Source organism: Candidatus Methanocrinis alkalitolerans, from assembly GCF_029167205.1.
In the GTDB taxonomy this organism is placed as follows: domain Archaea; phylum Halobacteriota; class Methanosarcinia; order Methanotrichales; family Methanotrichaceae; genus Methanocrinis; species Methanocrinis alkalitolerans.
Genome location: NZ_JARFPL010000021.1, coordinates 1 through 44,618, shown reverse-complemented (window position 1 = coordinate 44,618; position 44,618 = coordinate 1). Strand labels below are relative to the sequence as shown.

The following is a 44,618-nucleotide window of genomic DNA, read 5'->3' as shown; positions in this document are numbered from 1 at the left end:
ATTAACTATATTGTGCGATAATTTAGATTTCACCCAATTCTCGCGAAAACTTTAGAGATATGGAGATAAAGTAAAACGGCATTTTGTTCCCGAAAGCTGAATATCACTCGATTTCTAGATAGTGCCGCTTGCGCCATTTTCCGATATAGTTGTTAGCGATAGCTACAACTATCATTTTTCCATGAAACCGTTTTAGCGATCTAACCATCACCCTCCCGGTCTGAAAAGAACTCAAAATTCTTTTTTGATCTCCTCAATCGTAATCGATAAATCCGACGGCGAAGCGGAGTAGGAAGATGAGAGACACCCCAGCCTGGCTTTACGATGAGAAGCGACAGATCGGGACCGACTACGAAGACCTCTCCGAGATCCGGGCCTACGATCAGAGGATGGCGAAGATCAGGGACGTTGGAAAGGAGGTTCGAGAGGTCCTGGACCTTCTGGACCTCCCGCCTGAGGCGACGGTCCTGGAGCTGGGGTGCGGCACCGGGGAGTTTCCCATCGCGGCCGTCGAGAGGTGCAGAAAGGTCGTCGCCGCCGACGTCTCCCTTCCGATGCTCGGCTATGCCCGGAAGAAGGCGGAAGAGAGGCTGCGCGAGGAGGGGCGAAAGGGAGACGTCGAGAGGATCGAGTTTGTTGAGGGCGGCTTTCTCACCTACCAGCACCGGGGCGAGCCCCTCGACGCCGTCGTAACCCAGTTCGCCCTCCACCACCTCCCCGACTTCTGGAAGCAGGTGGCCCTGATCAGGATCGCCGGGATGATGAAGGAGGGGGGACGGCTCTTCATAAGAGACATCGTCTACTCCTTCGACCCCGCCGGGGCCGAGAGCTTCTTCGACGGGTACCTCTCCCGGATGGCGGAGGTCGGGGGCGAGGGGACGCCCCGGGATATCCTGATCCACATCAGAGACGAGCACTCCACCATCGGCTGGATATTGGAGGGGATGATCGAGACGGCGGGCTTCTCCATCGAGAGGGCAGAGTATCGGGCGGGGTTTATAGCAACCTACCTCTGCATCAAGAGGTGACGATGCCGAGAGGGTACTGCCGGAAGGTCTTAGTATCTCCAGCGGCCTTCTTCTGATGGAGGAATAGATCATGATCGAAGAGAACCGGGACGCCCGGACCTGGGCTGTCCTCTGCCACCTATCCGCCCTCGTGATGCTCCTGGGCGTCCCCCTGGGCAACGTCCTGGGGCCCCTCGTCGTCTGGCTCGTCAAGAGGAACGACCACCAGTTCATCGACGATCAGGGGAGAGAGGCGCTCAACTTCCAGCTCTCCATCACCCTCTACTGGGTCCTGGCGGGCGTGCTGATCTTCTTCTCGGCGGGGTCTATCGCATTCTTCTGGCCGGCCTTCCGCTACGGCATGATGGAGTTCTGGAACCCCATCGCCATGCCCATCGCCATGATCTTCGGCCTCTTCCTGATCTTCGGCCTCTTGATCCTGGATGTGGTGCTCGCCATTGCGGCGGCCGTCAGGGCGAGCGACGGCGTTCCTTACCGATATCCCCTGACGATAAGGGCTATAAAATAGGTTTTGGAGAGGGGATCAATCGATCCCCTCAAAGCACTTCTCGACGTGCTCGGCCGCGGGAGGCTTCGTCGCGAGGCTCACCGCCACCGTCGCCACGAAGGCGAGGGGTAGGGCCACCACGATCGGGTCGACGACGGGCCAGGGCATCGATGTTATGAGGACGTCTCTGCCCAGGACCATCCTCGCTATCCCGAGGGCTGCCGCCTCCTTCTGATGGACGAAGACGAGCATGAAGAGGCTGACGAAGGTGCCGGTGACGAGCCCCGCGATCGCCCCCGCCTTCGTCGCCCGTTTCCAGAAGAGGGCGCACGAGTACATGGGGAGGAATGCGGCGGCGCATAGGCCGAAGAAGATCGCCGTACCCGGAGCGATGATGCTGGGGGGGAGGACGTACCCCAGGATGACGGCCACCACCACCGCGATGATTATGCCGATCCTGGTTATCAGGATCGAGCGGCCGCCCCTCATCCCGGCGACGGTCTCGTAGACGTCTCTACCTATGGCCGTCCCCTGGGCGTGGAACTGGGAGCTCAACGTGGACATCGCCGCCGCGAGGAGGGTGAGCATGAAGATGTAGACGAACCACTCGGGCATCGCCGAGTTGATGTAGACGGGTATTATGCTGTCGGAGTTGCCGGAGGCTGCGGCTATCGCTATGACGCCGTCTCTCTCGAAGAAGTAGACGTTGGAGAGCGCCCCCACGACGAAGGCGACCCCCGTCATCATCAGGATGAAGACCCCGCCTATGAGGACCGCCCTGTTCAGCTCCCGGCCAGACTTCACCGTCATGAACCTGACGACGAGCTGGGGCATCGCCAGAACCCCGATCCCGACGCCGAGGACGAGGGTCGAGATGAGGGTCCACCACCATGCAGAACCGGCAGCAGGCATCACCGTCCATCCCTGGTGGCCCATGGCGGCGAGGTTTGCGGGGACGAGGGCGGCGAGGTTCGTCAGAGCCTGGTGGGCCTGAACGATCCCTCCGAGGTGGCTGTAGGTCATCACCAGGAGGAACGCCATCCCGGCGAACATTATCGTCGCCTGGAGGGCGTCGGTGTACATCACGCCCTTGAGGCCCCCGATTACGACGTAGGCGGCTATGATGAGGGAGAAGAACATCAGGGCGAGGTTGAAGTCTATGGCCAGGGTCGTCTCGATGAACCTGGCGGCCCCTATCAGGACGACGGAGGCGTACATCGGCATCCCAAGGAAGATCACAAGGCCGCTGAAGTACTGGATGAACCTGCTATCAAACCTCCTAGATAGAAGCTCCGGAAAGGTCATAGCAGAGAGGTTGTGGCCCATCTTCCTCGTCCTCTTGCCGAAGACGACGAAGGCGATGAATATCCCGACGAATATGTTCAAGAATGTGAGCCATAAAAGCCCCATTCCGAAGAGGCCTGCGACGCCTCCGAAGCCGACGATGGCGGAGGTGCTGATGAAGGTGGCTCCGTAGCTCATGGCCATGACGTAGGGGTGGATCTTCCTTCCGCCCACCATGTAATCCTCGGAGTTGCAGGTATCCTTCCACCCCCTGTATCCCAGGTACCCGATCGCCAGGATATAGACCAGAATGATTATGTTGAGATAAACTATATCGATCACAATCCCAGCTCCTTCTCCTCCATCTGAGCTTCCCCCTTCTCCCAGGAAACTTCCTCACGAATTTCGTTGGCTTCCTTCTCTCCTCCTCTGTTCCAGTTGGCGAGGCCGTAGCCCACGCAGAGAAGAGCGCTCAGAAAGGAGAGGAGATAGACGCCCCAGATCCACGGATCATTTATGCCCAGCATGGTTCCACCAAATCTCGAAAGTTTTCGAATCTCCTGATTTCGCGTGATAGCATGTTTCATTATATCACGTTATTAAAGATAACGATCGAACATTACTTATATTTATGCAGAAGTATCTTCTGGCGACTTTACGGTCGAAAGATCACGCAAATATAATACTAAAAATAGATATTAAGTGAATCATGTGGGAGGGGTCGAGCTGCGGAGTATGTGGGGAGAGATGTAAAGAGCGATCCGATGGCGAGCGATCCCGTTGCGATCCATCCGGAGGAGTACGATCTTGAGGAAAGGTTTTTACTTGTTCGTCGTATAGACATTATGACATAAGTCGCCCGAGATCGAGATGCCGTACCGGAAGGAGGTGCCTATCGGCGGGAGGATCGACCTATTCTGCCTGCAAAAGTCCGATGGCGGTACTGGCGGCCTCGGCAAAGCTATGCTGGAGCTGTTCGGATGACAGAAGATAACTTCATCGATGATCTGGCGAGGCGGTACCTCGCCGCGGAAGCCGAGAGGATCGGCCTGGAGCCGATATCCATCACCTGCCCCCATCTGACGGTGGAAGAGGCCTACCGGGTTCAGACGGCGATCGTCGCCTCCAGGCTGAGAGGAGGGGAGCGTTTGGCGGGAAAGAAGGTGGGGGCGACCAACGAGGCGATACAGAGGGCGATGAATATCGCCGAGCCGATATACGGCCACCTCTTCGTCGGCCAGAGGGTCCCCGACGGCGGCGGGATATCCCTCTCGGAGCTGATCCATCCGAAGGTCGAGTGCGAGATCGCCTTCACCCTCCGCGAAGATCTCTCAGGCCCCGGGGTCACCGCCGCCGGCGCCCTGGAGGCGGTGGGGTCGGTGGCAGGAGCCATAGAGATCAACGACTCCCGGACGAGGGGATGGGAGATCGGGATCCGGGAAGTGGTCGCCGACAACGGCGTAGCCGCCCGTTTCGTCCTCGGAGACGATCTTCTCCCAGACGGCCTCGACCTGCGGCGGGTTTCGTTGGTGATGGAGAAGAACGGCTCGGAGGTGGCCAGGTCCACCGGGGCCGCGATCCTCGGAAACCCCGCCGAGTCCCTGGCCTGGCTCGCCAACAAGGTCGCCGAAGACGACGGCGGCATCCGGGCCGGCGAGGTGGTCCTCGCCGGGTCGATGACCCCCATGACCCCGGTGGAGAGGGGGGACTTGATCGAGGCGTCCTTCGACGGTCTCGGGAAGGTATCCGTCAAGTTCCACTGACGGGGGTACAGGTCGATGGATGGGACTGGACCTCGCGCTCTACCTCCACTCCGGAGGGAAGGCGACGAAGGAGACGCCGTTCTCCTCGCACTCCTCGCGGAAGATCTCGACGGTCTGCCTCGCCGGAAGGCCCTCTGCCTCCAGCTCTGCGACCCACCCTCTCGTCACGTTCTGAAAGGCGGCGTGCCACCTCACCATCTCCTCGGGGGAGGGGGTTGTGAAGACGACTCCGCTCTGGTCTAGGTCGGCTACGATCTCCTGATATGTTTCGCCCGTCATGGCACCCGTCGTCCGGTAGGGGTTGGCGCAGACCTCCTCGATGATCCTCCGGAGGTCTGCGGGAGCCGTCTCCCAGGCTTCGAGGTTCATGAAGAGCCCCTCACCGACGCAGCCGAAGGAGATGAGGGTGCAGTGGTCGGCGACCCCCGCGAGGCCGAAGGATCGGACCATCGAGGGGCAGGTGACGACGCCGTCTATCGTCCCCTCCTCCATCGCCTTTCGGACGGAGTCGAGGGGCATAAAGACCGGGACCGCCCCGATCGCCTCGATGCACCTCGTCTGGAGGCCCCCTGGGCTCCTTATCCGCAGGCCGCCTGCATCCTCCAGGGTCACGACGGGCTCTTTGGTCCAGAGGTGGGAGTTGACGCAGGGGTTCACCTCCAGCACCAGAACATCGGCAAACTCCCCCCGGAGGGCGCGTTCGTAGACGGCTCTTCCTATATCCGTCGCCGTCTCCTTATCCTCGATGGAGGCCGGGAGGGAGAGGACGTCGGATATAGGAAACCTTCCGGGGGTCCAGGTGAGGGTGGCGTACCCCATATCGGAACGGCCATCGGCTACGAGGTCGTAATGTTCGGGCCCCGATCCCAGGGCCCCGCCATCGAATAAGGTCCAGGAGATCCTGCCGCCGCTCTTCTCCTCCAGGGCCTGGAGGACCGGGATCCAGACGGTCTGGACCTCGGGGCTGTCGTGGAGGTGCCAGGTGCTGAAGTTGATCTGGAGCGCCTCTCCCGGCGACGGGGAGATCGACGACGGGAAGATCTGCGGGATCGTTTCATCGATCGAGGTGGCGACAAATAGGCTGGCCAGGAGGACCGACGAGGCCAGGGTTAAGGCGTATCTTCTCTTCATTTTATATCCGTCTCCGGAAGGGTTCTCTGACTTCTTGAACTCCTTCGTCCAAGGTCTCTTCAGGGAGGATCTAATCGCCTCTTCGGGTTTAGGAATTTATCGATCCGCTCTTGCATGAGTGGTCCGACGCATCTCTTTCGTTATTCAGGTCACAACCTGCCCAGAGCCCTTCTCCGAAGGAATGTCGGCGGAAAAGGATAAGACCGATCTCGACCATCTCCCCGGTTGGAGTATTGTTGGACCGGTGAGCTTCCATGAAGATAGAAGAGCTGATAGCCGCCGCCCGCGGCGAGGTGGAGGTCGACCTCCTCTTAGAGGGAGCGGATCTGGTGAACACCCTCTCCGGCGAAGTCCATCGGGCCGACGTGGCTATCTTTCGCGGGACGGTGGTGGGGTTCGACTGCTCCAGCGCCCGCGAAACGATCGACCTATCGGGGAGGGTTCTGGCGCCGGGGTTCATCGACGGTCACGTCCACATCGAGTCGGCGATGGTGACCGTCCCCGAGTACGCGAGGGCGGTGGTGCCGAGGGGCACCACCGCCATCGTCGCCGACCCCCACGAGATCGCGAACGTCCTCGGCACCGAGGGGATCAGGTACATCATCGACTCTGGGAGATCGTCGCCCCTATCGGTCTATATCATGCTCCCCTCCTGCGTCCCGGCGACCCACCTTGAAACCTCCGGCGCCAGCCTCGACGCCGGGGCCTTATCGGAGCTGATCGGCGAGGAGGGGGTTTTAGGGATCGGAGAGGTGATGAACTATCCGGGGGTGATCTTCCGGGACCCCGCGGTCCTGGCGAAGATCAGCCTCGCCGGGATGAGGCGCAGGGACGGTCATCATCCCCGGGTCGACGGCCACTGCCCCCTCCTCTCTGGAAGGGACCTCGCCGCCTACGTCGCCGCCGGGATCGAGTCGGACCACGAGTCCACCACCATCGAGGAGGCGAAAGAGAAGCTGCGGCTCGGGATGAGGATCATGATCCGGGAAGGGACGGCCGCGAAGAACCTCGACGATCTCCTCCCCCTGGTGACGGAGGCCAACTCCAGCCGGTTCTTATTCGTCTCCGACGACCGCCACCCCTCCGATATAATCCGGGAAGGACATATCGACTCCATGGTGAAGCGGGCGGGAGGGGCAGGCCTCGACCCCGTCGTCGCGATTCAGATCGCATGCCTCAACGCCGCCGAGTACTTCGGCCTCTCAGACCTTGGTGCGATATCGCCGGGGCGCAGGGCGGACGTCGTCGTCCTCGACGACCTGGACGAGCTGAACGTCCAGAAGGTCCTGAAGGAGGGGGCGGTCGTCGCCGAGAATGGCCGGATGATCGTGCCCCTGTCGAGGGCGCCGGCGCCCCGATCGTCATCGATGAAGGTCGCGGGGCTGGGTCCTGGATCTTTTGATATAAAGGCCGAGGGCGACCTGGCGAGGGTGATCGGGGTGATCCCGGACCAGATCATCACGAGGTCTCTCCTGGCCAGGCCGAAGGTCGAGGGGGGCAGAGTCGTCGCCGACCTCGATCGCGACCTTCTGAAGATCGCCGTCGTCGAGAGGCACCGGGGGACGGGGAACGTAGGCCTGGGCCTCGTCAGCGGCTTCGGCCTCGCTCGGGGGGCGATCGCCACCTCCATCGCCCACGACTCCCACAACATCGCCACCGTCGGGACCAGCTCGGCTGAGATTCGCCGGTCGGTCTCAGCTGTGAAGGAGATGAACGGCGGCCTCGTCGTCGTCGACGGCGGGATGGTCGTCGCATCCCTGCCGCTGCCTATAGCCGGCCTCCTCTCGGACCGATCGATGGAGGAGGTGGCAGAGGAGATCGAAGCGGTGACGGAGGCGGCAAAAGACCTGGGGTCGGCCCTGGAAGACCCCTTCATGACCCTCTCCTTCCTCTGCCTTCCGGTGATACCGGAGCTGAAGCTGACGGATAAAGGGCTCGTGGACGTCAACAGGTTCGACTTCGTGCCGCTCTTCGTCGGCGATGGCGGGGAGGATGAGGCAGCCTCTTTTGAAGCGAGGTGAGGGAGATCGAGGCGGGGAAGATCGAGGTGAGGAGAATGGTCATGAAGAAGATAGCCCTCGACGCGAGTCCCGCAGGAATCTGGTTTCGCTGGAACAAGAAGAACGGTTACAGCATCGCCGCCCTCCTCCCCCTCGTCGAGGGAGCGGGCCTTGCCGACAGCCCTCGGGACGGGGTCATGCTCTACAGCTTCGCCACGGCCCAGGCGGAGGAGGTCTATCGAGAGATCGCCGGCTCAAAGGTCAAGGCGGTCTATGTAGCCGGCGGCCCCCACCCCTCAGCCCGGCCGGAGGAGGCGCTCCGCTCTTTCGACTACGTCGTCATCGGAGAGGGGGAGGAGACCCTTCCGGAGCTGATCGAGGTCATCAGGAGCGGCGGCGACCCCGAGACGGTCCGGGGGATCGCTTACAGCCGAGATGGAATCGTCAGGATCACGCCAGCGCGAGAATATGTTGATCTCGACAGATACCCCCCCTTCCAGCCGCCGATCTTCTCCCCCCTGGAGATCAGCCGCGGCTGCCCCTGGGGGTGCGCATACTGCCAGACGCCGCGGCTCTTCGGAAGGAGGATGCGCCACCGTTCGATATCGAAGATTCTGGAGTACGCCCGGTGCTACTCTGACCTGAGGTTCACATCGCCGAACGCCCTGGCCTACGGCTCCGACGGCGTCCATCCGCGGATCGATAAGGTGGAGCGGCTCCTGAAGTCGTTATCCGAACTGAACAAGCCGATCTACTTCGGGACCTTCCCCTCTGAGGTGAGGCCAGACTTCGTCTCCGATGAGGCCCTGGACCTGGTGGCGAGGTACTGCAAAAACCGATACCTGAGCATCGGCGGCCAGTCGGGAAGCGACCGGATTTTGAAGATGATAGGAAGAGGCCACGACGTCGAGGCGATAAGAAGGGCCTGCGACCTCTGCCTCGACCGGGGGATCGTCCCGAACCTCGACCTGATCGTCGGCCTTCCCGGGGAGACGCCGGAGGACCAGAGGATGACCCTGGCCCTCGCCCGAGAGGTCGTGGGGGGAGGCGGCAGGATCCGGGCCCACCACTTCACCCCCCTACCGGGGACGCCCCTGGAAGACGCGAAGCCCGCGGTGCTGGCCGACGAGGTGGCAAAAGAGATGGGGAAGCTCGCCCTGAGGGGGAAGGCTACGGGGAGGTGGGGCTCTTCGGATCAGAGGTAGAACCGTTTGAAGGGGAGCTTGTAGTCGTCCCTCGGCTCGTACTTCACCACAATTTTGTTGCCGTCGATGTGAATCTCCCTCACCGACTGAGAGAACATATACCATGCGTACCCCCGGTCCGGGACCCTCAGCCTGTCAGGGAGGCTCGACAGAAAATTCGTCTCGTTGAGGATGTAAGAGCGAAGAAGCTCGCTGCCCGAGGCGAAGAGGAAGGGGAAACCGACCCGCTCCACCTCCTCCGCCATGCAGGGGTCGGTAAGCCTCAGCCTCTGCTTCAGATGCTGCCGATATTCATCCTCCGTGATGATGATCTCTTTTAATTCGCTCAAACCGGTTCACCGGCCATCTCTGGATCGAGGGGCGAGATAAAAATTGCGGGGGGGGAGAGCCGAGGGGTCGGAAGGCTCCGGAGGATAGCAAGATGCCAAAGGATCGAAGGGCTCCGAAGTGTCGCCAAATTCGGGCTTTGGCGTTTCCTCCTCCTATCCCGGGCGGACGGCCTTTCCGGGCCAAAGAGGAGGGATGGGCCCGGGCCGCCGCGCATTTCGGGGTTATGGATGCGCCTCATGATCAGGCCGTTACCTTCTCTTCGGCCTTCGAGCCGCTGGAGGGGACGGGGTCGACGGCGCATGCGGCGATCTTCTCGACGAGCTTTGCGAGAACCTCCTTTCTCATCCCGCCGACGAACTTGATCGACCCGACGACGAGGTGGCCGCCGCCGTTGACGCCCCCCGCCTTGATCTCCTCCCGGAGCTCCCGGACCATCTTCGGTATGTTCATCCTCACCCCCCGGCTCCTCAGTACGGCGAAGTCGGGGCCGTAGCCTATCGTCACTACCGGCTTTCCGTCGTACTTCTTGCAGAGCCGATCGTGGACCTCGCCAGAGGTCTTCCCCGGCGGGGGGAAGGTGAACTTGTGGGCGTAGTTCTCAACGTCCAGGACGTTCATGATGGCGCCGTTGGGGAGGGTCTGGGTCTTGACGTGGGCGAAGGAGGCCCGGAGCTGCTCCTCGATCGCCTCCTTCGCCTGTTCGCAGAGGAGCTGGACGATATTTCGGTGCCTGTCGAGCCTCCCGAGACAGAGGATGTCGTTGACGAGCCCCCTCCCATCGTTGAACCGGAGCCAGAACGCCTCGTAATCGAGGGCGAGGGCGATCTTTCTCAGGTCCTCGATGGAGAAGCGGTCCTCCACGAGGCGTATGTACCTTTCCGCCTCGGGAGCCTCGCTCCGATCGCCTACGGCCGAGACGGCGGGAAAGTGCTTGATCTTCTCCTCAACATCGGGGTTGATCATCCTCGCGATCTCGGTCGCTATCATCCCCGTGGTGATCCCAAAGTCCCCACCCTGGTGGGCGGGGTTGACGTGGGTGATGAGGTACTCGTCGACCGCCTCGTCGGGGTGGTGGTGGTCGACGACGAGCATCTCCATCCCGTAGATCCGCGCCTGCTTCATCGCCGGGACGTCCTCCTCGGTGGAGCCGTTGTCCATCAGGACTATGAGGGGCATCTTCTGGTCGTGGCGGGACTGGTCCTCCAGGGCGTAAGTGAGGTCTTTTGTGACGTCCTCAAGCTCGTAGAAGGGGGCCTTCGAAGGCGCACGCCTGTAGTTGTGGTACTCGGCGTCGGAACCGCCTACGTCCCTGATGAGGGGGAGGATTGCCGTCTCGATGGCCACAGCGGCGCTCATTCCGTCGGCGTCGGCGTGGTGCCTCACCACTATCGGCTTCGACTTCAGGACCGCCCTTCTGATCTCCTTTGCCACCTCCCTCATCTTCGGTTGCAGCCTCGTTATTATATCGCTCTCCACCAGGAGGGGGAGGTCGGCGGGCTCGGCCCTCTCGTCGATCGCCTTCTCGATCCTATCCTTGACGGCGGAGGCCTCCCCGCCCCAGAGCTGCTTCATCGACCGGATCTCGATCTGGATCTGGCCGTTCCTGACGGAGACGTCGCCGATGGCCCTCACTATCATCTCGGTGTCGATCTCGGTCCATGCCCGGACCCCAGCCCGCTCGAAGGCGGCGCAGAAGACGATGCCGCTCTCGTCGGCGATGGTGAAGATGGTGGGGCCTCCGGTCTGCTTCACCTGGATCACCTCCCCCTCGATGGATACGAGCTTTCCGACGCTCTTTTCGAGCTTCTCGACCCTGGTGGCGGGGAGGTCCTTCTTCACCTCCAGGGTGTGGTGCTCGCCCACCTCCACCGGCTCCAGCTCTATGTTGCCGTTGGGGGCGACGTTCCTCACCCGGACGTATATCTCCTCGCCGACCTCCGGCGTCCTTTTCAGAAACTTGTTGTGGGCGAGCCCCCGGACGTGGTCGTTCAGGTCGACGAAGGCCCCGAAGTTGGCGAGCCCCGAGACCTTTCCCCCGTAGACATCTCCGATGGCCAAATCGCCGGTGTCGCAGGCCTTATCCAGAACGTGTACGACGGGCTTTTTGGAGCAGCTGGGACATAGCTCGCTTCTGGTGGCGAGCTTGGCGCCGCAGACGGCGCAGAGGTAATCTCGGCCGAGGCCTGCGCACTTCTGGCAGATCTCGGTGACGGGGATCTTTCCCTCCCCCTTGCAGACGGGACATCTCGTCGACCCCTTGCTCACCAGGTCGTCGATCTCGCTCGCGGAGGCCTCGCCGAGGCTGACGGACTCTATCTTCCCCGTCCCCTTGCAGTTGGGACAGTCCTTCTCTCCCACCGTCAGATACCCCTCGCCACCACATTTCTCGCACAGGTTCATCTCTCTGTAGAGAGCTGCCAAGGGATTTATCGGTTTTGGAAGGTAAGGGAATAAATAGCATCTCCGATCTCTTCCGGCCATGCGAGTTGTGGTCTTGCGCCTCGGCCATCGGCCGGAGCGGGACAAGAGGATCACCACCCATGTGGGGCTGGTGGCGAGAGCCTTCGGCTCCCAGGAGATGATCCTGGCCGGAAGGGACGAGCGGCTGGTGGAGGGGCTCGAGGACGTCGCTCTTAGGTGGGGCGGCGACTTTCAGGTGAGGTCCGTCTCCAGCTGGAAGGCCGAGGCCAGGAGCTGGAAGGAGGCGGGAGGGAGGATCGTCCACCTCACCATGTACGGAACTCCCCTATCGGAGTCGATGGAGGAGATCCGTCGATCCGATCCGTTGATGGTGGTGGTAGGGGCTGAGAAGGTCCCCCCCGAGATCTACGAGATGGCGGACTGGAACGTGGGGGTCGGAAACCAGCCCCACTCAGAGGTGGCGGCCCTGGCGGTCTTCCTGGACAGGCTCTTTTTGGGCAGAGAGCTTGAGATGGATTTTGGCGGTAGGATCGAGGTCGTCCCAAGCCCGCGTTACAAGACCGTCATCGAAAGAAGGAAGGAAGATGAGGCGGAGGGCTGATCGACCCTTGAGGGTCCTCGTCGTCGGCCAGAACGTCCGGCATATAGCCGCCTCCGCGTCCAGGGCGGGCCACCGGGTCTTCGCCGCCGACTGCTACAACGACCTCGACCTGTCGGAGTCGGCTTTCCGATCTATTCTCCTGGGAGCCGACCCCTCGATCCCCGGAGATCTAGGACGATCGGCGGAACTTATTATCCGGGAGGTCGTCGAGGGGGATCTCATCGACCGGCTCGTTTTGGGGCCGGGGATCGAGGAGATGAAGGTCGGGGGGGTCGAGGTCCTGAACAACCCGCCAGAGAAGATCTCCCTCGTATCCGACAAGCTCTGGCTGGGACGCTGGCTCGAAAGAGAGGGGTTTCCTGGGGTCCCGACCCACCCTCTCGGAGAGGAGGGCGATCATCGAGGGTTTCCCCTGATGGTCAAACCCCGGAAGGGGGCGGGGGGGGTCGAGAACAGGCTCGTCTTCACCGAAGAGGAGCTCGCCGAGGTCGCGGGCGACCTCATCGTCCAGGAGATGGCGGTAGGAACCCCCGCCAGCGTCTCCGTCGTCGCCGACGGCGAGGGGGCGGTGGCGATATCCGCCAACGAGCAGCTTATAGGGACCGAATGGCTCGGAGGAAGCGGGTTTCGCTACTGCGGCAACGTCTCTCCCCTGGACCCCTCGATAGACGCCTCCGCAGTCGGGGATATGATGGATATCGGGGAGGAGATCGCCATCCGCCTCGGCCTCGTCGGCTCCAACGGCATCGACTTCGTCATCACCGAATCCGGTCCCGTAGTCCTGGAGGTGAACCCCCGGTTTCAGGGGAGCCTCGACGCCGTGGAGATCTCCACGGGTATGAACGTATTCCAGGCCCACATCCTATCTTTCGATGGATCGCTCCCTGATAGGCCTAAACCTCGGGGATTCGGGGGGCGGGGGGTCATCTTCGCAAAATCCGATATAAAAATAGGGGCGGACCTCAGGACCGTGACGGCGTCGATCGCCGACGTCCCTAGGCCGGGGACCATCGCGAAGCGGGGGGACCCCTTATCCTCGATATTGAGCTTCGGAGAGGACTGGAAAGGGGCCATGGACCTCCTCAAAAGGAGGAGCTGGGCGGTCTATCGGGCCTTCCGCCTCTGATGGATCAGCTCCGCCCTCTCCAGAAGATGGGCCCTCACCAGAACACGACGCGTTAGACTCACCAGGACACGACGCGGTAGAACCAGTGGCTTATAATGGTGACGAACTTCTCAAACCCTCCACCCTTCTCCAGCTTCTTCCGATCGTTTTCGTCGTATTTCTTATCTTTAATCCAGGACATGACTTTTCTGTTGTTGATCTGGAGATATAACGATATCGGTATCCACCAAGTTCCCGCAAGGCGCCTCTTTGCACCCGCCTCCTCGGTTCTGCTGATCTGCGCTAACGAGAGTGTTGCGCAACGAGGCTTTAGCGGGACGAGGGTGAAGCATGAGGATGGTGATATAGGGCTGAGCAAAGGTGAGACCCTCGACTATTCATGCTCCAAAATAAGGACCTTCCGGCGGGAAAAACCAAAATCTTTATGATATATGAGGTAGGCTCTCATCCGAGTGATATACATGGACATCGTACCCATCATTGGATACCTCCAGGCTCTGGTCGTGCTGGCGCTCTTCTTCGGGATTCTGGCCGTCGGGTTCAAGGTCTGGCGCTGGAACTACGCCTGACCCGCCCCGCCCCGACTTTCCTTTCCGCTCTTTTTTTCCTATCCTTCAGCCGTGCCTTCCCAGGACGATGACCTTCGTCCCTCTGAAGTCGAGCTTCGCCACCTGGCCGGAACGTATCTGGACCGAGGCCGACGTGAACTTGTAGCCTGCAGCGTCCACGGCCACCGAGTGCCATCCGGGGCTGAGGGAGACCCGATAGTCGCCGTCATCTCCCGTGGCGATGGAGAAGATGCCGTCGATCCTCACCCTCGCCCCCGGTATCCCGGCGCCGATCCTGTCGGTGACCCTCCCCTCCAGCCATCCATATCCCCCATAATAAATATCGGGAGGGGCGAGCTGGCCCACGGGGTATCCCACCACAGTTCCAGCAGCCGATACGGTCCCGGTCCATACCCTCCCCGTCGCCTGGGTGAAGCTGAACCCCCCGAGCTCTGCAGTGACCGCGTAAGTCCCCGAGGGGAGGTTCATACCGTAGTAGCCCCGGGCGTTGGTGGTGGTGCTATAGACCCCACCCGACCCGGATATCCTGACCCTGGCGTTAGGAATGCCGTTGCCATAGGGGTCGACGACCCTCCCCACCAGGCTGTATGTAGTCGGATACCCTCCGGAGCTGACCCGTAAATCCACCCTGTTGGACCAGCCCGATGCGTTGAACTGATAAGAATGAGCCTCCAAAGTCTCAGCGTAGAGGTCCAGCCTGTACCAACCCGGGGTCACAAACCCATGGGATAATACCCTCCTCCCCCGATCGCTCAAGGTCAGAGGCCCCCAGTTGGCGACGTACAGCCAGAGGGAATAAGGGGTGGCCAGGTTCACCTCCCCGCTGGTCACCAGAAGCCCCCCAGACTGGAGGTAGAGCTGGTTATGGCTCAGGACCTCGTCCCCGTATATGAGGTTGTGATTCGGGGCGAAGGGGTTCGCGGAGATGAGGTGGCCGACGTCGGATCTTCCGGGCGAGAGGGGGTCCCATTCGGCCCTCCCTGCGGCGCTGGTAGACTCATAGCCGGGGCCGAAGGGGTCCCACTCCGGCCTATCGGCGGCGAAGGGGTTTGGGAGATAATCCAGACCAGGTGCGTCCTCGGCCCGGACGCCTTCCGCGCTGAAGGCGGCCAGGAAGACTGCTCCCAGCAATATCCAAAATGCGACTCTACTCGTCGATATCAAAGCTTCAACCTCCCCAAAGGCAAAGGGCTCGCCTCCGACTTAAAGATTCCGGAGGTGTGGAGATGATCGAGATCTCCGATAAAATAAGGGCGGTGCGGGCCGGTGAGGGGGCGCCTATCGGCGGCCTCCGCCTTCCGCACCCGTCCAGAGAGCCGATTTTAGGCCCCGACGAAGGATAGCTTGTTGGCGGCGATGGGTATCCCCAGGGCCATACCGTTGCGGGTGTAGTAGAGCTCCACCTGGCCGTCGTGGGCGACGAAGGCCTCGGTGTAGTAGAGGGTCAGGGCCGGGACGTCCTCGGCGTAGAGGAGCTGGGCCCGGTCGATGAGGTCCCGGCGGGCGTCCTCATTCATCTGTGTAACCTGCCCCTCCAGGAGGGCTACGAGCTCGGGGTTGGCGTCGTACCGCGCGCTGTTGAAGCTCTCCATCTCGATGGTGTTTCTCGCCAGGAAGTGGGGGTCGCCGATGACCCCGCCGTGGCCGCTGACCGCGAGGTCGAAGTCCCAGTCGGCGACCTTGGAGTCGACGGTCTTTGAGTCCATCATCCGCAGGTCGACGTTTATCCCGGCGGCCGCGAGGTCCGCCTCGATCAATTCGCCGATCCTCTCGGCGGAGGTGTCGCCGCCCTTGATGAGGAGCTGGATCGGCTGGCCTGCATAGCCCATATCTGCTAGAAGCTCCTTCGCCTTCGCGGGGTCGTGGGGGTAGAAGCCGTCGATCTCGGGGTTGTACCAGTCGTTGTCAGAGGGTATGAACCCCGGGCTTCCCGCAAGGCCGCGGCCCCGGGCCGCTATATCCACCAGCTTCTCCCGGTCGATGGCGCTGGCAAGAGCCTGCCGCAACCTCTTATCCGAGAGGGGCTCTTTTCTGTGGTTTATCATCAGCTTGTAGTTCCACCAGTGGGACGGGACCTCAACGATCACGAAGCTTTTCTCCAGCTGGCCGATCATCTCCGGCTCGACCCCGGCGGTGTTCACCCTCCCCTGGAGGAGCTCCGCCGCGGCGTTGGGAGCGGAGATCTTGACGAACCGAAGCTCCTTTACCCTCGGCTCGCCGAGGTAGTAGTCTTCATAGGCGACGTATTTGTACGTCCCCTGGACCTTGTCGTAGTCCTCGACCCTCAGGGTGTAGGGGCCGGTCCCGACGAGGGCGTCCTGCTCCCTGCGGTTGACGGGATCGGAGACCCCGGCCCAGATGTGCTCAGGGAGGATCGGCAGGGTTCCCGCCACCTGGTCGAGGAAGGGGGCGAAGGGAGCCGAGAGGGTCATCTTGACCGTCAGGTCGTCGATCGCCTCGGCATCATCGATGATCGACGAGTCGACCCACATGTAGGGGTGATCTTTGGTATAATCCACGGTGAAGACGACGTCATCGGCGGTGAAGGGCTCGCCGTCATGCCAGGTGACCCCCTCCCTCAAGGAGAAGATGTATTCGTCGTCTCCGACGAGCTCCCACCTCTCGGCGAGGGCGGGGACGTACCCGGCCTCATCCTTCCAGACGAGGGTATCGAAGAGGAAGCTCATCCGGGAGTACCCCGGCCCTCTGGCGTAATGGGCGTAAGGAGAGGGGAACCCCCAGTCTCCTGTGGTGTCGGCCATGGTGTATACGGGGACCGAGCCGCCGTCATCAGCGGCGGCCGAGCCAGCAAGAAACAGGACGAAGAGCCCCACCGCCAGCCCCAATATCCGCGAATATCTCATTATAAACTCCTCCGTTCCTTATACCGGATTGCGTCTTACAAAATCTATAGTTCATCTTCTTATTTATGAATCTTTTTGTTTTACAATATGGAAAATATGACTGAATTTAAACTTTTTATTTATTCATGCCATAAATATCAAATTTAGAAGGTATTTAGATATACTATTATTGATTTCATCACAAAAAGATGGCTCAATGCTGCTGTTAAATATAACCCGATGAAAGCCCGGATCCCGGATGGGGAGGATATCGAGGTCCATGGGCCGGGGTGGCATATGAGAGATCGGAGGGGACCGGCCTTAGAAGTGATTTTTAAATACCATCGGATAGAGATCTAAGCTTCAGATATGTCGGATAGATGGCAGAAGTGCTGGGAGGTCGCCCCGGAGATATACCTCCTCCTCAAAGAGAGCGAGAGCCTTGAGGCGGCCCGGGATGTCGTCGTCGGCTACCTCCAGTCCCTCGACTGGACCCGGCAGCGGGAGGCGGTGGAGATCGACCCCTGGGACTACGTCCTCTTCAAAGAGGCGGTCGAGGGGCTCAAGAACCTCTTCTCCCCCCGAAACGAGAGGGCGGCGAAGACCTCGTCACTGGAGTATCTCTGGCAGGCGGCGGTATCCGGAGACTCCGAGGTCGCCGATGGCTTCGTCGACGAGTTCTTCCACCTCTTCAAGGCGGTGAAGGTCCAGGCCGAGGTCTACCCCTCGATGCTGATGGAGGGGATGGAGGTCCCCGACTTCGATAGGTACGAGGGTCGCGAGGCGGCAGAGAGGCGGTCTCTCTACTTGGACGAGATGGGGCGGCGGATGGACTTGCGCCTCGCACGGTATCGAAGCGGCCTCGACCCCGACCTCGCCGAGGCGCGGGCTGAGAACAGGGCGAGGATCCTGGCAGTCCTGGACGGGGACGAGGACGACTGGTCCGACTGGAGGTGGCAGTTCCGCAACGTCTTCAAGGACGCCGACGGTCTTGCTATCATAAAAGAGATCATAAACCTCAGCCCCGAGCACGAGGAGTCGATCCCCCTCGCCCTGGAGAACGGGATCCCCTTCGGCGTCACCCCCCACTACCTCTCCCTGATGGATAAAAACCCCGGCGACCTCGACTTTGCCCTCAGGCAGCAGGTCTTCCCTCCCCTGAAGTACGTCCAGAAGATGATCGCCCATAGAATCGACCGGAAGTGGGCCTTCGACTTCATGAGGGAGTACGATACATCCCCCGCCGACCTCGTCACCCGCCGCTATCCCCGTGTCGCCATCATCAAGCCCTACGACTCCTGCCCCCAGATCTGCGTCTACTGCCAAAGGAACTGGGAGATCACCGCCCCCTTCATGCCCTCGGCGATGGCTTCCATGGAGAAGATCGAAGCCGCCCTCGACTGGTACGACGACCACGACCAGATGATGGACGTCCTAGTCACCGGCGGCGATCCCCTGGTTTTGGGCGACGGCCGCATCGACGAGATCCTCGGCCGCCTCGCCGAGATGGACCACATCGTCAGCATCAGGATAGCCACCAGAACCCCCATCACCGTCCCCCAGAGGATCACAGAAGAGCTCTGCGAGATCTTCGGCTCTTACCACGACCTGGGCAGAAGGAGCCTATCCGTCGTAACCCACTTCATGCACCCCCGGGAGGTGACGGCAGAGACCCTGGAGGCGATCAGGAGGATCAGGGTCCTGGGGATGGACGTCTACAACCAGCAGGTCTTCACCTTCGCCAACAGCAGGCGGTTTGAGACGGCGGCCCTCCGGATCGTCATGAAGAAGATCGGGGTCGACCCCTACTACTCCTTCAACATGAAGGGGAAGAGTGAGATGGAGGAGTACGCCGTCCCCATCGCTCGGATCCTCCAGGAGCAGAAGGAGGAGGCCCGGCTCCTGCCGGGGATCTTCAGGACCGACGAGCCGGTCTTCAACGTCCCCTTCCTGGGAAAAGACCACCTCCGGGCCTGGCAGAACCACGAGATCATAGCGATCCAGCCCGACGGAAGGAGGACGTACCGTTTCCTCCCCTGGGAGAAGAACATTGTCCAGGTGAAGCCATACATCTACGACGACGTCAGCATAAGCGGCTACCTCGAGAGGCTGAGGGAGAGGGGGGAGGACCCGGAGGATTACAGGTCCATATGGTACTATTACTGAAGGACGAAGGGGCTATATGGTACTATTACTCAAGGACGAAGAAGTATGAGTGCTTTTTGATGATGAACGGCCCGCAGCTTGGTGCTGAGAGCGCTTTTTGAATCAACCATCGAGATGACATTTAAAAAATACTACTTATTAGGGGGTTGATGCGGAGAGCCTGTTAGATGATATTCGGATCTTATTGAGGTCCGGCAAAGATACGGAATTTTTTGTTCGATCATGATGCCCAACTCAACCATTGGAGATGACGCTCATACTTATCAGACGGATACATCATATGAAATATAAAACAGTTCTTAAGAGCTTCTATTCCGATCTTCAACAGCCCTTCTTGGGAAATGATTAAATATCAGTAATCGGAGGAGAAGGCCAATTTTATCATAAATAAATGTTACTCATAAGATTTAACTATGGGATGCTGACATGGGCTTCCTCCTAACTCATGGTTATGGAGTCTGTGGCGGAAAGCCAGAAAAGGGAGATTTAGGGATGGCAGAACTCAACCCATTTGCGATAGCTCAAGAGCAGCTGGAAGACTGTGCAAAAATATTGAATTTGACAGACGATGTTCGGGAGGTACTCCGTAGCCCCATGCGGGAGCTGCACGTATCCATCCCCGTTCGGATGGACGATGGGAGGACGAAGGTCTTCCAGGGGTTTCGAGTGCAGTACAACGACGCCAAAGGTCCGACGAAGGGCGGCATCAGGTTTCACCCCGACGAGACGATTGACACCGTAAGGGCTCTGGCCGCGTGGATGACCTGGAAGTGCTCCCTCCTGGACCTCCCCCTCGGTGGCGGTAAGGGGGGAGTGATCTGCAACCCCAAAGAGCTCTCCGAAAATGAGCTGGAACGGCTGAGCAGAGGGTACGTCGACCAGATATGGCAGTTCATGGGCCCCGACAAGGACGTCCCCGCCCCCGACGTCTATACGACTCCCCAGATCATGGCCTGGATGATGGACGAGTACTCCAAGATCACAGGGAGGAACGAGTTCGGTTGCATCACCGGCAAGCCCGTCTGCATAGGCGGCTCCTGCGGCCGGGACGACGCCACCGCCCGGGGCGGGATGTACACCATCCGGGAGGCGGCAAAAGAGCTCGGAATAGACCTCACCAAGGCGACCGTCGCCATTCAGGGCTATGGAAATGCCGGATGCAATGCAGGATTCCTGGTAAGAGACCTCTTTGGCTCCAAGGTGCTGGCGATCAGCGACTCCAAGGGCGGCATATACAACGAGGACGGCCTCGACCTCGACCTCGCCTGCAGCGTCAAGAAAGATACTTGCACCGTCGTCAACTCTCCCAGGGAGGGGACCCAAAAGATATCAAACGAGGACCTCCTGGAGCTGGATGTGGACATCCTCATCACCGCGGCTCTCGAGAACGTCATCACCAAAGAGAACGCTCCCAACGTCAAGGCGAAGATCATAGCTGAGCTCGCCAACGGCCCCACCACCCCCGAGGCGGACGAGATCCTCTTTAAAAATGGCGTTCACATCATCCCCGACTTTCTCTGCAACGCCGGCGGAGTCACCGTCTCCTACTTCGAGATGGTCCAGAACATCGATCGGTACTGCTGGGATGTCGAAGACGTCTACAAGCGGCTGGACGACAGGATGACCCGGGCTTATCACACCGTCCTCGACACCTCTAGGGCCTACAACATAAATATGCGCCAGGCAGCCTATGTCGTCGCCGTCAGCCGGGTCGTCGAGGCGATGAAGATGCGAGGCTGGATCAAGATGGGTTAGCCCCCATCCATCAGTCTCATCTGGAAGAGCGATAACAGATATTTTGGGATGGTGGATAGATCCTCCCCCCAGCATCACTTTTTTTTGAGCCTTCTGACGCAGAATGCACCTTTGACGTCGCGAAATCCCCTCGAAGGAAAGAGGCTGCCTCATGGGGCAAATATATGCTTTTCCCCCTTCAATGCTCCGGGGTAGCCCGATATTTACATCAGATAGATAAGGGGATATATGAAGGCGAGAATCATAACAAATAATTGGCGAAGTCTGACAGGAGGAATATAGACTTGAAACTTAACCTGACCGCCGTCGTCTGGGAAGGTGAGAGGTCCTACATATCGAAATGCCCCGAGCTGGGGATCTGCAGCTTTGGAGCCACCCCCGAAGAGGCCCTCGACCGCCTCGAAGAAGCTGCATGGCGTTACCTCGATTACGCCGAGAGCCGGGGGATCATCGCCGACGTGGAGTCGGCTGCCTCTTCCCCCCATAAGTTCGCCTCGATGATGGAGATGGTCAGATGAAACCATGATGATGGAGATGGCCAGATAATGAGGAGATCTGACCGTCTGCGAGAGTTTCAAAATAGGATCTCGATATAGCCTAGCTCGTACATGCCGCCTTCTTCTTATCCTTCCCCTCGCCCCTCCCCAGGGTGGGGTTCAACGCCTGCGGCGACATATCCACCAGTTTGTGCCAGTTATCCCGCTCCCAGAGCGCAGAAGACCGGTCCTCCTCGGGGATGAACTGGCGCAGGCGTAGGGCCAGGGTATCCCAGTTGACCTGGTGGCCGTCGAAGTCCGGGCCGTCGACACAGCCGAACTTCGTCTCGCCCCCCACCTCCACCCTGCAGGCGCCGCACATCCCGGTACCGTCCACCATCAGGGGGGTGAGGCTTACGATCGTCTTGACGCCGGCCGGCTTGCTCGCCTTGGCCGCCTCCATCATCATGAATGGGCAGCCGTGGACGAAGATCCTGTCGATCCTCTCGCCGCTTTCCAGCCTCTTTCTTATGAAGTCGTCGGTCCAGCCCGGCCGGCCGCAGCTTTCGTTCCCGGCGAGGACGTGAAGCTCGTCGCTCTCCTCCTGTAGCCTCTCTTTCCAGAAGATGAACTCCGGGCTTCGCCCCTCCACCACCGTTATCACCCGGTTTCCCGCCTCTTTGAGGGCCTTTATCAGGGGGAGGGTGGGGCCGATCCCAAAACAGCCGCAGGCGCAGATGACGGTCCCGAAGTTCTCGATCTCGGTGGGGGCGCCTAAGGGGCCGGCGAGGTTCATGACGGAGTCGCCGACCTTGAGGGCCGCAAGCTTCATGGTGCTCGTCCCCAGGACGAAGAAGACGATATCGACGGTCCCCTCTCCAGCGTCCCAGCCCGATAGGCCCATGGGGACCCTCTCGCCGGTCTCATCAACCCTTATTATCACAAACTGGCCGGGGCGGGCGGCCTTCGCCACCTTGGGGGCCCTTATCTTCATGTAGATTATGTTGGGGACGAGCGCCTCCTTCTCCACAATCTGGTACATATTCAATCACCATCCGCTCTGGAAAGGTTCACGGCACAGACCTTCAGCTCCGGTATCTTGGCCACGGGGTCGAGGGCGGGGTTTGTGAGGACGTTCGTCGGCGTCTCGGCGAAGTGGAAGGTCATGAAGGCGACCCCCGGAGACGACCTCTCCGTCAGCCTCGCCCTGGCGGTGACCGTCCCCCTCCGGGAGGTGACCTCCACCAGTTCGCCGTCCTCGATCCCCAGGGCCATCCCGTCTGCGGGGTTGATCTCCACCAGCTCTTCATCTCTTAAGAGGTTCAGCCCCGAGACCTTCCTCGTCATCGTCCCGGTGTGGAAGTGGCAGAGGACCCGTCCTGTAGTGAGGATGAAGGGGTACTCCTCGTCGGGAAGCTCCGCGGAGGGTCGGTAAGCCAAGACCGAGAAGAGCCCCTTTCCCCGGGTGAAGCCGTCTCTGTGAAGGTACCTGGTACCGGGATGGTCGGGGGTAGGGCACGGCCACTGCAGCCCCACCTTATCGATCCTCTCGTAGCTGATACCACCGTAGCTCGGGGTGAGGGACGATATCTCAACCATGATCTCTGAGGGATCAGAATAAGTGAACTGGTCGGGACGGCCCATCCTTCTGCCCATCTCCGATAAGATCATCCAGTCTGGCATCGAATCCCCCGGGGGGTCGAGCAACTTTCTCACCCTCTGGACCCGCCGTTCGGTATTGGTGAACGTCCCGTCCTTCTCGGCGAAGGAGGTGGCGGGGAGGACGACGTCGGCGAGGGCTGCCGTCTCCGAGAGGAATATCTCCTGGACGACGAGAAAGCCGACCTTCTCCAGCGCCTCGGCGACGTGCGCGGCGTCGGGGTCGCTGATGACGGGGTTTTCGCCGATGATGTACATGCAGTCGATCTCGCCTTCTTCGATGGCGCCGAAGATCTCCAGGAGGGTGAGCCCCGGCTTCTTCGGGAGCTCTCCGCCCCAACTCGCCTCGAACTTCATCCTCAGGTCGTCGTTGGTCACCGCCTGGTAGCCGGGGAATACGTTGGGGAGGGCTCCCATGTCACAGGCGCCCTGGACGTTGTTCTGGCCCCGGAGGGGGTTTATGCCGGAGCTTAGCTTTCCCAGGTTTCCCGTCATCATGGCGAGGTTTGCCAGGGCCAGGATGTTCTCGGTCCCGTGGGAGTGCTGGGTTATCCCCATGGAGTAGACGATGGAAGAGGGATCGTTTTGGGCATAAATCCGGGCCGCCTCTATCATGAGCTCCGCCTCAACGCCGGTGATCTCTGCCGCATCTTCCAGGGAGACTTCGGCGAGAGAGTCTCTGAAGGCATCGAAGTTTTCGCACCGTTCTTCAATGAACTTCTCATCGACGAGCCCCTCGTCCAGGATCACCTTGCAGAGGCCGAGGATCAGGGGGACGTCGGTCCCCGGCGTCTGCCTCAGCCATACGTCGGCTATGCTGCACAGGCCGATCTTTCGGGGGTTGGCGACGATGATCTTCGCCCCCCTCCTCTTCGCCTCCTTGATCTTGAGGGCGATGACGGGATGCTGCTCTGGTGTGTTGGATCCTATGATCAAAATGCAGCCTGCGCCCGCCAGCTCATCGATGGAGTTGGTCATCGCCCCGCTCCCGAAGGCCGCCGCAAGGGCGGCGACGGTGGAGGCATGACAGAGGCGGGCGCAGTGGTCGACGTTGTTGGTCTCCATCACGAGACGGCATAGCTTCTGGGCGAGGTAGTTTTCCTCGTTGGTGCATTTGGCGGAGGAGAGGAGGGCGAAGCGATCGCCTTTGGACCGAGAGAACCGCTCTACTATGAGAGAGAACGCCTCATCCCAGCTGGCAGCGACGAGCTCGCCGTCCTTTCTGATGAGGGGGGTCTTCAGCCGCTCGCGGCTCTCGACGAAGTCGAGGCCGAACCTCCCCTTGACGCAGAGCTGGCCGTTGTTTGGGGTATCGCCCCTCGTCCCCCTGACCCGGACGATGTGACCGGAGGCGACGCCGATATCCATGACGCAGCCTACGCCGCAGAAGGGGCAGACGGTGGTGACGAAACCCTCCGGCCTCTCCCACCTCTCGGCCCTCGCCCGGAGGGCTCCGGTGGGGCAGACGTCGACGCAGGCGCCGCAGAACTTGCATTCGGAGTCCAGGAGGGAGACGGGGCCTATGGAATGCTGGCGGTGGTAGTCGACGTCGAAGTCGAGGACCCCCTCCCCCCTCACCTCCCTGCAGGTCCGCACGCACCGGCCGCAGAGGATGCAGAGGTTGTAGTCGCGGTCGAAGAAGGGCTCCCTCAGGACGGGGTGGTTTCGATAGGAGGTCTCATACCTTATCCTGTCGAGGCCAGTATACTCCACCGCCGCCTGCAGCTCGCATTCGCCGTCGTTGGGGCAGTACTTGCACCCCACCGCCATGGGAAACTTTCTCATGCACTCCCGCAGGTCGCCGCACTCGTCCTTCCGGTCGCAGAACAGGCAGCTCGTCGGGTGGTTCGTCAGGGCGAGGAGCATCTCCAGGGTGTGGCGGCGCATCTGCTGGAGCTCTTCGGTCCGAGTCCTCACCACCATCCCCTCTTCTGCCATGGTGGTGCAGGCGGTGGGGTACGCCTTCTGACCCTCCACCTCGACGATGCAGAGCTTGCATGAGCCGATGGGCGAAAGGTCGGGGTGGTCGCATAAGGCGGGTATATAGATCCCTGCCTCTCGGGCTGCTTCGAGGACTGTAGCTCCCTTCCGAGTCCTCACCTCTTCTCCATCAATGGTCAGGGCGATCTCGTCCACTTTCACCACCGCGTGCTTCTCTGGAGCAGCGTAGTCGTATTTCTAAGTTGCTCTTGGTCTTCCGCTGGAAAAGGAACTTCTCGTTGTTGTATTTTAACCAAACGGGGTCGAAGAAGCCCCATGGGACAGATATATTAATAGACAGCTAGGAACCGGCATTCCGATCCATTGGTCATCGGTTAAGAGAAGAATCGCGATGAGGCAGCGATCTCGGTAGCAAGTACGGTGAGATTGGCTTGGTCAAAGAGGCTACAGCAAGTCAGTCTTGAAATCGGATCAAATCTAGATGACGCATAATTCGTGTGAAAAATGGAAATATTGTGTAGCTTAAACTCCTTAACCGATGACCCATGCATTCCGATCTTATGGCGGTGTTCCAGATCATTCCTGGGGCAGCTTCACCGGAGGTGGACCGTCGGGAGTTAATAAACCGAATAAAATTATATAATTATCTGGAGGGGCGTCTGGTCCGGCTGAAAGGGCAGAAGAGCGAGCCGAAAAGATTTAAATATTGAGGCATAGGTTGAACTCCAAAGCCCATCGCAGAGGATATACCGATGGCGGGCAGACTCCGGTTGAGGTGCAGACGTCGGCATTTCATCGATACGTCCGCCTCACAGATCCCGGCTCCGACCGCAGACTATTGCGGCGGGGGGACTGGGCCAATCGAAGAGCCGCAGAACATCAAAAAACCGAAGCGGGATACGATGTCTGATAAAAAGAAGCTGAACCTCAATCGGGTTTCAATGCCCAAGCAGTCTCCTGAGGAGAGACGGAAGAACTTCCTCGAGGTGGCTTGTGGCTATACCGAAGAGCAGGCCGAAAAAGAGGCCGATAGATGCCTCCAGTGCAAAAAGCCCAGATGCATCGAAGGCTGTCCTGTGGGGATAGATATCCCGGCTTTCATTGAGGCCGTAAGGGGTGGCGAGATGGAGGATGCCGTCAGGATCATCAAAGATAAGAACAGCCTCCCCGGCATCTGCGGAAGGGTATGCCCCCAGGAGGTCCAGTGCGAGGAGAGGTGCGTTCTGGGCAAGAAGGGCGCACCCGTAGCCATCGGCCGTCTTGAGAGGTTCGTGGCAGACTGGGAGGGGAGCTGCGACCTTCCTAAAGAGGGAGGCACCGGCCCGGGGGGAGTTGGCAAGGCGAAGCCGTCGGGCAAAAAGGTGGCCGTCGTGGGGGCGGGGCCTGCGGGCCTCACCGCAGCCGCCGATCTCGCCAAGAGGGGCCACCGGGTCACCGTCTTTGAGGCGCTCCATGACGCCGGGGGGGTCCTGATATACGGGATCCCGGAGTTTCGCCTCCCCAAAGATATCGTCCGCTGCGAGGTCGATTACGTCAAGAGCCTGGGGGTCAATTTCGAGCTCGACTCTGTGGTGGGAAGGCTCCTTCAGGTCGACGAGCTCCTGGATGGGGAGTTTGACGCCGTCTTCCTCGGGATCGGCGCAGGGGCGCCCCGTTTTCTCAACATCCCCGGCGAGAACCTCAACGGAGTCTACTCCGCCAACGAGTATCTGACGAGGGTAAACCTGATGAAGGCCTACAGGTTCCCCGAGTACGACACCCCCATAAGACAGGGGAAGAAGGTGGCAGTCGTCGGCGGCGGAAACGTCGCCATGGACGCCGCGAGGTGCGCCGTGAGGCTCGGCGCCGAGGAGGTCCACGTCGTCTACCGCCGGTCCGAGGCGGAGATGCCGGCGAGGCTCGAGGAGATCGAGAACGCCAAAGAAGAGGGAGTGATCTTCGACTTTCTGACCAACCCCACCAGGATGCTGGGAGACGACCGGGGCAGGGTCGCCGGGATGGAGGTGGTCAATATGGTCCTGGGGAAGCCGGACGATAGCGGAAGGCGCAGGCCCATCGTCGAAGCCGGCTCTGAACATATAATGGACGTTGAGACGGTCATCATAGCCGTGGGGACGATACCCAACCCCCTCGTCCCGAAGAACACCCCCGATCTTGAGACGACCAGATGGGGGACGCTCGTCGTCGACGACGCCGGGAGGACGACCCGGGAGGGGGTCTGGGCCGGCGGCGACATCACCACCGGCGGTGCGACGGTCATCAGCGCCATGGGAGCCGGGAAGAAGGCGGCGGAGGATATCGACCGGTGGCTGCGAGAGGACGGACCTTGGCCGAGGTGACCACGCCCCGGCCGGAGGATCTCCAGCGGCTCGCAAGAGTGGTCGGCGAAGGGCCGCATCTCGGCCAGCCCCTCTTCAAGGGGATGGTCGCGGGATCGAAGAAGGCCGCGTCCGACTCATTTTTCGTAAGCTGTCAATTCATTACATAGATTCATGGGAGAAAGATCGATGGGATTTAAATCACCAAAAGAGACGACATGCTCCGTCGACAACATCGGCTGCAGCAAGGTCGAGATGGCATCCGGACCGCTCCTGGCTCTCAGCTTTTTGGCAGGCGCCTTCATCGCCTTCGGGGGACTGCTCGCAGTCGTCGTCGGAGGCGGGGTTCCCGGCCTACTAGCCGAGAACCCGGGGCTACAGAAGTTCGTATTCGGAGCCGTCTTCCCCGTGGGGCTCATCCTCGTCGTTGTCGCCGGAGCTGAGCTCTTTACCGGCAATACCGCCTGCTGCGTTCCGGCGGTCCTCTCAAAGAAGGCCTCCTGGTTGGGGCTATCGAGAAACTGGACGGTATCTTATTTTGGAAACTTCCTCGGCTCGATATTCGTGGTATTCTTCCTGACGTACATCACCGGCCTATTGGCCGCCGATCCATGGCATGGGACGATCACAGGGATAGCCGAGGCGAAGGTCGCTCAGGATTTCTGGCCCCTCTTCTTCAAGGGGGTGGGATGCAACTGGCTCGTCTGCCTCTCGGTCTGGCTTGCCATCGCCTCCGATGACGTCGTCAGCAAAGTTTTGGGGATATGGTTTCCGATTATGGCCTTCGTGGCCATCGGCTTTGAGCACAGCATCGCCAACATGTTCTTCATCCCCTCGGGGATCATGTACGGGGCGAGCGTCACCTGGACCGAGTTCTTCGTCGTCAACCTGATCCCCGTAACCCTGGGCAACATCGTCGGAGGGGCGCTCTTCGTCGGCGGGATCTACTGGTACGTATACAGCCTGCCGAAGCGATAGGAAAATTTTCTTCGGACCGGGAGGTCTCTGGGGGCCAAAACCCCCGCCCCCATCTTCGGCCCGTCGTTCCCTTTTTTTAGTAGGATTTTGCGTCTTTTGATCGATAGGTCTCGATCTTTCTATCCGCCGTCGATCTATCGTCGATCTATCGTCGATTTATCGTCGATTCCCTGATGGTCATCACGTTCTCACAGCAGCCGTCGCCGGTGCACATCATCGTCCCGTACCTCTGGGTGCATCGAGGGTTCAAATTCTCCACCGCGGATCTCAGGTAGGCTGAGCACGTCCTCGATAGCTCCCCGGGGTCCCGCCCCACAGCTTCCGCCTCCCGGAGGAGGGGGCAAGTGGTGATCTTCATCACTAGCCTCTCATCCGACGAGTCGGAGACCTCCCAGTCGAAGTTCGGGCCGAAGATGACGTTCGATACCACGCAGAAGAGCTCGTCGATCTCCGACGCGCCCTTAAATAGTCTAGTCTCAACAGGTCCCATGATCCAGCGCCTCGCAGCTACATTTCCGCCGGATAGGACTTGTATTTAGTTGAGATCTTTTCACAAATTATATGATAAGTTAAGAACCTTTCATAAACGACGGAGGCGGGCGATATCTCCCGATTCGAGGGATGGATCATTCTCCCTTAACCGTTGATGTTAATGGTGGCCCGGGGATCGGAGGAGATCGGAGGCGGGAAAAGAAGCCTCCCGGATCTCTCGCGGTGGAAGCCAGTACTCCGAAAGAGATTCATACCATAACATCGATGGATAAGTGGAGATGTCAGTATGGAAGTGATCGTCAAGAGGTCCAAGAGTCGCAAGAAGACCGTCCAGGCGAGGATGGTCGACGGCGACCTCCTGGTGATGGCGCCGGCCGCCATCTCCGATCGGGAGCTCGCCGAGCACGTCTCCCGCCTCCGGGCGAGGATGGAGAGGAGGCTTTGCCCCCGGGACGACTCCCACCTCGAAAGGAGGGCCGACCACCTCAACGGGAAGTACTTCGGCGGCCTCCTCCGCTGGGAGGGGATATGCTACTCCGACCGGCAGATGAAGAGGTTTGGGAGCTGCACCCTCGAGGACGGGACGATCAGGATCAGCTCCCGGCTGAGGGACGCACCCCAGTGGGTCGAGGACTACGTCGTCGTCCACGAGCTCGCCCATCTCATCGAGCCGAGCCACAACCGGAGGTTCAAGGAGCTGGTGGGCCGCTATCCTCTGACGGAGAGGGCGATCGGCTTTCTAATAGCCCTCGACTTGATGGAGCGGCGAAAGGGGAGGGAGGGCCTCACTCCAGAGCTATCATGACGCTCGTCGCCTTGACCACCACCGAGACCTCTTTTCCCTCCGAGAGACCCAGCTCCTCGGCGGACCTCCTGGTGACGACGGATACGATCTCCTCCCCGCCGGATAGCTCCACCACAACCTCGGCGCTGACGACGCCGAGGGTCACCGCCTTGACCCTGCCAGAGAGGACGTTCCTTGCGCTTATCTGCATCTGATATCACCTCCTTCAATTATGTGATATCGAACTTTTTAAAGATTCCGATCTCACCGGCCCCGAGGGTATCGATCCCCCCTCCGGCCGGGGGATAGCGGATGGTATCGAAGAAGAAGAGGCTCTGAAAAAAGAGGGGCCTCCAAGATGGGAGATGCGATCGTCCCCATCACCTCTCTATGCCTCCTCGGGAGCCGTACCGGCGAGACCGACCCGATAGACGGAAAGCCTTTAGATGATCGCAGAACCGGGCCCGCATATGCGGCCGCCGAGAGGATGGAGATAGACCTCTCGGCGACTGTCGGTGCGGGGAGGAGGAGGAGAGACGGGACGGTCACCGCCCCGCCGGCGAGCCTCCCGCCGGAGTTGAAACGCTCCCGGAATACGACGACGATGCCGAGGCAGACCGCGACGCCGAAGAAGGCCTCCCGGAGGGCGCGGGCGGCGCTCCGCCAGGGGAGGGCCCCGCGATCAGGGGGCTTTCATCTTCATGGCGGCGGCCTCATGGGGATGGTCCAGGGGAAGATCTGGAGGCTATCTTTCACAGGGCCCCTTTCTCCTCGACGGCAAACTCCTTTATATCGAGGAACCGGACAGCTCCCCTAGAGATGGCCTCTCCCTCCTCGATCACGAGCCTCCTTTTGAAGATCGGGCCGTCGAGGACGAACGTATGAAACTCACCATTCTCGCCACAGGGGTCGATTGCGGGGTCGAGGGCTTTCAGGTCCGCGACGAAGCTTCTATCGATCCGGCGGCCGAGCCACTCGTCTCCCAGGAGGCCGGAGCGGACGCCGACGACGACCGCCTCAAAGCCGGCTTCGAGGAGCTCCCCGATGACCTCCTCCGAATTCATATTCCAGATCGGCATCAAGCCCTCGATCGCAAGGCTGGCGCAGATCCGCTCCACCAGGGGGGGCGTGGGTCCTTATGCGGCCGAAGACGGCGGAGGAGATCTTTGCGCCCCTCTTCCTGTCGACCTCGTCGATGGCGCGGACGGCCCGCTTGAACTCCTCCTCGTAGGACGAAAAGCCGGTCCTTATGAGGGGCAACCCCAGGGAATCGGCCTGGGCCGCCAGGAGGTCGGGGTTGATTTCGTGGGCCCCCTCCCGGCCTCTATTCCAGAAAGATAGGAGGTACCTGACCTTCACCCCCGCTTCCATCGCCTTGTAGGCCGCAAGGCAGCCGTCCTTACCTCCCGTCCAGGAGACGACGGCTCTCCGCAGCCTGCCGCCTCCCCTTCGTCATGAGAGAGTTCGTGGGAGGATATCTCGGCGATCTTCTTCCTCATTGCGACCTCCCTCTGCTTCCTTCTCCACCTCCACATCCTCCCAGGGCCGCGACTATCCGGGAGTCCAGGGCCGCGGCCCTCTTCCGCAGAGCCTCGTCCTCCGCCTCCATCAGCCGGGCTGCGTCCCTCCGGAGGGGGCCGATCAATAGCTCCGTCCCCTCCCGGTGGAGGGCAGTCGCCTCCCCGACGATCTCCTCCAGCCGGGCGAGCCTCCTCCAGAGGGTCCTCTCAGATCCCAGGGCGTCGATTAGGTTCGATACGGCGGCGGCCGCCTTCTGGCCGTGGTCCGTCAGGGTGAGCCTTCTGATCCTCCCCTCAGGCGCCGAGGCTACGAGCCCTTCTCTCTCCATCTCGGCGAGGATCTTGAGGGTATGGGGGACGGTGGAGTCGATCTCTTTGGCGACGGCGGAGGCGTAGGCGGTTTCGAGGTCCCGGATTGCGAGGAGGGCCCGGGCCGGCTTATCCCTCAAAAAAAAGAACGCTACATCCCCTTTCATATCATCATGTCACCCTCTTAAGCCATCGAGGGGAGACGTGCGAGGGGCGAAAGAGGGGTGAGTGACCTCGTCCCCACCCTCCCCTTCACCCCTCTGGGAAGGCTTCATCCTCCTCCGCTGGGATCTCCGGCTGGAGGACGGGAGCTCCCCTCGCCCCCTCCGGGAGGACGACGACGACGGGCTCGTGGTAGCCGCCAAACCTCCTCACCTCCAGGGTCTCAAACCGGATCTGGAGGTCCTCGGGGCTATCGGGGGGGACCCTCAGGACTCCGGGCCCCGCGGTATATACGGTGGTTATCCTGCTCTCGGCGGGGAGGAACGTTTCCCGGGATATCCAGACCGTCCACTCCAGCTTTGACCCCTCCGCAAAGAGGCCCATCATGTCGATCATCAGGGGAAGGCGGGGGTTGACGGAGCTGATCTGCCCCAGCATGATGCCGTAGGCGGTGTCGTCGTCTGGCGTCACCTTCAGCCTGTACTGGTCCAGGCCGTCCCTTCTCTCAGCCCCCTCGATGGCGACGTCGGACCTATCGATCATCTCCAGGAGGTGGGCCATCTGGTCGATCTTCTCGATACCGCGGGCCGGATCGGGCTGGAAGAGGCCGATCCACTCGTTCCCCATCTTCTGGTAGAGCGTCCCTTTCAGGATGTAGACCTCGATCTCGTCCTCCGCGACCCTCTCTCCGGCGAGGTCGGTCCTCCTGGAGACGGAGACCTCCTTCGAGGAGAGGTCGGTGAGGTTTATCTCCCCCATCCACCGGAGGGAGACCCTCTCCCCCTCCAGGGAGTCCTGGCGGTCGAAGTTGAAGAACTCGACCTTCTGGTCCATCATGATCTCGAACCGATAGGCTGCGAGATCTCCGACCGCCTCCGCCATCCTCTCCCGGACCTCCTCCTCCTCCTCCCCCGGCCCCCGATCTTCGCCGATGCAGCCGGCGAAGGCCGCCGCCGCCAGGGCGATGAAAAGCACCGTCCGTTTATCCATCTCCCCCACCCCGATCTTCAGGCATCCAGCCGAATGGTCCGATATACAGTTCGAAGCGCAGTTCCAAGTCCCCATCTTCTCCAGCCTTCAACGGCCGTAGCTCTCAAACCTCTCTCCGGTGATCATCTCAAAGAGCCTGATGTAGATCTCCCTCGCCTCGCCTATCACCTCGGCGGGGAGGGAGGGTATATCGGGCTCTGCCTCTCCTCTCTCCCGGGCTGAGTAGAGCCGGTCCTTGTACCCCGTCCTCCTGTAGTGCTGCCGTACGAACTCCTTGGATAGGTCGAGAAACTCTCCCTCCTCGTACTTCGCCTTATCCCAGAAACGGTCCTCGTCGGCGGTGCCGAAGACATCGACGATCATGATCCTCCTCTCCTCATCGAAGGCGAACTCCTTCTTCCCGTCGACGTGGATGAGCCCCCTGGGCTCCACCTCTCTTCTGATATCCTCGTCGATCTTGAGGACCGTCTCGCAGATCGTATCGTACTCATCCTTCGAGAGCCCCGAGATCTCCAGCGCCTCTCTCTTATCGAGGAGCCTATCGATCCTCTCGAGCTTCGTCGAGACCTCTATGAACGGTTCGGGGAGGCGCTCGCCGTACTCGATCCTCCTGCCCCTCGGAAATCCCAGATCCTCGGGCTGGACCTTCCCTTCACCGAGCCGATCGTAGATCGAACCCGCCGCATACCACCGGCATATAACCTCCAGGGGGATTAGGTAGTTCTTCGACCCCGGCCCGATCCTCTCCGGCTCGATGACGTCCACCTTCTTGACCAGCATCCCGTTGGGGGGGAGGAACTCTTCGAAGTGGGTGGCGATCCCCATCCTCTTCGCCCTTGTAAACCAGTGGACGCCCTCTCTGCAGAGCGTCTCCCCCTTCTGGGGGATGAGGCTTGGTATCACCTTGTCGAAGACGGATATCTTGTCGGTGAACCGAAACTCCAGCACCCGGCCGAGGTCGTAGACCTCCTTGACCGAGCCCATCCTCAAAGGCTTCCGTTCCATCGTCCACCCCATCTCCTGGAGGATGGATAACTCTTTTGCTGCCGGGCCGGAGGGCTGCCGGAGGAGAAGATCCCGGAAGATCGCCGGAGGATGCCCTACCGTCCGACCGTCAAAGTCAAACTGGCGGCGGCGCACCCCGCAGCAAGCTGCGGGGCATGATTCGCGCCGCCGCCTTTGTATCTTGATTTATAGGTCGCCCCCCCATCATGTTTAACAATTCTGTTACATAAAATTATCTTTGAATGTGAGACCACAGCAATTGTTTTTCGGTTATATTCTCATCCCCGCAGCAGAGCTGCGGGGTATTCGATAAAAATGAAATGGCTGCGGGGGGCGAAACCCCCGTAGATCTTCAGGAGAATGGGGATCTGTCCACCCTCCCCGAGATGAGGCCGCCGTCGGACCCCATCATCTCGTAGCTACCCCGGACCGACCCCAGACCTCCCTTCAGATCGAGGAGGTAGAGGCGGGAGCCGTCCTGGGGCACGAGCTTGAGGATGAGCCCCTCGTCTGAAGCGGTCCCGCACGCACCGACCCCGCTCTTCGATCCCGCGATGGTCAGGTTCCCAGAACCGAAGACGACGTCTCCGGACCGGATCAGGGAGAGGTCAACCCTTCCGGTGACCCCCCCGGTGAGGACGAGGTCCAACCTTCCCTCTCCGAGAGCGGCTCCTTCCACCTCTTCTTCCGTCTCTCCCGCATCTGTAACGTTCTCATCGGTCCCGTCCATGGGACCGGTCTCTTCGAGATTCGCCGTCCCATCCTCTTCAGTCCCGGCGATCTTCTGCTCCGGCCTCTTCTGCTCTGGCATCCCCAGATCCATCCCGAAGTCGCCGACCCCCAGCCACTCGACGTTATCGACGTAGCGAAGCTTCGGGCAGAGCCCCTCAGCGGCTCCTGGCAGGAGAGCTGCCGCAACCATCGCCAAAATCAACAGGCTTAGCCATCTCATCTTTGTAACTCCCCATCAATACGAACCATCATTTGAAGGCCACCAGATCTTCGAGCCCACGGAAATACCTTTTGGGCTTCCTCCGGCCCAAGGCCGCCCCGGACCCGACGACGAGCCCCTAGAAGCCCCCCTGCGAGAGGGGCGACCGGGGAGGCGGTACATCCCCCAAGGCAGCGGCTTTGTATCCGGTGGCGGTGCCGAAACCCATCCGGACAGCTGGCGAGTAGACCGCGTAGCCGCCGCTGGCGGGGCTCGTCAAAAGGCTCAGCCTGACCCTGAAAAGAGAGGGATAGCCGACGGTGACCAGCCAGAGATCCAGCTGGCTCTGCCCCACGTATCCCGCCGCCGTCACCAGCCGGGTTCCGGTTCGAGAGGTCATCGCCCCCTCCCCGAAGACCTCGCCGTCAGCCTGGTGGAGCGTCACCTCCGCCCACATGGTATCCTCCCCCTCAAAAGAGATGGTCCAGACTCCGGCGACGTCTGCCATAGGCTGCCCCGGCGGTGAAGGCTGGATCCATCCGGTGCCGTTCTCGCCTGAGAGGTTCATAACCCCTCGGAGGTAGCCTTCGGTGTGATGGACGTCGACGATCCGGAGCCCTCCGATCCCCAGCCATTCGTCGGCCTGCGATCCGTCCCCGACGGCGTTATGGGGGGCCGCCAGGAGGTGAAGGAGGAGGATGATAAAGACCAGAATGATCCTCATAACATGAAACCCCCGTTCGTTTGGATGTTTAAAAATTCAGGGAGGGGTGATTGCCCTCCATCCATCTCAGAGCCGCCCCTAGCTCATGGCGTTTCCGCCCGATATCCCCATCACGACGCTTCCTATGCTGACCGTCCCCGATCCCTCCCGGGGTGCGGACTGGGCTGTCGGATAAAAGCGGCTGCCGTTAATGTTTCCTGCCCAGAAGCCCCCGTCGGAGGTGTAGGCGGTGTAAGTGCCGAAGATCTCGTTTCCGCTCACCGTCGTCCGGAGCCGATACATGCTGTTTCCTCCTACGGTGACCAGGCGGAGGGATAGGCTCGTCCCTTCGGTCGACCCTGCGGCCGTCACCTCCTGGGTGTTGATCCCCGTGGTCATGATCCCCCGTCCGAAGACCTCGTTTCCGTACTGGTAGACGGTGAGGTCGACGGTCCTCTGACCGGCGGTGTCAACGAGTCTGAGGGTCCACCTTCCTGCGACGTTCGACCAGGGAGAGCCCGGGGTCGTCGGCTGCGATGCGGCGCTGCCGTTGGCGACGCCGGGGCTCATCCCGGTGGCGGGGTCGATGTAAAAGAGGGACTCTCCTTTGAATGCCTCCCCAACGTCAGACCTGATCTGACTTCCGGAGAGATCGTCGAGGTCGAGATCTTCAGACGCTGCTGGAGAGGCGATCGCCGCCAAGAAGATCAGCGCCACCATCCATGCCTTTTTTAATTTCATAAACTTTAAACCTCCATTCATCCTCATCGTGAGGGAGATCTCGCCGGGGAGATCCTCCCGGCTTTTCCATTACGATCCTCCCCTTTTATCTCCATCACCGTCAATCGATCTTCGATCCGGTGACGTTTCCAGACCAGGTCGACCCGTCGGACCCGTAAGCGGTGTAGATGCCGGTGGCGATATCTCCGACCAGAGAGAGATCGAACCTGTAAAGGGCGATGGAGTCGAGGGTTACGAGGTCGAGCTTCATCTCATCTCCGGCCACGGTCCCGCTGGCGGCACCCTGGCTGGCGGAGCTCCCCGCCGAAGGCGGCAGGTTCAACCAGTCGATCATAGAGTCTATCCCCCGGTCCTCGGAGGAGCCGGATCCTGTCGAGGCTCCAGACGGGCCCAAAACCCCTTTGCCGAAGACGATCTCACCCCTCTGATAGAGGGCGAGGTCAAAAGACCTGACGGCATCCTCCACCAGCGCGAAAGACCACCTCCCCGAGAAGTCGGAGGGCTCTAGGCTCGCCGACCCGTCTCCGGCAGGAGGCTGAGCGGTGGCGGACGTCCCGCCGATGTTGTAGACCTGCCGCTCGGCGGGAGCCGCCGGAAAGGTGGCGATGCCGCCGTCGCTGGCGTTGGCGGCGTCCTTCTGACCGCCGCTACCGGCCTTAGCCAGGTACTCGGCGGTGTGGTGCACGTCGGCGATCCCCAAATTTCCTGCGAGCCAGTCGGCAGCGACTTGGCCGGTGGAGAAGATGGTTATGGCTACGGCCAGATATAACAGAGTTGATTTGCTGTTTTTCATATATTTTAACCCCCGTTCCCAGCAGATGAACTTCACGGTATAAAATCGTTTTGTTCCCGCAAAACGGGAGCAATAGAGATGGTCATCCGGTCTTGAAGATGGACGGGTGGGCCCGCCTGAACTCCTCGTCCTTCATCATGCATCCTTGGGGCTTTCCCCGGAACCACCGGTCCCGGCCCATCTCTCTCCATATATCCGCAAGGCTCATCTCCCGGACGTTCCCGAAGGGGATCGGCATGTAGGCGCAAGGGAGAACGTCTCCGGAGGCGTCGACGTGAAGCCACCTCCTCCCGGCGAAGCAGCCGAAGATCTCGGGGGATAGGAGGTGGGGGAGGGCGGTGACCTTGGGCCCCTCGGGGAGGCGGTTCTTCTCGAGTTGGAACCTGCTGAGCCGGTCTATGTCGCCTCTGCTGAGAACCTCGTCGGCGTGGTCCGACCACCTCCCTACGGCGACGATCTCGTAGAGGGATAGCTCGTGGACCGAGAGCTCCGCTGCCATGTTGTAAGCGTCCTCCAGATCGTCGATGTTCATGGGGGATGTCACCATGAAGAGGTCCACAAGAAGCCCTCCGGCAAGACCGTTTTTTATCCCCGAGAGGGCGTCGGAGAAGGCGCCCTTCCTACCACGAAACCGGTCGTGCTCCGCTGGATGAGGGCTATCGATGCTCACCCTCACGGCGTAGAGGCCGGCGGCCTTCAGTTCTTTTGCGAGCTTCTCGGTGAGGCCAAAGCCGCTGGTGAAGGAGGCGGAGATCGCCCGATCGTCCACTTTTGCCACGAGGTCGGGGAGGTCGCGCCTGGTCATCGGCTCGCCACCGTCGAAGGTGATCATGTAGGAGCCCAGGTCCAGCCCCTCTCCGATCACCCTTTCGATATCCCCGGAGCTCAAGACCTCCCCAGTCCTCGACGGGGCGCTGCAGTGGATGCAGTCGTTGGGGCACGCCCGGATGACAGCGATGGAGACCTGGTCCGGGACCCTCCTCCAGGTCATGGCCGCCACCTGGGAGGAGATCATCCGATCGAAGGCGGGGCCGGGGGCCGGGGGGATCCAGGTGGAGAATATTATCCGGTCTGGCTCTGAGCTTATCGGCTTCTCACCGGAGAAGGTCTCGTTGATCTTCTTCATGACGGGACCTGCGACCCTCGATAGAGGGCCTTTCGCCCGGAAGACGATCTTGCCGCCTTCCGTCTCGGCCTCGATCTTCAGCAGCGGTCTTTCAGCGACTTGCATTCTTCTCCCCACCTGTCGACGATGCTTCCGAGCCTCTCCTTGATCTCTTCGTCGCCGCCGGCCTCGGCGAGCGCCTCCTTGGCGGCGCGGCAGTGGTCCCGGATCGCCTCGGAGCAGAGGGCGACGGTACTCTCAGCCGAGTGATTCCTCCTGTATATGACGGGGAGGGTGACGGAGCTCTTCTCCGACGATTTGCCCTTCTCCATCCCCAGAAACTCGTTGAGGTCGTCGGCGACCTGATATGCGAGGCCCAGGTGCGTCCCGTACCTCTCGAAGAGGGCGACGTCTTCGCCGGAGGCGCCCGCGATCATGCATCCGATCTTCGAGGATGCGGATATGAGGGAGGCAGTCTTCTTGGATATGCAGAGGTAGTAATCTTCGGGCCCTTTCCTCATCTCCAGGTCCAGCATCTCCCCCTCGGACATATCCATGCAGGCGGCGGAGAAGGCCTCGATCACCTCCCGGCTGTAGCCGGAGAAGAGGCCGATGGACCTGGATATCAGGTAGTCGCCGCAGAGGAGGGCAGCCTCCATCCCGTACTTATGAAATGCAGACGCACCGCCCCTCCGTTCCGTCCCGCCGTCGAGGATGTCGTCGTGGACGAGGGAGGCGGCGTGGACGAGCTCCATCGCGAGGGCGGCGTTCAAAGACCTCCTGGGTTCGCAGCCGAAGGCCTCCGACGATAGGATGAGGATTAGGGGGCGGACCCTCTTGCCGGGGGATCTGAGGACGTACCTTATAACCTCCCCCAGCCCCGAGGCGGGGAGCCTCTCCGTAAGCTCGACGAGCCCCCCGTCGATCAGATCATACTCGTCCCAGGCTTCGAACATCTCAGGGGAGGTTTGCCGGGTCCATATTTAGTTGTTGCGAAACAGGACCGACGGCTGCGCCTTTACAAACGACGGTTCATACGAGCCTCTCCAAATATCTCCCCCGTTTTATCAGAACAATCCACCACCCATCTTCCTGCGGATGCGAAGGATGAAACGGCCGCATGACCAGGATATCTTCGAATTAAAGCCCCCGAAGTTTCTCCAGGAAACGAAAAAGATATTATACTTTATCTGCAGAAGTTCCGTTGCGCTTCATCTGCAGAAGTTCCACCGGGGATGCGTATATGAAAGAAATTTTGGCTCTATCTTCGGCTCTGCTCCTCCTTCTCGGGTCGCCGGGCTCTGCCGAGGCTCAAAGATGCGGATTCGACGAGGGTGACCAGGGGTGGTACTCTGAGGGGGGCCGCCTCTCTTGGCAGCGGTTTGGAGGAGATCCGGGGGGCTTCCTCCAGGCGGAACCGTCGGGAGGCGACCACAGCTACAGATCCCCGAGATCCTGGTCCGGCGACTGGAGCAGCCGAGTCGGAGGGCAGCTCAGCTACCGCGATAGGCTGGTGGCCGCCGACGAACCGATGAACGAAGGTGGGATGATATCGATCCACGCCTCCGACGGGACGGTCCTCTCCACCTCCACCCCCCCTCCCGAGAGGTTCTGGACCGTCCGCGAGGTCGTCCTCAACGGCACAAACTTCGGGGTCAGCGAGCCGGAGTTCCGGAGGGCCATGAGGTCGGTGGCACAGATCAGGATCTCTTATGCGGGGACGGGAAAGAGGTCCATCGTCGGCCTCGACGAGGTCGCCATTGTGCCGCCCTCGGGGCTGTATTTGGCCTCCAGCTTCGATGATGGGGACGGCGGATGGAGGCCGGAGGGGGACGCCTCTTTCTCCTGGATGGAGGAGGGGGGAAAAGGCGGCGGTTTTCTCGTCGGCAGAGATCTTGGGGACGGGAGTACCTGGCGATTCTCCTCGCCCCGGTCCTGGTCCGGGGACTGGACGCCTTACATTGGAGGGGTCTTGAGCTTCGACCTGAAGATGATCGACTCGAGGAAGGGCGGACCTTACGAGGCTGAGATGGTCGTCATCGTCGGGACCGACGGATCGGAGGTCTCCGTCTCCCCTTCGTCCCCCTACTATTCGGAGGAGATGCCGGCTGCCATCTGGACCCATCGGCGCCTCCCCCTCACAGCTTCGGCCTTTGGGGCGACAGAAGAGGCGTTCGGAAGGGTGATGAGGTCGGTGGACCGGATCTCGATCAGGGGCGAGTACTCCGATAGATCCGACGCCGAGGGGATCGACAACGTCATCGTATCTCTGCCGGTCAAAAGCGACATCGTCTCCACCTTCGATCTCGGGGACGAGGGGTGGAGGGCGGGGAAGGACGCCACCCTCTCCTGGAGGGAGGAGGGAGGAAACCCCGGAGGCTTCCTCCTGGGCGAGGATCAGGGGTCAGGCCAGACGTGGTACTACGTCTCTCCCGCCTCCTGGTCCGGGGACTGGACCGATTACATTGGGGGAACTCTCCGCTTCGATCTCGTGGAGATAGATTCAGGCAACGGCAGCCCCACCTTCGGGGACGTCGTCCGGATATACGGCAGGGACGGATCTTACCTCTCTTGGTCCGGCGACCCTCCCGGGGGAAGCTGGACCCGCCGGCAGGTCCCCCTTGTCCCGTCGTCCTTCAAAGAGATGGGAGGGAGCTTCGAGGCGGTGATGAGAGCAGTATCGGAGGTCTGGATCAGGGGGGAGTACAGCAACATGAGGGACGTCGGGGGCCTCGACAACGTCGTAGTCACCCTGGGGCCCGATGAGTAGGGTGAGGGCGGCGATCTCTTCGGTCTGTAGGGGCTGTCCCCTTCGCGCCCCTCCCAGCCCGGCCCGAGCGGCCCCCTCCCCCCGCAAAGTTTTTGGCACTTCCCGGGCAGTTGTATCCGATATGATGGGAACGATCCGAAGATCAGCCCTCAGACTGATCTGCACCACTTTCGTCTTTTTGACTTTGATGACAGCGGGGTACGGTCTGATGGACCCCCTGGAGCCCGACAGCGTCCTTGGGGACGCCACGTGGATGACCACAGGCGGTTCGGCCTCGGGGACGATATACCCGGCAAGGGACGTGGACTATCGCGGCTTTGAGATCTCAAGCCCCGGGATCCTGGAGGTGAAATTGAACTCGGTCCCCGAAGAGATGAGGGCGAGGATCGACCTCTACGGCAAAAACTTCAACTTCATCACCAGGAAAGACGCCTCAAACCCCGGGGACCTGGTCACCCTGACCTTGGATCTCGCGAACCCGGGGAGTTATTATGTCGGGATCCTCGACCTGGAGGGCAAGTCCCACGATACCGGGTACACCTTCGATCTGTCCTTTGATCCCGTCGTAGACGTAAACGAGCCGAACGGCGAGGCGGGGGACGCCGCAGAAATGGGGTTTGGCGATCTCATCTCGGGATACATCTTCCCGAAGGGGGACGCTGACATCTTCAAGGTCTATGTAATCGGCTCCGGGATTCTGGAGGTGAAGGCCGAATCCGTACCGGAGGATATGAGGGCGAGGATCGACCTCTACGGCAAAAACTTCAACTTCATCACCAGGGTCGATGCATCAAACCCCGGAGACCTGGTGACCCTGAAGCATGACATCGTCAATCCTTATAGCTGGTATCCGGTATCTTACTACATCGGGATCACTGACCTGGCGGGAGGCTCCTACAACGTCCCATACTCCTTCAAAGCGGACTTTGAGCCGGTGGTCGACGAGAACGAGCCGAACGGCGAGATCGGGATTGCTACCTCCATAGACTTCGGCGATCAAGTAGAGGGATACATCTTCTCCAAGGGGGACGTAGACTTCTTCAAGTTCGAGGCCTCCAGCCCCGGAGTCCTGGAGGTGAAGACGGCATCCGTCCCCGAGGAGATGAGGACGAGGATCGATCTCTACGGCAAGAGCTTCAACTTCATCACCAGGAAAGACGCCTCAAACCCCGGGGATAAGACGACCCTCAGTTTTGACGTAAAGAACCCAGGGGTATATCATATCGGGATCGTCGACCTGGCGGGCGGCTCCCATAAGGTCCCCTACGCCTTTGAGGCCTCCTTCGAGGCTGTGGTGGACGGAAACGAGCCGAAGAGCGAGATAGGGGACGCCGCCCCCATCAGCCCCGGCGAGGCCGTTGGGGGGACGATCTTCCCGGCGGGGGACGCGGACTTCTACAAGCTCTGGATGGACGGCCCCGGAACTCTGGAGGCGAAGCTCGAATCCGTCCCCGAAGATATGAGGGCGAGGATCGACCTCTACGGCAAGAACTTCAACTTCATCACCAGGGCGGACGCCTCAAACCCCGGCGACCTGGCCGCCCTCAAATATGAGGCTCCCGGACCCGGCTGGTACTACATCGGGATCGTCGACCTGGCGGGTAACTCCCACAACATAGGCTACACCTTGCGGACCGTCGGCGTCGGCGGGGGCGCCGAGGTGAGCGGTTCTGTTCCGACAAAGAACGGAGCCGCAGGAACGGAGGCGGGAGAGGCCAAAGTGGTTCCTGATGGCGCGGCCAGCGGGACGACGGCGGCCTCTTATCGAGAGGCGACCCTCACCCATTCGGGGTTTGACTTCTCCGAAGGGACCACCGGCGAATATCCCTCCTATGATGGAGAGATCATAACCTGGCAGCCCAGCGCCGAAGATCACCCCGATTATCCCCGAGATAGCGGCCACCTCTGGTGGAGGAACACCCATCTCGACGATCTCAGCTTCTCGAGCCAGACCAGGGATATGGGACCGGTCGATCTCGCCTCGGTCCGCAGCGTCCCTGCGGAATGGGACGAGTCGCCCCTGGTGCCACCTCTCCTCGTCGGCCATACCATAGTCGCCAGGTGCTACGACGGCTACGTCAAGTTCCACGTGATATCGGTGGATCCAGAGGCCGAGGAGGTCCTGGTCAGGTACTTCCACACCCCTCGCGCCACCTTCGCCGATGGCGCGAGCTGAGAGGACTATGGATAGTTTGCAGGGGAGATAAGATGGATAATGGGGCCGATCCGATGGCGCAGATATCACGATCGAGAAGGGGCAGATATGATAAGGGATGAGATCCTGAAGAAGGCGAGGCTTCAAGAGGTGAGGGGGGTCAGAATCTTGCGCCTCGCTGGCGACCCTTACGAGATGGGCTACCAGCATGGCCGCCTCCTCTCGGCCGAGATAGACCTGATGGTGGATACGACGCTTCCGGCCACAGCAGCCTACGTCGCCGCCCAGACCGGCTCCGACATAGGCCGGGCGGAGGAGGTCCTCTGGACCGGACAGAGGCTGGCGGAACCTTTTCTTCCGAAGGGGCTCAGAGAGGAGATGGTGGGGATCGCCGACGGCGTCCGGGACGGCGGGGGGAGGGCCACCCTCGAAGAGATCCTCCTCTGGAACACCAACTACGATCAGTGGTGCATCTACTGCCATCCCAATTACTGGAACTGCGACGGTCCCGACGGCAGAGAGGGGCCAGAGCCCGTTGCTTCGAAGATCCCCGGCAGGGGGGCAGCCGGGGGCGGATGCAGCAGCTTCTCCGCCTGGGACGAGGCCGCCGGGGGCGACGGCGAGCTGATCTTCGGGAAGAACGAGGACAACTTCAACATGCCCGGCCAGCTCGCAAACCGGATGATGGTGGTCGCCGACCCCGACGACGGCTTCGGCCACGCCTTCATGACATACCCGGGGATGATCGGCCTCGACGGTGGCGTCAACGAGGCGGGCTTCGAGATGATGACCCAGCTTTCCTCGATGCAGCACGAGTCGATGGACGGCTGCGGCATCGTCGTCTTCACCCGCCTCCTCCTCGCCTCCGCGAGGAGCATCGAGGACGCCATCGATATCTTCCGGGAGCGGCCCCGCTGTGCCGGGATCGCCTACCACGTCGCCGACGGCGGAGCAAGAGAGGCGGCGGTCGTCGAGACCTCCGCCAAGAGGGTCGCCGTCCGCCGCCCGATGGAGGGGGTCGATGCCCTCTGGCAGACGAACCACTCCAACTGCTACCCCGGCTGGATGGGCTACTCCGGCTACAACATGGTGAGGGACCAGGCCCCCGTCAACGATCTTCTCGACGTATCCACCATCGAGAGGTGGCAAGCCGCCCTCCGAGACCCCTACAACTTCTCCGTCCAGGCCCCCAGTCGGTTTGAGAGGTACAGCCAGCTGATCCACGAACATTACGGAGGCATCACCCCTGAGGTCGCCGTCGAGATCCTATCCGACCGCTACGACCCCTACACCAGGATGACCAGGCCGGAGGGCTTTGCCTCCTGGACGAACAACATCCTCTGCACCATATGCGCCCTCTACCCCGACTTCGCCTATCGGGCGAGGGAGCCCCTGGGAGCCTTCAGGGCCCACATCGCCAACATGTGGTCCCTCGTCGCCCTCCCCGCCACCGGGGACCTGTGGCTGGCGATCCGGGGCTTTCCCGCCCAGGATGGTGGCTACGAGCATTTCAACCTCTTCGACCTCCTCGGCCGGAGGTGACGGCTGACTCTTCGAAATCTGGGAAAGAAGGCGACTAGAAAGGGATCGAGATCTGCCGGCGTATCTGCGGGGGGAGGGGTCCCCCGCCTCCCGATCATGAGCTATCGGGAGCGAGATCCTTGAGGGGTGATGGGTCCTGCCGCAGAATGGCCGGACCCTCGCCGAGGAGATCCCCGGCGCGGAGCTCCGGGTGATCGTGGGGGCGGAATGCTTTTCGGGATCGGCCATCCGGAGGAGAGGGTAGCGGGGTTTCGTGAAGGGAATGGGGTCGTGAGGATTGGAGAGTTTGGGGGGGGCTTCGATAACAATAATTGCCCTCCTCATTGGATATTGATTCGCTTGATATAATAAGAATTGTGATATTTCTGCTACAGAGGACCGTTCAATGACACGGGATCCTTATCATAAATCCGGCATTTCGCATTAACGGTTTGAACGCTCATTAATTTTCCTGCTATCGATTTTTTGAGAATAGATATCAATCGACTCTGTATAGAGATCAAATAAGGCCAGCTTCATAAAGAATAAGAATATA

General features: G+C 60.7%; 41 protein-coding genes. 17 read left to right on the top strand and 24 right to left on the bottom strand.

What is annotated here, in order from left to right; translation table 11 throughout:
* Positions 1-296 precede the first annotated feature (296 nt).
* Together P0O24_RS07885 and P0O24_RS07880 are read left to right on the top strand one after the other, a co-directional pair.
* On the top strand, positions 297-1,028 hold the full coding sequence (locus P0O24_RS07885) for a class I SAM-dependent methyltransferase (protein ID WP_316969202.1): 732 nt from the start codon (positions 297-299) through the stop codon (positions 1,026-1,028).
* A gap of 70 nt (positions 1,029-1,098) precedes the next feature.
* The gene (locus P0O24_RS07880) at positions 1,099-1,536 is read left to right on the top strand and encodes a DUF4870 domain-containing protein (RefSeq protein ID WP_316969201.1); all 438 of its coding nucleotides are present in this window, start codon (positions 1,099-1,101) and stop codon (positions 1,534-1,536) included.
* A gap of 15 nt (positions 1,537-1,551) precedes the next feature.
* Here P0O24_RS07880 and P0O24_RS07875 read toward each other — a convergent pair whose 3' ends face one another.
* Both P0O24_RS07875 and P0O24_RS07870 read right to left on the bottom strand, forming a co-directional pair.
* Positions 1,552-3,138: a sodium:solute symporter family protein gene (locus P0O24_RS07875; RefSeq protein ID WP_394356747.1), complete on the bottom strand. Its 1,587-nt coding sequence runs from the start codon at positions 3,136-3,138 to the stop codon at positions 1,552-1,554.
* Complete coding sequence (locus P0O24_RS07870; protein WP_316969199.1) at positions 3,138-3,326, bottom strand: symporter small accessory protein; 189 nt, start codon at positions 3,324-3,326, stop codon at positions 3,138-3,140. The genes P0O24_RS07875 and P0O24_RS07870 overlap by 1 nt, the downstream gene beginning before the upstream one ends.
* 453 nt (positions 3,327-3,779) lie before the next feature.
* On the opposite strand from P0O24_RS07870, the gene P0O24_RS07865 reads away from it, so the two are divergent.
* Complete coding sequence (locus tag P0O24_RS07865) at positions 3,780-4,562, top strand: 2-keto-4-pentenoate hydratase (RefSeq protein ID WP_316969198.1); 783 nt, start codon at positions 3,780-3,782, stop codon at positions 4,560-4,562.
* Between the two features lie 39 nt (positions 4,563-4,601).
* Here P0O24_RS07865 and P0O24_RS07860 read toward each other — a convergent pair whose 3' ends face one another.
* The gene (locus tag P0O24_RS07860) at positions 4,602-5,693 is read right to left on the bottom strand and encodes a TRAP transporter substrate-binding protein (RefSeq protein WP_316969197.1); all 1,092 of its coding nucleotides are present in this window, start codon (positions 5,691-5,693) and stop codon (positions 4,602-4,604) included.
* Between the two features lie 254 nt (positions 5,694-5,947).
* Here P0O24_RS07860 and ade point away from each other — a divergent pair, with 254 nt between their 5' ends.
* Both ade and P0O24_RS07850 read left to right on the top strand, forming a co-directional pair.
* Positions 5,948-7,714: an adenine deaminase gene (gene ade / locus P0O24_RS07855; protein WP_316969196.1), complete on the top strand. Its 1,767-nt coding sequence runs from the start codon at positions 5,948-5,950 to the stop codon at positions 7,712-7,714.
* 35 nt (positions 7,715-7,749) lie between these two features.
* Positions 7,750-8,898 (top strand): TIGR04013 family B12-binding domain/radical SAM domain-containing protein, encoded by a 1,149-nt coding sequence (locus P0O24_RS07850; protein ID WP_394356746.1) that lies wholly within the window; start codon positions 7,750-7,752, stop codon positions 8,896-8,898.
* Here the strand turns inward: P0O24_RS07850 and P0O24_RS07845 are convergent.
* Both P0O24_RS07845 and P0O24_RS07840 read right to left on the bottom strand, forming a co-directional pair.
* Positions 8,889-9,227, bottom strand: coding sequence for a hypothetical protein (locus P0O24_RS07845; RefSeq protein ID WP_316969194.1), 339 nt, complete (start codon positions 9,225-9,227; stop codon positions 8,889-8,891). The genes P0O24_RS07850 and P0O24_RS07845 overlap by 10 nt on opposite strands.
* 241 nt (positions 9,228-9,468) lie before the next feature.
* Positions 9,469-11,628: a DHH family phosphoesterase gene (locus tag P0O24_RS07840; protein WP_316969193.1), complete on the bottom strand. Its 2,160-nt coding sequence runs from the start codon at positions 11,626-11,628 to the stop codon at positions 9,469-9,471.
* A 79-nt stretch (positions 11,629-11,707) separates the two neighbouring features.
* On the opposite strand from P0O24_RS07840, the gene P0O24_RS07835 reads away from it, so the two are divergent.
* On the top strand, positions 11,708-12,250 hold the full coding sequence (locus tag P0O24_RS07835) for a tRNA (cytidine(56)-2'-O)-methyltransferase (protein WP_316969192.1): 543 nt from the start codon (positions 11,708-11,710) through the stop codon (positions 12,248-12,250).
* A complete protein-coding gene (locus P0O24_RS07830) occupies positions 12,234-13,376 on the top strand; it encodes an ATP-grasp domain-containing protein (RefSeq protein WP_316969191.1) in 1,143 nt (380 codons plus the stop codon). Before P0O24_RS07835 ends, P0O24_RS07830 begins: the two co-directional genes overlap by 17 nt.
* 58 nt (positions 13,377-13,434) lie before the next feature.
* On the opposite strand, the gene P0O24_RS07825 is transcribed toward P0O24_RS07830, so the two are convergent.
* The 3 genes from P0O24_RS07825 to P0O24_RS07815 all read right to left on the bottom strand — a co-directional run bounded on the left by P0O24_RS07825 (position 13,435) and on the right by P0O24_RS07815 (position 16,809).
* Entirely contained in the window at positions 13,435-13,557 is a 123-nt protein-coding gene (locus P0O24_RS07825) for a hypothetical protein (protein WP_316969190.1), read from the bottom strand.
* 433 nt (positions 13,558-13,990) lie between these two features.
* Complete coding sequence (locus P0O24_RS07820; protein ID WP_316969189.1) at positions 13,991-15,076, bottom strand: carboxypeptidase regulatory-like domain-containing protein; 1,086 nt, start codon at positions 15,074-15,076, stop codon at positions 13,991-13,993.
* Positions 15,077-15,267: 191 nt separating this feature from the next.
* Positions 15,268-16,809, bottom strand: a complete 1,542-nt coding sequence (locus P0O24_RS07815) for an ABC transporter substrate-binding protein (RefSeq protein WP_316969188.1) — start codon at positions 16,807-16,809, stop codon at positions 15,268-15,270.
* A 348-nt stretch (positions 16,810-17,157) separates the two neighbouring features.
* On the opposite strand from P0O24_RS07815, the gene P0O24_RS07810 reads away from it, so the two are divergent.
* From P0O24_RS07810 to P0O24_RS07800, 3 genes are all read left to right on the top strand, one after another.
* Positions 17,158-18,954: a KamA family radical SAM protein gene (locus P0O24_RS07810; protein WP_316969187.1), complete on the top strand. Its 1,797-nt coding sequence runs from the start codon at positions 17,158-17,160 to the stop codon at positions 18,952-18,954.
* 492 nt (positions 18,955-19,446) lie between these two features.
* Positions 19,447-20,709 (top strand): Glu/Leu/Phe/Val family dehydrogenase, encoded by a 1,263-nt coding sequence (locus P0O24_RS07805; RefSeq protein WP_394356745.1) that lies wholly within the window; start codon positions 19,447-19,449, stop codon positions 20,707-20,709.
* Positions 20,710-20,993: 284 nt separating this feature from the next.
* The gene (locus P0O24_RS07800) at positions 20,994-21,227 is read left to right on the top strand and encodes a type II toxin-antitoxin system HicB family antitoxin (protein ID WP_316969185.1); all 234 of its coding nucleotides are present in this window, start codon (positions 20,994-20,996) and stop codon (positions 21,225-21,227) included.
* A 79-nt stretch (positions 21,228-21,306) separates the two neighbouring features.
* Here the strand turns inward: P0O24_RS07800 and P0O24_RS07795 are convergent, their stop codons facing one another.
* Both P0O24_RS07795 and fdhF read right to left on the bottom strand, forming a co-directional pair.
* Positions 21,307-22,227, bottom strand: coding sequence for a sulfide/dihydroorotate dehydrogenase-like FAD/NAD-binding protein (locus P0O24_RS07795; protein ID WP_316969184.1), 921 nt, complete (start codon positions 22,225-22,227; stop codon positions 21,307-21,309).
* Positions 22,228-22,229: 2 nt separating this feature from the next.
* Positions 22,230-24,980 carry a formate dehydrogenase subunit alpha gene (gene fdhF / locus P0O24_RS07790; protein ID WP_316969203.1) on the bottom strand — a complete coding sequence of 917 codons (2,751 nt, stop codon included), beginning with the start codon at positions 24,978-24,980 and terminating at the stop codon, positions 22,230-22,232.
* Between the two features lie 707 nt (positions 24,981-25,687).
* Between fdhF and gltA the strand changes: the two genes are divergently transcribed.
* Both gltA and P0O24_RS07780 read left to right on the top strand, forming a co-directional pair.
* On the top strand, positions 25,688-27,124 hold the full coding sequence (gltA, locus tag P0O24_RS07785; RefSeq protein ID WP_316969183.1) for an NADPH-dependent glutamate synthase: 1,437 nt from the start codon (positions 25,688-25,690) through the stop codon (positions 27,122-27,124).
* Between the two features lie 168 nt (positions 27,125-27,292).
* A complete protein-coding gene (locus tag P0O24_RS07780) occupies positions 27,293-28,081 on the top strand; it encodes a formate/nitrite transporter family protein (protein WP_316969182.1) in 789 nt (262 codons plus the stop codon).
* A 145-nt stretch (positions 28,082-28,226) separates the two neighbouring features.
* Here the strand turns inward: P0O24_RS07780 and P0O24_RS07775 are convergent, their stop codons facing one another.
* Positions 28,227-28,571, bottom strand: coding sequence for a hypothetical protein (locus P0O24_RS07775; protein ID WP_316969181.1), 345 nt, complete (start codon positions 28,569-28,571; stop codon positions 28,227-28,229).
* Positions 28,572-28,859: 288 nt separating this feature from the next.
* Between P0O24_RS07775 and P0O24_RS07770 the strand changes: the two genes are divergently transcribed.
* Positions 28,860-29,378, top strand: a complete 519-nt coding sequence (locus P0O24_RS07770) for a M48 metallopeptidase family protein (RefSeq protein WP_316969180.1) — start codon at positions 28,860-28,862, stop codon at positions 29,376-29,378.
* Here the strand turns inward: P0O24_RS07770 and P0O24_RS07765 are convergent.
* Positions 29,359-29,568, bottom strand: a complete 210-nt coding sequence (locus tag P0O24_RS07765) for a TOBE domain-containing protein (RefSeq protein ID WP_316969179.1) — start codon at positions 29,566-29,568, stop codon at positions 29,359-29,361. The genes P0O24_RS07770 and P0O24_RS07765 overlap by 20 nt on opposite strands.
* A 147-nt stretch (positions 29,569-29,715) precedes the next feature.
* Here P0O24_RS07765 and P0O24_RS07760 point away from each other — a divergent pair, with 147 nt between their 5' ends.
* The gene (locus P0O24_RS07760) at positions 29,716-30,174 is read left to right on the top strand and encodes a hypothetical protein (RefSeq protein WP_316969178.1); all 459 of its coding nucleotides are present in this window, start codon (positions 29,716-29,718) and stop codon (positions 30,172-30,174) included.
* On the opposite strand, the gene P0O24_RS07755 is transcribed toward P0O24_RS07760, so the two are convergent.
* From P0O24_RS07755 to P0O24_RS07700, 12 genes are all read right to left on the bottom strand, one after another.
* Positions 30,110-30,421 (bottom strand): Dph6-related ATP pyrophosphatase, encoded by a 312-nt coding sequence (locus P0O24_RS07755; protein ID WP_316969177.1) that lies wholly within the window; start codon positions 30,419-30,421, stop codon positions 30,110-30,112. The two genes, P0O24_RS07760 and P0O24_RS07755, sit on opposite strands and share 65 nt — an antisense overlap.
* Positions 30,375-30,728, bottom strand: a complete 354-nt coding sequence (locus P0O24_RS07750) for a hypothetical protein (RefSeq protein WP_316969176.1) — start codon at positions 30,726-30,728, stop codon at positions 30,375-30,377. The genes P0O24_RS07755 and P0O24_RS07750 overlap by 47 nt, the downstream gene beginning before the upstream one ends.
* Positions 30,713-30,856 (bottom strand): hypothetical protein, encoded by a 144-nt coding sequence (locus tag P0O24_RS07745; RefSeq protein ID WP_316969175.1) that lies wholly within the window; start codon positions 30,854-30,856, stop codon positions 30,713-30,715. Before P0O24_RS07745 ends, P0O24_RS07750 begins: the two co-directional genes overlap by 16 nt.
* Complete coding sequence (locus P0O24_RS07740) at positions 30,853-31,326, bottom strand: hypothetical protein (protein ID WP_316969174.1); 474 nt, start codon at positions 31,324-31,326, stop codon at positions 30,853-30,855. Before P0O24_RS07740 ends, P0O24_RS07745 begins: the two co-directional genes overlap by 4 nt.
* A 112-nt stretch (positions 31,327-31,438) precedes the next feature.
* The gene (locus tag P0O24_RS07735; protein ID WP_316969173.1) at positions 31,439-32,338 is read right to left on the bottom strand and encodes a LolA-like protein; all 900 of its coding nucleotides are present in this window, start codon (positions 32,336-32,338) and stop codon (positions 31,439-31,441) included.
* An 87-nt stretch (positions 32,339-32,425) separates the two neighbouring features.
* Positions 32,426-33,343 (bottom strand): phosphoribosylaminoimidazolesuccinocarboxamide synthase, encoded by a 918-nt coding sequence (locus P0O24_RS07730; RefSeq protein ID WP_316969172.1) that lies wholly within the window; start codon positions 33,341-33,343, stop codon positions 32,426-32,428.
* 352 nt (positions 33,344-33,695) lie between these two features.
* Positions 33,696-34,295, bottom strand: a complete 600-nt coding sequence (locus P0O24_RS07725) for a hypothetical protein (RefSeq protein ID WP_316969171.1) — start codon at positions 34,293-34,295, stop codon at positions 33,696-33,698.
* A 118-nt stretch (positions 34,296-34,413) separates the two neighbouring features.
* Positions 34,414-34,998: a hypothetical protein gene (locus P0O24_RS07720; protein ID WP_316969170.1), complete on the bottom strand. Its 585-nt coding sequence runs from the start codon at positions 34,996-34,998 to the stop codon at positions 34,414-34,416.
* A gap of 78 nt (positions 34,999-35,076) precedes the next feature.
* Positions 35,077-35,718: a hypothetical protein gene (locus tag P0O24_RS07715; RefSeq protein WP_316969169.1), complete on the bottom strand. Its 642-nt coding sequence runs from the start codon at positions 35,716-35,718 to the stop codon at positions 35,077-35,079.
* 100 nt (positions 35,719-35,818) lie between these two features.
* Positions 35,819-36,511, bottom strand: a complete 693-nt coding sequence (locus P0O24_RS07710; protein WP_316969168.1) for a hypothetical protein — start codon at positions 36,509-36,511, stop codon at positions 35,819-35,821.
* 82 nt (positions 36,512-36,593) lie between these two features.
* Positions 36,594-37,742, bottom strand: a complete 1,149-nt coding sequence (locus P0O24_RS07705; RefSeq protein WP_316969167.1) for a radical SAM/SPASM domain-containing protein — start codon at positions 37,740-37,742, stop codon at positions 36,594-36,596.
* Positions 37,715-38,572: a polyprenyl synthetase family protein gene (locus P0O24_RS07700; RefSeq protein WP_316969166.1), complete on the bottom strand. Its 858-nt coding sequence runs from the start codon at positions 38,570-38,572 to the stop codon at positions 37,715-37,717. Before P0O24_RS07700 ends, P0O24_RS07705 begins: the two co-directional genes overlap by 28 nt.
* Before the next feature lie 287 nt (positions 38,573-38,859).
* Here P0O24_RS07700 and P0O24_RS07695 point away from each other — a divergent pair, with 287 nt between their 5' ends.
* From P0O24_RS07695 to P0O24_RS07685, 3 genes are all read left to right on the top strand, one after another.
* Positions 38,860-40,386, top strand: a complete 1,527-nt coding sequence (locus tag P0O24_RS07695; protein WP_316969165.1) for a laminin B domain-containing protein — start codon at positions 38,860-38,862, stop codon at positions 40,384-40,386.
* A 121-nt stretch (positions 40,387-40,507) separates the two neighbouring features.
* On the top strand, positions 40,508-42,562 hold the full coding sequence (locus tag P0O24_RS07690; RefSeq protein ID WP_316969164.1) for a hypothetical protein: 2,055 nt from the start codon (positions 40,508-40,510) through the stop codon (positions 42,560-42,562).
* Positions 42,563-42,649: 87 nt separating this feature from the next.
* The gene (locus P0O24_RS07685; protein WP_316969163.1) at positions 42,650-44,083 is read left to right on the top strand and encodes a C45 family autoproteolytic acyltransferase/hydolase; all 1,434 of its coding nucleotides are present in this window, start codon (positions 42,650-42,652) and stop codon (positions 44,081-44,083) included.
* Positions 44,084-44,618: the final 535 nt, after the last annotated feature.

Coding starts and splice junctions, on each gene's coding strand:
- P0O24_RS07885 (WP_316969202.1), top strand. CDS start 297: ATGAGAGACACCCCAGCCTGGCTTTACGATGAGAAGCGACAGATCGGG.
- P0O24_RS07880 (WP_316969201.1), top strand. CDS start 1,099: ATGATCGAAGAGAACCGGGACGCCCGGACCTGGGCTGTCCTCTGCCAC.
- P0O24_RS07870 (WP_316969199.1), bottom strand. CDS start 3,326: ATGCTGGGCATAAATGATCCGTGGATCTGGGGCGTCTATCTCCTCTCC.
- P0O24_RS07865 (WP_316969198.1), top strand. CDS start 3,780: ATGACAGAAGATAACTTCATCGATGATCTGGCGAGGCGGTACCTCGCC.
- P0O24_RS07860 (WP_316969197.1), bottom strand. CDS start 5,693: ATGAAGAGAAGATACGCCTTAACCCTGGCCTCGTCGGTCCTCCTGGCC.
- ade (WP_316969196.1), top strand. CDS start 5,948: ATGAAGATAGAAGAGCTGATAGCCGCCGCCCGCGGCGAGGTGGAGGTC.
- P0O24_RS07850 (WP_394356746.1), top strand. CDS start 7,750: ATGGTCATGAAGAAGATAGCCCTCGACGCGAGTCCCGCAGGAATCTGG.
- P0O24_RS07840 (WP_316969193.1), bottom strand. CDS start 11,628: ATGAACCTGTGCGAGAAATGTGGTGGCGAGGGGTATCTGACGGTGGGA.
- P0O24_RS07835 (WP_316969192.1), top strand. CDS start 11,708: ATGCGAGTTGTGGTCTTGCGCCTCGGCCATCGGCCGGAGCGGGACAAG.
- P0O24_RS07830 (WP_316969191.1), top strand. CDS start 12,234: ATGAGGCGGAGGGCTGATCGACCCTTGAGGGTCCTCGTCGTCGGCCAG.
- P0O24_RS07825 (WP_316969190.1), bottom strand. CDS start 13,557: ATGTCCTGGATTAAAGATAAGAAATACGACGAAAACGATCGGAAGAAG.
- P0O24_RS07815 (WP_316969188.1), bottom strand. CDS start 16,809: ATGAGATATTCGCGGATATTGGGGCTGGCGGTGGGGCTCTTCGTCCTG.
- P0O24_RS07810 (WP_316969187.1), top strand. CDS start 17,158: ATGTCGGATAGATGGCAGAAGTGCTGGGAGGTCGCCCCGGAGATATAC.
- P0O24_RS07805 (WP_394356745.1), top strand. CDS start 19,447: ATGGCAGAACTCAACCCATTTGCGATAGCTCAAGAGCAGCTGGAAGAC.
- P0O24_RS07795 (WP_316969184.1), bottom strand. CDS start 22,227: ATGTACCAGATTGTGGAGAAGGAGGCGCTCGTCCCCAACATAATCTAC.
- gltA (WP_316969183.1), top strand. CDS start 25,688: ATGTCTGATAAAAAGAAGCTGAACCTCAATCGGGTTTCAATGCCCAAG.
- P0O24_RS07780 (WP_316969182.1), top strand. CDS start 27,293: ATGGGATTTAAATCACCAAAAGAGACGACATGCTCCGTCGACAACATC.
- P0O24_RS07775 (WP_316969181.1), bottom strand. CDS start 28,571: ATGGGACCTGTTGAGACTAGACTATTTAAGGGCGCGTCGGAGATCGAC.
- P0O24_RS07770 (WP_316969180.1), top strand. CDS start 28,860: ATGGAAGTGATCGTCAAGAGGTCCAAGAGTCGCAAGAAGACCGTCCAG.
- P0O24_RS07765 (WP_316969179.1), bottom strand. CDS start 29,568: ATGCAGATAAGCGCAAGGAACGTCCTCTCTGGCAGGGTCAAGGCGGTG.
- P0O24_RS07760 (WP_316969178.1), top strand. CDS start 29,716: ATGGGAGATGCGATCGTCCCCATCACCTCTCTATGCCTCCTCGGGAGC.
- P0O24_RS07755 (WP_316969177.1), bottom strand. CDS start 30,421: ATGAATTCGGAGGAGGTCATCGGGGAGCTCCTCGAAGCCGGCTTTGAG.
- P0O24_RS07750 (WP_316969176.1), bottom strand. CDS start 30,728: ATGGAAGCGGGGGTGAAGGTCAGGTACCTCCTATCTTTCTGGAATAGA.
- P0O24_RS07745 (WP_316969175.1), bottom strand. CDS start 30,856: ATGAGGAAGAAGATCGCCGAGATATCCTCCCACGAACTCTCTCATGAC.
- P0O24_RS07735 (WP_316969173.1), bottom strand. CDS start 32,338: ATGGATAAACGGACGGTGCTTTTCATCGCCCTGGCGGCGGCGGCCTTC.
- P0O24_RS07730 (WP_316969172.1), bottom strand. CDS start 33,343: ATGGAACGGAAGCCTTTGAGGATGGGCTCGGTCAAGGAGGTCTACGAC.
- P0O24_RS07725 (WP_316969171.1), bottom strand. CDS start 34,295: ATGAGATGGCTAAGCCTGTTGATTTTGGCGATGGTTGCGGCAGCTCTC.
- P0O24_RS07720 (WP_316969170.1), bottom strand. CDS start 34,998: ATGAGGATCATTCTGGTCTTTATCATCCTCCTCCTTCACCTCCTGGCG.
- P0O24_RS07715 (WP_316969169.1), bottom strand. CDS start 35,718: ATGAAATTAAAAAAGGCATGGATGGTGGCGCTGATCTTCTTGGCGGCG.
- P0O24_RS07710 (WP_316969168.1), bottom strand. CDS start 36,511: ATGAAAAACAGCAAATCAACTCTGTTATATCTGGCCGTAGCCATAACC.
- P0O24_RS07705 (WP_316969167.1), bottom strand. CDS start 37,742: ATGCAAGTCGCTGAAAGACCGCTGCTGAAGATCGAGGCCGAGACGGAA.
- P0O24_RS07700 (WP_316969166.1), bottom strand. CDS start 38,572: ATGTTCGAAGCCTGGGACGAGTATGATCTGATCGACGGGGGGCTCGTC.
- P0O24_RS07695 (WP_316969165.1), top strand. CDS start 38,860: ATGAAAGAAATTTTGGCTCTATCTTCGGCTCTGCTCCTCCTTCTCGGG.
- P0O24_RS07690 (WP_316969164.1), top strand. CDS start 40,508: ATGATGGGAACGATCCGAAGATCAGCCCTCAGACTGATCTGCACCACT.
- P0O24_RS07685 (WP_316969163.1), top strand. CDS start 42,650: ATGATAAGGGATGAGATCCTGAAGAAGGCGAGGCTTCAAGAGGTGAGG.